This is a genomic window from Streptomyces sp. AC558_RSS880 (genome assembly GCF_019049255.1).
Taxonomy (GTDB): Bacteria; Actinomycetota; Actinomycetes; order Streptomycetales; family Streptomycetaceae; genus Streptomyces.
Window position 1 is genome coordinate 114,886 of sequence record NZ_JAGMUJ010000191.1, and the last position, 57,671, is coordinate 172,556.

Annotated in this window: 34 protein-coding genes and 1 pseudogene (2 of these 35 only partly in view); 7 read left to right on the top strand and 28 right to left on the bottom strand. The window is 71.4% G+C overall.

Going from position 1 to position 57,671, the window contains the following annotated elements:
* The 3 genes from KUM38_RS40310 to KUM38_RS40320 all read right to left on the bottom strand — a co-directional run.
* Nucleotides 1–2,351, bottom strand: partial view of an Eco57I restriction-modification methylase domain-containing protein gene (locus KUM38_RS40310; RefSeq protein WP_217137110.1) — the 5' portion only. Its footprint begins 1,801 nt before the window's first position; 2,351 of the gene's 4,152 nt are visible here — the first part of the coding sequence; its start codon is at nucleotides 2,349–2,351; its stop codon lies beyond the left edge, outside the window.
* The gene (locus tag KUM38_RS40315) at nucleotides 2,348–5,338 is read right to left on the bottom strand and encodes a helicase-related protein (protein ID WP_217137111.1); all 2,991 of its coding nucleotides are present in this window, start codon (nucleotides 5,336–5,338) and stop codon (nucleotides 2,348–2,350) included. Before KUM38_RS40315 ends, KUM38_RS40310 begins: the two co-directional genes overlap by 4 nt.
* A gap of 123 nt (nucleotides 5,339–5,461) precedes the next feature.
* Nucleotides 5,462–10,744: a DEAD/DEAH box helicase gene (locus KUM38_RS40320; RefSeq protein ID WP_217137112.1), complete on the bottom strand. Its 5,283-nt coding sequence runs from the start codon at nucleotides 10,742–10,744 to the stop codon at nucleotides 5,462–5,464.
* Between the two features lie 226 nt (nucleotides 10,745–10,970).
* On the opposite strand from KUM38_RS40320, the gene KUM38_RS40325 reads away from it, so the two are divergent.
* On the top strand, nucleotides 10,971–11,951 hold the full coding sequence (locus tag KUM38_RS40325) for a serine/threonine-protein kinase (RefSeq protein WP_217137113.1): 981 nt from the start codon (nucleotides 10,971–10,973) through the stop codon (nucleotides 11,949–11,951).
* A 56-nt stretch (nucleotides 11,952–12,007) separates the two neighbouring features.
* Here KUM38_RS40325 and KUM38_RS40330 read toward each other — a convergent pair whose 3' ends face one another.
* From KUM38_RS40330 to KUM38_RS40345, 4 genes are read right to left on the bottom strand one after another with little or no spacing between them, the layout of a single operon-like run.
* The gene (locus KUM38_RS40330) at nucleotides 12,008–15,091 is read right to left on the bottom strand and encodes a pPIWI_RE module domain-containing protein (protein ID WP_217137114.1); all 3,084 of its coding nucleotides are present in this window, start codon (nucleotides 15,089–15,091) and stop codon (nucleotides 12,008–12,010) included.
* A 55-nt stretch (nucleotides 15,092–15,146) separates the two neighbouring features.
* Nucleotides 15,147–18,830, bottom strand: coding sequence for a hypothetical protein (locus tag KUM38_RS40335; protein ID WP_217137115.1), 3,684 nt, complete (start codon nucleotides 18,828–18,830; stop codon nucleotides 15,147–15,149).
* Nucleotides 18,823–19,974: a hypothetical protein gene (locus tag KUM38_RS40340; protein WP_308409160.1), complete on the bottom strand. Its 1,152-nt coding sequence runs from the start codon at nucleotides 19,972–19,974 to the stop codon at nucleotides 18,823–18,825. Before KUM38_RS40340 ends, KUM38_RS40335 begins: the two co-directional genes overlap by 8 nt.
* On the bottom strand, nucleotides 19,971–21,632 hold the full coding sequence (locus KUM38_RS40345) for a PD-(D/E)XK nuclease family protein (protein WP_217137116.1): 1,662 nt from the start codon (nucleotides 21,630–21,632) through the stop codon (nucleotides 19,971–19,973). The genes KUM38_RS40340 and KUM38_RS40345 overlap by 4 nt, the downstream gene beginning before the upstream one ends.
* Nucleotides 21,633–21,776: 144 nt before the next feature.
* Here KUM38_RS40345 and KUM38_RS40350 point away from each other — a divergent pair, with 144 nt between their 5' ends.
* Nucleotides 21,777–23,282 (top strand): serine/threonine-protein kinase, encoded by a 1,506-nt coding sequence (locus tag KUM38_RS40350; RefSeq protein WP_217137117.1) that lies wholly within the window; start codon nucleotides 21,777–21,779, stop codon nucleotides 23,280–23,282.
* Between the two features lie 57 nt (nucleotides 23,283–23,339).
* Here KUM38_RS40350 and KUM38_RS40355 read toward each other — a convergent pair whose 3' ends face one another.
* The 11 genes from KUM38_RS40355 to KUM38_RS40405 form a co-directional block, all read right to left on the bottom strand.
* A complete protein-coding gene (locus KUM38_RS40355) occupies nucleotides 23,340–25,352 on the bottom strand; it encodes an N-6 DNA methylase (RefSeq protein ID WP_217137118.1) in 2,013 nt (670 codons plus the stop codon).
* A 220-nt stretch (nucleotides 25,353–25,572) separates the two neighbouring features.
* The gene (locus KUM38_RS40360) at nucleotides 25,573–26,871 is read right to left on the bottom strand and encodes a TIGR02679 family protein (protein WP_217137119.1); all 1,299 of its coding nucleotides are present in this window, start codon (nucleotides 26,869–26,871) and stop codon (nucleotides 25,573–25,575) included.
* The gene (locus KUM38_RS40365; protein ID WP_217137120.1) at nucleotides 26,868–31,079 is read right to left on the bottom strand and encodes a TIGR02680 family protein; all 4,212 of its coding nucleotides are present in this window, start codon (nucleotides 31,077–31,079) and stop codon (nucleotides 26,868–26,870) included. Before KUM38_RS40365 ends, KUM38_RS40360 begins: the two co-directional genes overlap by 4 nt.
* Nucleotides 31,076–32,413, bottom strand: a complete 1,338-nt coding sequence (locus KUM38_RS40370; protein WP_217137121.1) for a TIGR02678 family protein — start codon at nucleotides 32,411–32,413, stop codon at nucleotides 31,076–31,078. The genes KUM38_RS40365 and KUM38_RS40370 overlap by 4 nt, the downstream gene beginning before the upstream one ends.
* On the bottom strand, nucleotides 32,413–34,023 hold the full coding sequence (locus KUM38_RS40375; RefSeq protein WP_308409161.1) for a TIGR02677 family protein: 1,611 nt from the start codon (nucleotides 34,021–34,023) through the stop codon (nucleotides 32,413–32,415). Before KUM38_RS40375 ends, KUM38_RS40370 begins: the two co-directional genes overlap by 1 nt.
* A gap of 125 nt (nucleotides 34,024–34,148) precedes the next feature.
* Nucleotides 34,149–35,513, bottom strand: coding sequence for an erythromycin esterase family protein (locus KUM38_RS40380; RefSeq protein WP_217137122.1), 1,365 nt, complete (start codon nucleotides 35,511–35,513; stop codon nucleotides 34,149–34,151).
* A gap of 134 nt (nucleotides 35,514–35,647) precedes the next feature.
* Nucleotides 35,648–37,363: a carbohydrate-binding module family 20 domain-containing protein gene (locus KUM38_RS40385; RefSeq protein WP_217137123.1), complete on the bottom strand. Its 1,716-nt coding sequence runs from the start codon at nucleotides 37,361–37,363 to the stop codon at nucleotides 35,648–35,650.
* 623 nt (nucleotides 37,364–37,986) lie between these two features.
* Nucleotides 37,987–40,368 (bottom strand): glycoside hydrolase family 3 N-terminal domain-containing protein, encoded by a 2,382-nt coding sequence (locus KUM38_RS40390; RefSeq protein WP_217137124.1) that lies wholly within the window; start codon nucleotides 40,366–40,368, stop codon nucleotides 37,987–37,989.
* Nucleotides 40,365–41,183 (bottom strand): carbohydrate ABC transporter permease, encoded by an 819-nt coding sequence (locus tag KUM38_RS40395; RefSeq protein ID WP_217137125.1) that lies wholly within the window; start codon nucleotides 41,181–41,183, stop codon nucleotides 40,365–40,367. Before KUM38_RS40395 ends, KUM38_RS40390 begins: the two co-directional genes overlap by 4 nt.
* Nucleotides 41,180–42,097, bottom strand: a complete 918-nt coding sequence (locus tag KUM38_RS40400; protein WP_217137126.1) for a carbohydrate ABC transporter permease — start codon at nucleotides 42,095–42,097, stop codon at nucleotides 41,180–41,182. The genes KUM38_RS40395 and KUM38_RS40400 overlap by 4 nt, the downstream gene beginning before the upstream one ends.
* A 10-nt stretch (nucleotides 42,098–42,107) precedes the next feature.
* Nucleotides 42,108–43,412, bottom strand: coding sequence for an ABC transporter substrate-binding protein (locus KUM38_RS40405; protein WP_217137127.1), 1,305 nt, complete (start codon nucleotides 43,410–43,412; stop codon nucleotides 42,108–42,110).
* 138 nt (nucleotides 43,413–43,550) lie between these two features.
* On the opposite strand from KUM38_RS40405, the gene KUM38_RS40410 reads away from it, so the two are divergent.
* On the top strand, nucleotides 43,551–44,573 hold the full coding sequence (locus KUM38_RS40410) for a LacI family DNA-binding transcriptional regulator (RefSeq protein WP_217137128.1): 1,023 nt from the start codon (nucleotides 43,551–43,553) through the stop codon (nucleotides 44,571–44,573).
* Between the two features lie 626 nt (nucleotides 44,574–45,199).
* Here the strand turns inward: KUM38_RS40410 and KUM38_RS40415 are convergent.
* The 4 genes from KUM38_RS40415 to KUM38_RS40430 all read right to left on the bottom strand — a co-directional run bounded on the left by KUM38_RS40415 (nucleotide 45,200) and on the right by KUM38_RS40430 (nucleotide 50,056).
* The gene (locus tag KUM38_RS40415) at nucleotides 45,200–46,636 is read right to left on the bottom strand and encodes a GH1 family beta-glucosidase (RefSeq protein WP_217137129.1); all 1,437 of its coding nucleotides are present in this window, start codon (nucleotides 46,634–46,636) and stop codon (nucleotides 45,200–45,202) included.
* 87 nt (nucleotides 46,637–46,723) lie between these two features.
* Complete coding sequence (locus KUM38_RS40420; protein WP_217137130.1) at nucleotides 46,724–47,647, bottom strand: carbohydrate ABC transporter permease; 924 nt, start codon at nucleotides 47,645–47,647, stop codon at nucleotides 46,724–46,726.
* A gap of 12 nt (nucleotides 47,648–47,659) precedes the next feature.
* The gene (locus tag KUM38_RS40425; protein WP_217137131.1) at nucleotides 47,660–48,655 is read right to left on the bottom strand and encodes a carbohydrate ABC transporter permease; all 996 of its coding nucleotides are present in this window, start codon (nucleotides 48,653–48,655) and stop codon (nucleotides 47,660–47,662) included.
* Between the two features lie 93 nt (nucleotides 48,656–48,748).
* Nucleotides 48,749–50,056 carry an ABC transporter substrate-binding protein gene (locus KUM38_RS40430; RefSeq protein WP_217137132.1) on the bottom strand — a complete coding sequence of 436 codons (1,308 nt, stop codon included), beginning with the start codon at nucleotides 50,054–50,056 and terminating at the stop codon, nucleotides 48,749–48,751.
* A 302-nt stretch (nucleotides 50,057–50,358) separates the two neighbouring features.
* Here KUM38_RS40430 and KUM38_RS40435 point away from each other — a divergent pair, with 302 nt between their 5' ends.
* Both KUM38_RS40435 and KUM38_RS40440 read left to right on the top strand, forming a co-directional pair.
* Nucleotides 50,359–51,372 (top strand): LacI family DNA-binding transcriptional regulator, encoded by a 1,014-nt coding sequence (locus tag KUM38_RS40435; RefSeq protein ID WP_217137133.1) that lies wholly within the window; start codon nucleotides 50,359–50,361, stop codon nucleotides 51,370–51,372.
* A 79-nt stretch (nucleotides 51,373–51,451) separates the two neighbouring features.
* The gene (locus KUM38_RS40440) at nucleotides 51,452–51,772 is read left to right on the top strand and encodes a DUF2795 domain-containing protein (RefSeq protein WP_217137134.1); all 321 of its coding nucleotides are present in this window, start codon (nucleotides 51,452–51,454) and stop codon (nucleotides 51,770–51,772) included.
* 204 nt (nucleotides 51,773–51,976) lie between these two features.
* Here the strand turns inward: KUM38_RS40440 and KUM38_RS40445 are convergent, their stop codons facing one another.
* On the bottom strand, nucleotides 51,977–52,342 hold the full coding sequence (locus KUM38_RS40445) for a DUF6343 family protein (protein WP_217137178.1): 366 nt from the start codon (nucleotides 52,340–52,342) through the stop codon (nucleotides 51,977–51,979).
* Nucleotides 52,343–52,494: 152 nt separating this feature from the next.
* On the opposite strand from KUM38_RS40445, the gene KUM38_RS40450 reads away from it, so the two are divergent.
* Together KUM38_RS40450 and KUM38_RS40455 are read left to right on the top strand one after the other, a co-directional pair.
* Nucleotides 52,495–52,890, top strand: coding sequence for a DUF2267 domain-containing protein (locus KUM38_RS40450; protein WP_217137135.1), 396 nt, complete (start codon nucleotides 52,495–52,497; stop codon nucleotides 52,888–52,890).
* Between the two features lie 14 nt (nucleotides 52,891–52,904).
* A complete protein-coding gene (locus KUM38_RS40455; RefSeq protein ID WP_217137136.1) occupies nucleotides 52,905–53,546 on the top strand; it encodes a dienelactone hydrolase family protein in 642 nt (213 codons plus the stop codon).
* Between the two features lie 51 nt (nucleotides 53,547–53,597).
* Here KUM38_RS40455 and KUM38_RS40460 read toward each other — a convergent pair whose 3' ends face one another.
* From KUM38_RS40460 to KUM38_RS40480, 5 genes and pseudogenes are all read right to left on the bottom strand, one after another.
* The gene (locus tag KUM38_RS40460; protein WP_217137137.1) at nucleotides 53,598–54,593 is read right to left on the bottom strand and encodes a polysaccharide deacetylase family protein; all 996 of its coding nucleotides are present in this window, start codon (nucleotides 54,591–54,593) and stop codon (nucleotides 53,598–53,600) included.
* Between the two features lie 27 nt (nucleotides 54,594–54,620).
* Entirely contained in the window at nucleotides 54,621–55,640 is a 1,020-nt protein-coding gene (locus tag KUM38_RS40465) for a glycoside hydrolase family 11 protein (protein WP_217137138.1), read from the bottom strand.
* Nucleotides 55,641–55,946: 306 nt separating this feature from the next.
* Nucleotides 55,947–56,420: pseudogene (locus tag KUM38_RS40470) on the bottom strand (flotillin domain-containing protein); the annotation flags it as partial.
* A 31-nt stretch (nucleotides 56,421–56,451) separates the two neighbouring features.
* A complete protein-coding gene (locus KUM38_RS40475) occupies nucleotides 56,452–57,075 on the bottom strand; it encodes a hypothetical protein (RefSeq protein ID WP_217137139.1) in 624 nt (207 codons plus the stop codon).
* A gap of 43 nt (nucleotides 57,076–57,118) precedes the next feature.
* On the bottom strand, nucleotides 57,119–57,671 hold the 3' portion of the coding sequence (locus tag KUM38_RS40480) for a rod shape-determining protein (RefSeq protein ID WP_217137140.1). It continues 251 nt past the right edge of the window; 553 of the gene's 804 nt are visible here — the last part of the coding sequence; its start codon lies beyond the right edge, outside the window; it ends in the stop codon at nucleotides 57,119–57,121.

Genomic DNA, 57,671 nt, shown 5'->3' on the forward strand with positions numbered 1-57,671 from the left:
GCGTCCAGGTCCGCCGGGACCCGGAACACCTCGGGGAACTCCAGGTGCCAGTGGAAGAAGTGGTACTCCTCCTTCAGCCGCTTCACCATGTCGACCGTGCCGGGCGGCAGGCTCGCCTCACCCTTCTCGGAGTGCAGGGTGAGCAGGGACTTGGTGGTGAGCGCGGGCGGTGTCGCCGCCGACACCGTCTTCTTCCAGACGAACGCCGCGCACCACGCGTCCGCGAGCTCCAGGGCGCGGACGTAGTCGCGGGACGTGGTCAGTGCGTGGTATTCACGGGCCTGGCCCTGGACGTCCTCCAGCTCCTCCGAGTCCACACCGGTGATCAGGGAAACCTTCTCACCGAACTCGGCGTTGGAGCCCAGGACGAACGGCTCCTCGGCGAAGAGCTCCACCTGGCTCACCCCGCGCCGCAGCGCGGCCCGCCACGCCGCGCGCTCCGACGCGTTCCGCTTCTTCAGGTCGGTGACGTGCTTCCGGTCGTCGCCCTCCAGCGGCTTGAACGCGTCGTCCGGCAGGCCGCCGGCCAGCAGTTTCGGGGTCGTGCCGAGCAGGCCGTTGCCGTGCTTGATGTGGGCGTCGAGGAAGGTGAGGGGCCGGCCCGGCTCCATCGCCTCGATCCACAGGGAGACCTTGGCCAGTTCGACGGCCATGCGGTTGAGGTCGACGCCGTAGACGCAGCGCGAGACGACGTCGCGCAGGGCGTGCCGTACGTCCTCGGCGCTGGGCTCGGGGTCGTCCTTGCGGATCTCGGCGAGGCGGCGGGCGATACGGCGGGCGGCGGCGACCAGGAAGTGGCCGGAGCCGCAGGCGGGGTCGCAGACCGTCAGGGCGAGCAGGGCGTCCTCGCGCTCCTTCGGCGTCGTACCGGAGCGGACCGCCTGGTCGATGACCGGGTCGAGCGTGGAGTCGAGGAGGCAGTCGATGAGCGGGGACGGGGTGTAGTAGGAGCCGGAGGTCTTGCGGTCGTTGCCGTCGAGCTTGGCCAGGACGTACGTGTCGCCCTCGTCCAGGCGCGGCTCCAGCTCCAGCAGGGACTCGTAGACGGAGCCGAGTTCGTCCGCGCCCAGGTGGCGGTAGTCAACCTTGCGGGGGCGGCCCAGCTTGGCGTCGTGGACGACGGACAGGGCGCGTACGGCCTCGTACAGGGCCTGGTTGGACAGGCTGAGCCCGTCCAGGATCTCGTCCGTCTTCGTGGGCTCGAAGAGGCCGCCGAGGGCGGGCAGGCCCAGCTCGGGACGGCCGCCGGGGGTGCCGAGGCCCTTGATGACGAGGTCCAGGGCGTGCCACTGGTCGCCGTGGAGGGTGCCGACGCGGCGGGCGAGGCGGCGCAGGCGGGCCGTGGAGAAGTACTTCTCGTAGGTCTCCCGGGCCGCCGTGGTCGCCTCGGGGTGCAGCAGCAGGTCCCGGTCCTCGGTGACGAAGAGGAACAGCAGGCGGTAGGCGAGGCGGAGCAGCGCCGGGTGGAGGTGGTCGCGGACGTTCTTGTCACGGGTGCGCAGGGCGTCGCGCAGCGCCGCGTTGTCGGGGTGGGTGATGAGGCCGTTGCCGATGGCGACGAGGGCCTTCTCCACTCCCTTGCGGAGTTCCTTCAGGGCGCGGGTGCCGCTGTCGATGGCTTCGGTGCGCCACTTCTCCAGCGGGCAGGTCGCGGCCGGCTCGCCCTTGGCACGGGGCTCGAAGCGGGTGCGGTGCAGCAGTCGCCACAGCAGCACGAAGTCGTCGGAGCGGTTGCCTTCGAAGATCGCCTGGAGGTCGAACTCGATGAAGGCGGCACCGGTGAGGGACGCCGACTCGCGCAGCAGGCGTAGCTGGCGGCCGTTGGAGAGCACGCCCCACAGGGTGGAGTCCACGGAGCGGTTGAGGTACTCCTGGACCATCGACTGCGGGATCTGCTTGGCCAGTTCCGGGGTGCGGTGGTCCAGGGGGACGTTCCAGCCGGTGAGGTGCACGGGGACGTGCGCCCACTGGTGGCTGACGTCGAAGTCCTTCTCCTCGTCGCGGGAGCGCAGGCCGGGGGCGGGCACGGGGGTGAGGGCGCCGAAGCCGAGCTGCTCGAAGAGGGGCAGCAGCCAGCGTTCGGTGGTCAGGCCGACCGCGTGCACGCCGGGGTCGGCGTCGGCTCCGTCGCGGACCAGCGCGTCCTGGTAGGCGGTCCACACGCCGCGCAGGTAGCCCCAGGAGCGTTCGGCGGCGTCCCGTACGGAGTCGCCCTTGGCGTACAGGCGGTAGTCGGCGGGCTTGGAGCCGGTCTGCTCCTTGCCCTCCTTGATCCGTACCAGTAGATCGTACGGGAGCAGGCCGCCGACGGTGGCGACGGTGTCGGTGACGAGGGTTCTGGCGAGGCTCATGCGTCCGCTCCCTGGGTGATCGTCGCGACCGGACGGTAGTGGTAGACACCGAGGACGTCGGGATCGCCCTGCGGAAGCACCTTCAGGCCCTGGAGACGGGCCTGGGAGGCGGTGCGTACCCGGTGGTGGGAGTCCTCCAGCTGTTTGCCGAGTTCGGCCGAGCGCACCCGTAGCGCGGGCATCAGGACGGCGGGGAGGGCGGCGAGGATCTCCTCGATGTGCCCGGCGGCGAACTTCGGGTCGGTGTTCCCGGCGGCGCGGGCGTCCAGGAGGGCCAGTGCCTCGTCCTCGGGCAGCCATGCGGGGGCAGTGGCACTGCCGTGGAAGGCTACGACCCGGGCGTCCTCGGCGAGCCGCTCGACCGTTCCTCCCTTGCGGGTCGGCAGGTTCAGCTGGAAGCGGTGGCGGACCAGCAGGAGGGTGGTGGGGCGGGCGACCGCCTTGGTGCGGACGACGCCGCAGCGGCGGGCGGGGCGCTGCCACTGCGGGATCTTGTCGGCGTCGTCGAGGGCCGCGTCCAGGACGAAGCGGGCGGTGGCGGCGACCACCGGGTCGGTGCGGGTGAGGGCGGCCTCGCCGCGCGGCGCGCTCGGGGCGTCGTGGAAGACGACCGGGCGGGGGTGGCGGGGGCCGAGCGCGGCGGAGACGGCGTCGCGCAGGCCGAGCGGAAGGGCGTCGGTATGGACGGTGAAACCGCCCTGCTTCGTCGGGGCGGGCATGCCGCGCAGCGCCGTCAGGGCGCGGCGGGTGAAGTCGCGCACCTCCTCGCCGGTACCGAGCGCGGCACGAACCTCGGCGACCTCGGCGGCCACCTCGTCCTTCTTGATGCGGTGCTGGGCGTAGCGGGAGCGGTTGCGCTTCTCGCGTTCGGCGGAGGACTGCCAGGCGATCTCCAGTTGCTCGGCTGCGGCCGCCTCCTCCTGAGGGAACAGGCCCTCCTGTTCGTAGGCCGTCTTCTCACCGCGCAGGATCAGGCCCTCGAAGACGGCCTGCATGGCGCTCTCGGACTCCTGCGGCACGGGTACGGAGATGCCGGTGACCCGGCGGATCCGCTCGTGCTTGCGCAGCAGGACGTTCAGGACGATGCCGTCGACGGGGTTGTCGGCGCCGTACAGGGTGAGCGCCTTGACGACGTCGGTGCGCTGGCCGAAGCGGTCGACGCGGCCCTCGCGCTGCTCGTGCCGGGTGGGGTTCCAGGCGAGGTCGTAGTGGACGACGGCGTCGAAGGACTCCTGGAGGTTGACGCCCTCGGACAGGCAGTCGGTGGCGACCAGGACGCGGCGCTCGGCCGGCGGGTTGCCGTCCTCGTCGGCGCCGGTCAGTTCGGCGATGCGGGTGACGCGCTGGTCGGGCGAGAGTTCACCGGTGACGGAGGCGACGGCGACCGGGTGCTCGGTGCCCTTCTTGTTGAGGACCTTGGCGAGGTGCCTGGCCACGTAGTCGGCGGTCGCGATGTAGCGGCAGAAGACGATGGGGCGGTAGCCCTCGTCGAGGAGGTCGGTGACGGTGGCGATCAGCTTCTTGAGCTTGGTGTCGCGGGTGGGGCCTTCGAGTTTCCTGGCCGCCTCGGCCATGGCGATCAGACGGGCCTTCTCCTCGTCGTCCTCCGCGGTGTCCTCGTGCTCGGAGGTGCCGTCGGGGCCGTCGGCCGCCTCCGCGGCGGCGGGCAGCCGGGTGCCGGGGACCGCGTCGGCGGACTCGGCGCCCTCGCTGTCGGCCGGGTCGGAGACGGTGCGCTCGCCGGTGCGGTCGGCCTCCTCCGGGGAGTCGGCCTCCTCGACGCCGGCCCGGGTGTTCAGGGACTGCACGGCGGCGGCCGGGGAGGAGGACAGGGTGCGCAACAGGGCGAGGGTGGACCACCAGCGCTGGCGCTGCTGGAGGGCGCCGTCGGCCGCTCGGACGGTCTCGCGGGCATACGCCAGCACCTCGTCGAGCAGCTTCTTGTAGTCGCGGTGCAGAGTGTAGGGGGACTCGGCGGTGTCGCGGGAGGAGGGGAAGTGCGCGCCGTCGCCGAAGTCGTCGCGGATGTCGGCGCGGCGGCGCTGCACGAAGTACTCCGCGAGGAGCCGGCGGCCCGCCTCCGTGTCGAAGCTCACCGTGGCGAGGCGGTCGTCGAGCAGGCCGAGCAGGCGGCGGAAGGGTTCCTCCTTGCCGCTGTGCGGGGTGGCCGTGACCAGCAGGAGGTGGCGGTCCGCCTGGTCGGCCAGGGCACGCAGCAGGGAGTACCGCTGCTGGGAGGTGCGCGCGGAGGCGCCGATCGCGGTGTCGGCGACGCAGGAGTGCGCCTCGTCGACGATCACCAGGTCGGGGCAGTTCTTCAGGAAGTCCTCGCGGTGGCGGGGGGACTTGATGAAGTCGGTGGAGACGACGTAGGCGCCGTCGGGGCGGAACACCGACTGGCCGTACGGCGTCTCGCGCAGCAGCCGGCCGATCGTGGACGGCAACACGAGACGGGCGTCCACGCCGAACTTGCCGTACAGCTCGGCCCGCCACTGCTCGGCCAGGGCCGGCGAGCACAGCACGACCAGGCCCCGGGCGTCGCCCTGGGCCAGCAGCTCGGCGGCGATCAGTCCCGCCTCCACCGTCTTGCCGATGCCGACGTCGTCGGCGATCAGGAGGCGGACGGTGTCCTGGCGGAGCGCCATCAACAGCGGCACCAGCTGGTACGGGCGGGGGTCCACGGAGACCGAAGCGAGCGAGCGGAAGGGGCCGGCGCCGGAGCGGAAGCCGATGCGCAGGGCCGTGCGCAGCAGCCCGGCGGCCTGCTGGTCGCCCAGGTCGGAAGGGGTGGGCGGGGCGAAGGTGGCGGGTACCACCTGCTCCAGTGCGGGCAGGATGCCCGCGACGTCGTCGTCGGCGCCGCCGAGCGGGCGCAGGACGAGGAGCTCCGGCGTGGAGTCCGGCAGCACGACCCACTCACGGCCCCGGGCATGGACGAGGGAGCCGACCGCGTACTGCTGCTGGGTCGGCTGGGCGGCGGTGGTCATGGGTGCCTTCCGGGGTCGGGGCGGGCGGAACTACGGTCGGGCCGGCGGGCGGGTGCAGGTCGCACGGGGACAGCGCGTGACGCGCCGTCCCCGTGCACGGAGGGTGGTGAGATCCGCCGCAGGTCAGCGGCGTGCCTCACCGAACACCGAAGGGTACTCGGCGACGGCCTTGGCCCAGTCGTCGTCGTACCGGATGCGGATGACCTCCCAGCCGATCTCCTTCAGCCGCTCGGCGGCCTCCTCGTCACGCAGGGCGGTCTCGGCGTGGTCATGGTGCGGGCCGTCGACGAACACGGCGACCGGGCCGTAGCCGGTGTCGTAGACGAAGTCCGGCTTGGACAGGGCCTCGCTCACCTTCATCTGCTGGCGTTGCGGCAGATGGTGGCCGTGGGCCCGGAGGTAGGCGATGAACCGCTCCTCCAGGGAGGAGTCGGCGCCCTCGATGAGCGCGTCGGCGTGCTCGTCGCGGGTGCGGCCGACGTGGCCGCCGCCGACCGCACCGTCCTTGAGCTCCATCAGCAGGTCGCGGACCAGACGGCGGTCGATCGCCCGGTGGTGGCGCTGGTTGCCGAAGGAGAGCAGGCAGTCGTAACAGCCCTTCTCGCAGGGGTCGCCGTTCTCCTTCTCCGCTCCCCGGTCGCGGCCGTGCTGGTCAAAGTGTGCGATCTCCAGGGCTCGCCGTGCAGCAGCGGCGAGCGCCTTGGGCTCGGCCTGCAACCGGCGCAGCACACCCGCACCGCCCTCGGCGCTCTCGATGAACAGCAGCCGCTCGCGGGGACCGTCGTACGGAGGCAGCTCCTCGGTGTCCAGTTCGGAGTCCTCCAGCTGGAACTCGGCCTCGATGCCCCGCTCCAGCGCGTACTGGAGGGTGATCGCCGTGTCCCGGTCGACGGGGGCCGCGAGCTGGAGCACAAGGATGTTGCGGGTGTCCTGGACGTAGGGGATGACGGGGACCTTGCGCAGCGCCTTGTCCGCGTCGGCCAGGCCCTCCTGTTCCTCCGGGGCCTCCCGGCCGGCCGTGCCGGTGCCCTTGGCTCCGGTGGAGCCGGCCAGCCACTCCCCCGTGACCGGGTCGATCCAGAAGCCGATTTCGCCCTTGGCGACCGAGCGGCGGTAGCCGAGGTTGGTGAGCCGGACCGTGGCGCTGTCGCCGTAGGCGAGGTGCGCGAGGAGCGTGCCGGCCGCGGACTTGGCCTCGGCCCGCAGGGAGCCGTCGCGGCCGTCCTCGTGCTTCTTGAAACGGTAGGAGATCTCCACGGCGTAGCCGGTGCGCTGGCGCTCCTCCTCGTCGGAGGAGATCCGGTCGCGGCGCTGGGTGAAGACCGTGTGCAGGTGCAGCAGGCCGGTGCGGGCGTCGCCGAGCGTGCCCTGGCAGCCGGGGCAGGTGTCCTCGCGCTGGTCCTCCGGTGACAGGTAGCCGCAGCTCTGGCACACCTTGGCGCTGTCGGTGGTCAGCTCGCCGGAGGTGTCCGGCGGCAGCTGGACCCGGTTCACCTTGAAGCGGCTGCCCTCGTGGTAGATCAGCGCGCCGGGGCCGAACTCGCGGATCGCGATGAACCGGGACCGCTGGAGGTAGTCGCCGTCGTAGCCGCGGCTGGTGCGGCTGGTGCCGGGGATGTACGCGGCCAGCGGCAGCCGGGGGAAGGAATAGCCGGGCAGGAAGCCCTCGGAGGCGAAGTAGCGGTACGGATAGAAGTCGGACAGCACCGTGCGCTCACCGCCTTGGCGGTTCTCCAGGAGCGCTATCTGGTTCTCCGCCTGGGCGCGGCGGCGTACGGCCTGCTGCTGGGAGCGGCCGGTCGCCGTGCGGTTACGGATGTTGTCGTGCTGGAGCTCCCGCTCCTCCAGCGCCTTCTGGTAGAGGGTGCGCCAGCGGCCGCAGGCCAGGTCGAAGGCGCCCGGAGCGCCGCTGACGGTGTCCTCCAGCCACTGCTCGTGCCACCACGAGGTGTCCCGCAGTGTGTCGGCGCAGCCGGCGAGGACGGTACGGGCACGGGCCAGGGCCCGGGCTTGCGCCCTCTTGTTGGCGATCTGCTCGCGCACCTCGGGCAGCAGGGCCAGGGAGGGGGCCTTGCCGTCCGCGTCGATGATCTTCGTCATGGAGCGGCCCAGTTCCAGGCCGGTCTCGGCGAGCCAGATGGCGTGCACGTGCGAGGCGAGCAGGTCCTCGTTGGCCAGGTCCAGGCGCGGCGGGGCGACGGTACCGGCGACCATCTGGGCGGAACGGGTGAAGTAGTACTGGTCGTGGCTGTTGCCGGTGGCGCAGTACGTGGTGACCAGCGCGGGCTGACCGGAGCGGCCCGCACGGCCGGAACGCTGGGCGTAGTTGGCGGGGGTGGGCGGCACGTTGCGCAGGTTGACCGAATTGAGGCTGGCGATGTCGACGCCCAGCTCCATGGTGGGCGAGCAGTACAGCAAGGGCAGCGGAACGCCCTTGCTGAACAGCTGCTCCCGCTCCTCGCGGATGTCGGGGTGGACCTGGGCGGTGTGCTCGGCCGCGTGCAGGCCGGCGAAGGTGCCGGCGACGTCCTTGTAGAGGCCCTTGAAGAAGGCGTTGACGCGGGGCCCCCGCCCGTCGCGGTAGGTGCGGCGCAACCGGTCCACCGCGCCGTGGTCGTCGTCGCGGGCGTGCCAGCGGATGACCGGGTGGTGGATCTGGTAGCCGGGGTCCTCCCCGCGCTGCTGGGTGACGCGCGCGAGGACGCCCCCGTCGGCGAGGACGTCGAGCAGGTCGCGGATGACATCCTGCGCGTCGTCGAGCGAGAGGCCGTGCTGCCAGTCGGGGAAGGTCCCCGACTTGCGGACGTAACGACCGAAGGCGCCGCGGCCGGTGAGGTTGAGCTCGCTGCGGGTACGCCCGGAGCGGCCGGGGCGGCCGGGGCGCGGCACCGCGACGCCGGGCGCCGGCGGCGCGGATTCGGTCTCGGCCACCGCCCAGGCGTCATTGAGTTTGGCCGACTCCTTGCGCAGCTCGTTGAACTTCGCCTCGGTGAAATACGGGGTGTCCACGGCCCGCTGACGGCGCAGTTCGTCCATGAGGACACGGGACAGCTCAAGGCGAGTAGCGGGAGTGGCGGTGCGCAGCGGTCCCGCGGCCCGGAGCCACCGTTCCTCGTCCTGGGCGATCTCGTCGAGCCCGGCGTACTCCAGGCCGAGCAGACCGGTCTGCTCCAGGTTGGGCATGGTGACCCGCCAGCCGCGCTCCAGGTCCAGGAACAGCCGGTACTCGGCCACCTGGGCCAGCGCCTCCAGCGTCTCCTCGGCGAGCGCCTCCACCTCGGTGGGGTTGTTGGCGTACTCGTGCCGGGCCAGCCCCATGGCTGCCACAACCTCTTCACCCAGCCGCCTCCAGCGCAGCCCTTTTTCTCCCGCCTTGAGCATCGCGCGGTAGAGGGCGCCGCGCAGCTGGGTCACCATCACGAAGTCGTTGAAGTGCCCCGACTGAAGGCTGGCGTCCTGCCGGTTGTCGACGAAGGTGAGGAGCTTGCGCGCGTCCTCGTCGAGTTCGCTCTCGGGCAGGTTCTTGAGGTGACGGACGATGGAGGCGCTGATGACCGAGGTGGCCGTGGAACGGCCTTCCTGGTCGAGCGTCATCAGCTTGGCGAAGTCCCGCTCCTTGACCTGTTCGTAGCTGACCCCGCACTCCAGGCAGAACAGGAACGGGGCGGGCAGGTAAGCCGCGTACAGGCCGCCCTGACCCTTGTCCACCGTGGCGCCGTCGGGGCGCACCCACACGGGCTGGGGCGCGCGCTTCTTGCGGCTGGCGGTGAGGACGGTCGTTCCCTTCTTCGGGTCGGGGGTGAGCCAGCTGTCGGGGAACCGGCGCTGTTCGACGGCGTCGCCGAGGTGCTCGGGCCAGGGATTGGCTGCGGAGACGTACAGGTAGCCCTGTTCATCGTCCTGGTCCTCGCGGGTGCGGAACGTGACCGTGCCGTCCTCGCTCTGGTCACGGGCCACCGTCAGGTACTCCTGACCGCACTCGCGGCAGAAGGACAACGGCAGCAGCAGCTTCTCCGGCTGCCCGGGCACCCGCTGCTGGTAGGTGCGGGTGATGTATCGGCTTTCGGCCGGCTCCAGGGAGACGTACGCCGAGCCGCCCTTGGACAGGAACTGGTGCAGCCGGAAGGCGAACAGGGGCCGGTCGGTCTCCGGGTCACGGGCCTGCGAACCGGCCTGCAGGGTGGCGCGGATGGCGTTCATGCAGGCGGTGTACGGCTCGTCGTCGGGCGCCTCCTTCGGGATGTCGAAGGCCTTCTCGCGCAGGGCACGCGCGGCGATTTCCACGGTGACGGGATCGGCGCGGACCAGCAGTTCCGTACCGTCCTCGTCGGCGACCTTGGTGAGCCCGAACGTGGTCTCGATCCAGCGGGCCAGCGGGTCGGCGGCGAGCGCCGCGTACTCCTGCGGCGGGTTGTTCTCCCTTACCCGGGCGGCGAGTTCGGCGGAGGTGGGAGCGGCGTCCCCGGTCGCCCGGACCAGGGTCTCGCCCACCACCTGTTCCGGGAGGATCTCCGTGTCGAACAACGTGGAGGCGACATCTGCGACGGCACGGCGGCGGGCGGCCGGGGTGCCGTCGGTAGCCATGGTGGCGGAGGTGCCGACGCACTGCAGGTCGGGCGACTCGCACGCCTCACGCACGCGCCGCACCAGCACGGCGACGTCGGCGCCCTGTCGGCCGCGGTAGGTGTGCAACTCGTCGAGGACGAGGAAGCGCAGGCCCTTGGCCCGACCGATGAGGCGCTTGCGCTCCTCGGGCCGGGTGAGCATCAGTTCCAGCATCACGTAGTTGGTGAGCAGGATGTCCGGCGGGCTGTCGAGCACCGCGTCCTTGTCGGCCTGCTTCTCCTGGCCGGTGTAACGGGCGTACGTGACCGGCTCCTCGCCTTCGCCGTAGCCGGCGGTGAGGAACTTCTTCAGCTCGCCCATCTGACTGTTGGCCAGGGCGTTCATTGGATAGACGATGATCGCCTTGATGCCGGGGGGCGCTCCGGCGTCCTTCTCCCGCAGCACCCGGTCGACGATGGGCACGATGTAACCGAGGCTCTTGCCGGAGCCGGTGCCGGTGGTGAGCACGTAGGACTGCCGGGAGGCGGCGGCCTCGATGGCGTCGCTCTGGTGACGGTGGAAGGTGATGGGGCGGACGGTCGCGTCCGGCTTGTCCTTGCCGACACGGAAGATGCGCTTGCACTCGGGATGCAGGAGGCCCAGGTCGTCGGCGAGATGGTCGACGGTACCGCCGCGCTCGAAGCTCGGGTTCAGTGAGAGCCAGGGATCGGGCCACTGGTCTCCATCAGCGAGGGATTTGGAGACCTTCTCACCGATGCGCGGATCGTCGATCACCACCGATCCGGACGTGTACTCCTTGTAGTCCTGGATGAGTCGGCGGTGCACCCCGAAGACGTCCACGTGATCCTCACTTGTTCCCGACGCGATCCACACGTCACCGTAGTGGGTGGAGGTACGAGTGGTACTGCCCCTCCCTCATCTCTATTAGATCAGCAATCTGTGAACAGAGTCAACACGCATACCGTCCTCGGCCGATGCACTGCACGCGCCGTCGTGCCACACTCTCCCCTGACGACCGCCCGGGGCGCGGCGCCACGGGCACGGAGGGGACGGGGCCACAGCACGGATGAACACGGGATCGCTGATCGCCGGTAGGTACCGGATCAAGAACCTCATCGGTCGGGGCGGTATGGGCGTCGTCTGGCTCGCGCACGACGAGAACCTCGGCCGCGACGTGGCACTGAAGACCATGAGCACCGACCTCGGCCTCACCGAGGAGCAACGCGCCCGCGACGCCGAACGGTTCCGCCGTGAGGCGCAGGCCGTCGCCCGGCTCGACCACCCCGGGCTGGCGACCGTCTACGACCTCGGCGAGGAAAACGGTACGCGTTTCCTTGTGATGCAGTATGTGATCGGGCTCTCGCTCGGTGACCGGATCATCGAGGAAGGCCCGCTCTCCGTCGAGGAGACCGCCTCGATCGGTGTGCAGATCGCCTCCGTCCTGGGTTCGGTTCACGCACGTGATGTCGTGCACCGCGATCTCAAGGGCAGCAACGTCGTCATCCGTACGGACGGGGTGGTGAAGGTCCTGGACTTCGGTGTCGCCGCCTTCCTCGATCCCGAGGCGACATCGCTCACCACGACCGGAGAACGTCCCGGAAGCCTGGAATGCATGGCGCCGGAACAGATCCGGGGCAAGCCGGTCGACGCGCGCACGGACCTGTACGCGCTTGGCTGTCTGCTCTACGCGATGCTGACGGGTGAACCCGTCTTCGCCCACGACTCCGAACTCATGCTGCCCGGGATGATCCTGGAGAAGCCGCCCGCGCCGCCCCGGGAATTGCGCCGCGGAATCCCCACCGCGCTGGAGGAACTCGTGCTCCAGCTGCTGGCCAAGGAGCCCGACGAGCGGCCCGTTCACGCGGGTGAGGTGTGGCAGCGCCTCTCCGCGTGGTTACCCGCACGTCGTACGCCTGAAGAGGCCCTGGTGCCGTGGGCGGAGGTGGACCCGCTGCGGCCCTTCACCCATCCGATGGGTCCCGACGCACGACCGGTGCGGGCCTGGGCCCGGGCGGTCGGCCGGCGGGGGCACGGTCCGGGCCTCTGACCGCACGCGGCAACCACCCGGATCGCACACTCCCGCCGGCCCTGTTCCCTTCGGAATCAGAATCCGAACAACGCCAACTGCTCCTGCTCATCAGCAGGTTCGGGCTGATCCGGTTCCAGGGCGAGACCCGCTGCCGCCGTCGTGGCCGGGTCGGGATCCGCCGCAGCGTCCGTCGCACTCTGCTCCTCCGGCGGGCTCACCGGAACCTGTGCGCCTTCCGCCGGGGCTTCCACGCCGTCCACCGGATCCTCTTCCCCCTCGGGCCGCGTCGGCAGCACGTACTGCTGGCCCAGGCCCGCCAGGTGCAGCGGCAGCGGCAGGGCGAGCGCCTGGGGGTAGTCGGGGGGCTGGCGCAGCAGGTGGGCGGCGAGGGCCAGGGCCTGCGGGTCGTCTCCGTCGTCGGTGTGGCAGCCGAGGACGGCCAGTTCGACGAGGGCGGGCATCCAGCCCACCACTCCCGTGTCGATGGTCGGCTCTCCCTTGCGCTTGCCCATCCTGAGCGGACGCGGCGCCAGTTTGTCTGCCTCCACCGCCGAGGAGCTGAACTGCACGGGCTTGGGAGTCGTGCTGTAGAAGACCCGGCCCGCTCCCTCACCTTCCGGGATCCACAGGTGCGGTGCGATGCCGTTGGGTCCGTCCTTGGGGTTCACCCCCCACCACTGGGCGGTCTCGCGGCCCTTCCCCGTGCGCACCCGCACCAGTCGCAGGTCCGGAGCGAGCCGCCGCGGTTCAGCGTGCCCATCACGGATGCGGTCCTGCTCCGTACGGCCGTCCTGGAGCCAGGTCCAGTGCGACCGGGCGTTCTGCGCATCGACCAGGAGCATCGTGGGCCGGCGGCGCAGCGACGCACGTACCTTCTGTAGCCACTCCTCCGCGGTCCGCCGCTGCTCCTCACGGTCGGCGCGCCAGCTGCGCCGGCGGCTGGCGGGCACCGCCTCACCCTCCGCCCGTGGCGCCGGCACGGAGGGCCGTACCTCGGCGAGATGGGTGAGCCTGAGCAGCATGACGGGGTACGGCACCCACGCCCCGGCGCCGTCGTCGGCGTCCGGGTCCCAGCCCTGGACCCGGGCCAGACCGCTCCCGGGGGCCTGGGGGGTGACCAGGACGGCGACCGGGACATCGGCGGCCCAGCGGTTGCGCGCGGTGTGGTTCTTGCGGACCATCCAGACCGCTGCGTACCGCATCCCCTGCGGGACGCCCTGTTCGATACCGTGCTCGGGATGGACCCGAGCGCCCAACTGCCGCAGTCCGTCGTCCCAGGCCATCAGGGCCCGGTGGTCCATGCTGCCCAGGGAGTTGTATCCCTTGGTCTTCTTGGGGAGCGCCACGAACTGTGTGACGAAGCCGGCGTCGGCGCAGCCGAGCCGCAGGGCGAACTTGGAGTCGTGGTCCCGGGACGCGAAATCGGCGGGGCGGTCGATCTCGACCAGGGCCAGTGCGGGCGCCTCCCCGGTCCGGTCGCCGGTCAGCCACGCCGCCGTCTCGGCCCGCCGCTCCCCCACGGCCGCGGTGACCGCTTCTCGGCTACGCCGTACGCCCTCCGGAAGGTCGAGGCCCGCGGTCAGGGCCCGGCCGGTGCCATCATCAAGGCGCACGACGGGCCGCAGGCACCGCACGCGGACGGTGAGTTCCGGCGCCTGCCACTCGTGCACCACCGGACGGCCCGGGTTGGCAGCGTCGTACTCCTGCTCGGTGAAGGAACCACCGTCGCCCTTGAGGCCGAGCCGCGTGGCGAGTGCCCCGAGGGCCGCGTCTCGCATCTCGGCCGACTGCCACAGCAGCCGCGTTTCCAGTACCGGTCGGCCGTCCTCGGTCCGCCTGGCGCCGAGTTCTCCGACAGCGAAAGCCACCGCCGCCCGACGCTCGGCGCAGCGACGGGTCTCCTCCTCTTCCCGTGCCGCCTTGGGGACACTGGAGGGCGGGGCGTTGAGCGGTTTGGCCGCAGCGAGCGCGGTGTGCGTGAGGTCCGGTGCCGTACGCAGTTCGGCGGGAAGGGCCGCTTGCGCCCAGGCCGTCAGCTCCGAACACTGGTTCGACATCAGGCCGGCCTTGACCTCGTGGCCGCCCATCGCGGTGCGGTACACGATCCCGGCCCGTGCGTCGCGCCGCAGCCACTCCTCCGGGTCCGTCAGGATCGCGTCGGCGTCAGGGAACGGTTCGCCGAGGGAGACGTCCTGGAGCAGCCGGGCCGGGCCACCGAAGGCCCAGCCTTCGGCGAACTCGCCCCGCTCCTTGTCCCAGCGTCGCTCCAGCTGGGCGACGGCGTACCGCTCGCTGAGCGGCACTCCGGGCAGCACCGGCACCCGGGGGCGCAGCAGCACCGTGGTCCGGCTTCCGTACGGCAGCCGTACCCGTCCCGTCGCGGGTGACGTGCGCGTCGCCCAGCGGCGGATGGACCAGTGGAGGTGGAAACGGGGCAGAGGGTCGAACGGCACGGTGTGCAGGGTGATGTTGAGGACGACGGAGAACCACCAGGTGCCCTTGCCGGGCGACGGCTCGTACGGCAAGGGCTGCGAGACCAGCTCCGCGCCCTGGTCCCTGGGGCCGCGCGGCATGGCGCGGAAGTGCAGCCGCCCGCCCTCGTACGGGTACGGTCCCAGGGCCAGGACTCGGCGGGCCAGCCAGTCCGTGGTGAGGGTGAACTGGTGGGGGGCAGGCGCGGCGGTGCCGCCCCGGGTGCGGTCGCAGACCAGCAGTTCGCGTTCGACGGGCTCCCACTCGGGCGGGTGCTCGGCGAGCTGGGCGCGGACGTCCTTGAGCAGGGGCCGATGCTCCGGTTCGGGCCGCAGCTCGCGCAGCCAGCGGCCCAGCAGCGGAGTGAGGACGTGCGGGGGCAGCGGGTCGGGGGCGTCCTCGGCAACGTACAGCCAGCGCTCCGGTTCCTCTCCCCGCTCGTGGAAGGGCGGCCGGGGCAGCACGAGGACGTCCGGGACGAAGGCCTGCAGGACCTGTTCGAGGCGGCGGGTGGGTACGGTCCGGTACGGCTCCGCCTGCGGGTCACGGCCGGCGCTGCACAGGGCGAGAATCGCGTCCCGCCACTGTTCGGGGAAGGGCAGGGCGCGGTAGCGCGCGGTCAGGGTCGTCCCGGGGTCGGCCGGGAGCCAGGCGGCGGTGCGGACGGTGCGGTAGTTCACGGGCATGGCGAAACCTCCTTCGGAGGATGCGGCGGTGGCGTGCGGGCCGGCGCCGGCCGTCTCAGCGGACGGGCCGGTGATGGCCGAGGGCCTGCAGGGCGTCGTGGAAGGGCCGGTAGAGCAGCCGGGCCAGTGCCGGGTCGGCCGGGTCGGGAAAGGCGTCCGGATCGGCATCGGGGGCGAAGTACGGTGACAGAACCGACCGCAGGGCCCGCAGCAGACCGTCGGCGGCCGGGACGGCGGCGCCCGAGGCCGTAGGAGCGAGGGACCGCGCCAGCCGGGGAGCGAAGGCCGCGTCGACGAACACGACCCTGGCGGGTACTCCACCGCGTACCAGGCGGCCGATGACCTGCCACATGGTGACCAGTTGGTCCCATGCGAACGCGCGCTTCTCCCAGGGGGACAGCCGGGAGTAGATGTAACGCCGAGACAGCAGCCGACGCCACTCCTGGCGGCCCGCGAACCTCAGATCACGGCCCGCCTGGTCCAGCGTGGTGGCCTGGGCCACCAGCTCGGTGAAGGTGGCGGGCCCCGGAAGGTCGTCGGCTCGCGGCCGGTCGCGGACGAAGCGACTGATCCAGTCGTTGACGGCGAAGACCGACAGGGACAGCTCGTCGGGCCGGGGATGCGGGCGGGCGAGGAAGAGCGCGGTGCCGAAGGCGGCGTTGCGCTGGACGTTGAGGATGTTGTGGCCGCGTTCGACCGCCAGCAGCGGGGCGACCAGGACTTCCGCGGCCGGGTCCTCGGCGAACAGCGCGAGATCGCCGCGGCGCAGGGTGGACGAGGTGGTCCCGCCCTCCGCGAAACCCATGCCGTGCAGGGCCTGGTCGAGGTCGGCGTCATCCGGTACGAGCACCCGGACCCGGCCCTGCCACCGCTCCTCGGCGTCCAGGGTGTCGGCGACGGCGTAGGCCTCCCGGTAGCTTCCCACCAGCAGCAGTGCCCGCTTGCGGTGGTCGTCGGCGACCTTGGCCAGTTCCAGGTCGAGAGGGCTGTCGCAGCCGCCGGGGCCGGGGCGGCCCAGCTTCGCGGCGATCGCGCGCGCCTGGGTGGTCCGGGCCTTGGGGGCCGTCCCGGACAAGCTCATCGGCCTGCCCTCCTCGTCGTAGAGGAAGTGGGTGTCGAAGCGGGTGCGCGCCACCGCTTCGAGCGATCGGGCGGACGGTTTCAGGACCGCTCCCACCGGGGCGAGCACGTGGGCCCGGGTGGACTCGCCGGCCCAGCTGGTTCCCGACATCAGCACCACATGGGGGCCCGGGCGGCCGGCCGCACGGTCCGCGCCCAGCTCCGGGAGGGAAAGGAGGAGCTCACGTCCGACGCCGGCACAGCGGAAGAAGCGCAGGGTTCCGCTGGTGCGGCCGATCTCGTCACGCTCCCGGTCATCGGGGAGGTACTGGAAACCGAGGACGTTACCCATGGGCGCCTCCGGGATCAGCGGCGCGTAGTCCAGGGGGGCGCGGCGGGCCAGTTCCTTGCCCTGGGTACCGAGACGCAGCGCGGCCTCCACGTGCGGCCACAGGTGGGTGAGGCGGTCCAGGCGCTGGTGCAGGGCGGACAGGAGCAGGGTGAACTCCAGGCGACGGCAGGTCAGGTCCAGCCACTTCTCGTACGCCTCCCCGGTCGACGCCCGGCCGCCATCCGCGACCGGGGTCTGCCGCAGCATCTCGCCGAGAAGCCCGCGGACCCGGTCCCGGGTGCGGGGAGCGGACAAGCCGTGCAGGAGGTCCTGGGCGGTCTCGATCATGGTGTCGGTGAGCGTGCCGCGCCGCCCGCGGCCGCCGAGCGGGTCGTCGCGGAAGGCGTCGAGCAGCGCGGCCAGTTCGTCCCGACGCGGGTCCCGGGGTGCGGTGGGTGCCGTGTCGGGTTCCTTGCCGTCGGTGTCATCCTCGTATCCCTCGTACAGTTCCTGTTCGTCGGCTACCGCTTCAAGGTCGTCCGCGGCGTGGAAGGCGTCGGGGCCCGGTACTCCGTCGAACCAGTCGGCGAGGAGCTTCTCCTGGAGCGCCCAAGGGCTGAAGTACTCGGTGTCGACCCAGTCCCTCAGCGGTTCGTCGGAGATCAGCAGGCGGTACAGCCGGTCGGCGGCAACCGTGACGACTGCCAGGGCCGCGTTCCACTGTTCGACCTGGCGGTCCGTCAGTGGGAGCCGTCCCTGCCGGGAGAGTTCCTCGATCTTGTGCGTGTGCAGCCGGTCGAGCCAGGACTCGAGACCGGGTTGGACGAGGGTGGCCGACGGGGCGAACAGCTCGTCGAATTTCATCTGCACGGAATCGGCCTCGTCGACGAAAATGATGTCGCTGCGGATGCAGGCCAGCTCCAGTTGCCGCAGCCGCTCGTCGTTGAGATGCGAGGGCACCGCGCTCTGCACCAGGCTGGCCGGGTTCGCCACCCAGATCAGCGCGTCGACCTGCGCACGGACCGACCGGTGGCGCGGGCACTCGGCCCAGATGGGGCAGCCGTGGGGGGAGCCCTTCGGTTCCTGGTCGGCGGGCGCGACCTCGCCGGTGCGGGACGTGCCCGGTTCCCAGACGGCGGGGAGGGCATCAGGACCCTGGGCTGCCCGCCCGACGCCTCGCTCGAGGGCGTTCCGCTCCGGATACAGGGTCGTGCACGGCGCGTCGGCATAGCGCAACGGTCTGGCCGCCTCGGTTCCCCGGAGCGCGTCCACGACGCACGCCGTACTCAGCTCGTCGAAACCCTGCGCATCGTGGTCAAGGAGGTTGTCCAGGCCGCGGGAAGCGAGCCGGCGGTGGAGTCGCTGCACATGTGTCTCGCGTGTGCTCGCCCCGAGCAGCGGAACGGCGGACAGGCCGAGAGCGGTGAACAGCTCGCACAGGCGAAGCTGTTCGGCGGCGTCCCCCACGACGATGGTGGTGCGCAGCGGGATCTCCCGGCGGGCGGCCCACACCGCGACCAGTGTCATCAGCGTGCTCTTGCCGGCGCCCACCATGCCCGCCAGGTGCAGCAGGCCGTCCAGCCGCAGCGCGTCGCCGTCGGTGAAGCCGCGCCCGTCCGCGTCCCGTGGCGCGATGCGCACGTCCGCCATGCGCGCCTCCCAGTTCCCCGGCCGCTCGACCCCCGCTTCCCGTTCGGTACGGTCCATCCACCGGGCAGTGCCGACGAGTTCGTCCTGCGTGACGGTGAGCGGCGCGGCCCTCCCGGCACGTCCCACGGACAGATCGTGTCCGGAAGGGCTCTCCAGGACGAGGAGCTCAGGAATCGTGACCGATGTGGTCCGGCGCAGTTCCCGAAAACTGCTGCGGCCCGCCGGTGCCAGAGGAAGCGGCCTGCGGACGAAGTCGGGGACCCGGGCCAGGGCCTGGTCATACACGGCGACACGGCCGGCCGCGACGGTCGGCAGCAGCGGTCGGGGCGCGGTCCGCTCGCGAGGGCCCGGCAGATCGTAGGCGCGCAGCCGTTCGGGAACCAGGCGGTACACGTCGAGCGCCTGGTGCCAGGCGCGTCCCCGCCGGAGCGTCCACAGCATATGGCGGGCGGCGGTGAGCATCGTCTCGTGCTCGCGGGTGTGCGCCAGGCCGGCGGCACGGGCGAAGGGGTAGCCGCCCAGCAGTGTGTAGGCGCCCTCGGCCGGCTCCTGCGGCGCGAGACGCTGCAGCAGGCGCAGCGCCAGTTCGACCTGGCACACATGGACGGGCTTCACTCCGTCGAGCCCGTCGGGCAGCCCGTTCCACACCAGGGCCAGATCGCGGCTCACCGGCCGGTGCCAGCTCTCACGGTCACGCACGGCGGTCTCCCTTGCATGTGCGCAGCCGTCGCTTCGCACGGGTCACGAGTTCGGCATCGGTCAGCAGCGGCAGGTCACCGGCGCTCGCGGGCCGGGCCCGTTCGAAGGCCGCGACGTAGTTGGGGCGGGCCGCCACCCGGTGCACCGGCACTGACCAGAACGCCTCGTCGTACGGCGGATCCTGGGGAACGGGGCGGGCCGAGCGGCCGAGGAACGCCGGGTGTGCCCAGTCCTTGACGTCGACTGCCCAGCGCCAGCCATCGGGGAACACCACCTGGAGGTCGTAGGCGTCGTAGCCGGGCCACATCCGCACCTGAAGCCCCAAGGCCAGCAGTTCACGTTCCAGATCGGCCTCGGCCCTCCCCGGACCGGTAACGAACTGCCGTAGAGGCCGCTCGAGTTGGCTGACCGTGAGAGTACCGTCGCCGGTGATCCGTCGGCCCGGTGGTGGCGGACCCTGACGCCGACAGCGGTCCCGTTCGCACCACCACTCACCCGCTCCGACCGGAGTCAGCAGGGTGAGGCACCGCCCACAGGCCGTGTAGGCGCCGTCCCGCAGGTAGGACTCCGGTACGGGTTTGTAGACACGCCGGATGAGTTCGTGCACGGGTTCCAGCACCATGTCACCGGTCACCTCGTACATCTCGGCGGCCGTGAGAACCGGACGGTGCACGAGCAGCCCGCGGAAGGCGGTGTACGCGTCCTCCTCACCGTACTCGCGGCACAGGCGGAGGGCGACGAGGACGACTTCGCGATCCCGGAAGACCGCGGCCGAGTCGGGGCTCCGACCGGCCCACTCGTGGCACAGCTCGGTGGGCCTGCCCGAGATCTCGTCGAGCAGCCGGTCCCCGGATTCCACCAGGTCGGCGGGAAGGTTCAGGGGCCAGTCCTCGAGCGGCACCGTACGGCAGCGGTCGACGAGTTCCGTCAGCCCGGCGGGCGGGCGGGCGCCGCGCAGCAGGCAGGTCAGCACCGTACGGTCAAGCGCCCGCTGTGCCTCGGCGGGGTAGGGGAGGGTGAAGGAGTCCAGGCCGGTCTGCGCCTCCAGGGCGAGAAGTGCCGTGGCGAGCGTCCGCAGCAGCGGTACGCCGTCGTGCGCCACCCAGTTCGCGGCCGGCACGTCACCATGGTCGTCGATGGTCACCGGGTCTCCCCCGTGGTGTCGGCGGCACGCCGGGAACGTCCCACGGAACACCAGCGCGCCGCCTCACAGTCGGAGCAATCGAAGTCCGGTGCGGGTTCGGCCGCGTAGGTCTCGTCGGCAGCCCAGCCGGTGGCGAGTCCGGCGATGACCTGCCGGGACCGGTCGAGGGTGAGGCCGTCGCAGGGGTCGAGCTCCTCGAGGCGCGCTCCGTCCGGGCGCAGTACTTCCAGCTCAACACGGGAACGACGAGGATCGCCACCCAGCACGCCGGATGCCAACACAAGTACCGCCAGCGCAAGTTGGGGGAACGTCTCCACGAGGCTCCGCCGCTCCCCGAAGCGGTGTGCGGCGGTCTTCGTTTCGCGGATCACCACGCCACCGTCATCCGTGTAGACCACATCGCAGGCGGCGATGACGACGACATCCGCCTGCTCGTCGTACACGGCGACGCGGCGCTGCGGCTCGACCCGCTCCGTGACGGGCAGGCCGTCCAGCGGGCACAGTCCCCTGTGCGCACGGATCATGGCGCGGGCTGCGGGCAACTCGGCCTCGTCGAGCCCCGGCAAGGTGTCGGGCAACGGGATGTCCCGGCAGGGCACCGTCGGGCGTGCGCCATGGCATTCGTTGAGCCAGGCGTCGACCGCACGGCCACGTCGGATCGCCTCGTTCTCCGTCCGGCCGTCACGCAGCTTGAGCACCCTGGTCAGGTGGTACCTGGCCGGGCAGTCCCGGTACGCCCGCAGGTCGGAGACGGAGACACTGCGCCGCTTGCGGGGGCGGGCCGGTCCCGGCACACCGAGCAGACCGGAGGCGCGAGGGACGGTTCGGCAGCCGGCGAGTGCCTCACAGCGGACACAGTCCGAGCCGGGACGCCGGCCTCGGCCGTCGGTCACCTTGGCCATCAGGCCACGCACTTGAAGGTCGAACAGACGCTGGATCTCCTCCACGCCCCAGTCACCGAGCACGGCGGTGGAACCGTCTCCCAGCCCGACGCCGAGGACGCGGACCCTGCGCGGCTGCGGCTGAGGAAGCACGAGAGGTTCGGAGCGCTTCCCGTACGGCATGCGCGCCAGAACCCCCGAGGCGAGCACGTGCGCGGCGGCAACCACCTCAGGAAACGAGCGGTCCTCTTTCACCTGGTTGAGGGATGGAATCCAGAGCTCTCGGACCGTTCCGTCCCCGGACGCGTACTGCCGCCCCCAGGCCGTACGTTCATACTGGTCGGCCCCCCGCGCGTCAAGGACGTTCAACTTTTTTCCGCCCACCCAGCGCAGTTGTACGGGAGAGGTGGCCGGATGTCCGGAGGCCACGCGTGCCGACTGCTCCCGGTCACGCGCGGCAAGGAATGTCCGGGCCGCTTCCCACGCCCATTCCGCGTGCGCACTTGAGCAGTTGCGGACGTGCCAACGGTTCGCGGTCGCCTCGGCGATGGTCCTGCCCTCGTGTTCTACGGCGTCCAGCAGACGGTCCATCGGCTGAAACACGAAGTCCTCGACCGGCTTGCGAAGGGAACGCCCAGGCTGCTGGACGAGCAGGGGACGGGCCCGCAACGCGCGCCCCTCGGGACAGGCGTCGGCCTCTTCGCGCAACAGCGGCGGACCGATTCGGATCAGGGCGCCGTCGCCGTCCACTCCCGGCGGATTCCCCAGAACAGTCACGAGAGCGCCTCCTTGCGCCTCGGCGAGCAGAACGTCCGCCAGAGTGACTTACTCTGTGAACTGAGTCAAGCGACTTGATGCGAACTGACGTGTCACCACTATCGTTATGCCGGGCCGTGGTTGACCACGAAGGAGGACAGGACGATGGAGTCCGGGCAGGTGTTCGCCGGAAGATTCGAGATCACGGGTGGGCCGCGAAGCGGCGGGATGGGAAGCGTGTACCGGGCGCTGGACCCGACGACAGGACGGATCGTCGCGGTGAAGTTCCTGGCTCGCAACCTCTGGGACGGACCGGTCGGCCATGGTGGCGTGCGACCGGGCGCGAACGCCTTCAAGCGATTCGAACGCGAGCGCGCGATGCATGAAAGCCTGGGTGGGCAGGGCGTGCCCCGCCTCGTGGACTATGACTTCGCGTGCGGAAGGCCCTATCTGGTCACGGAGTTCATCGAGGGAAAGGATCTCCGCGACTTTCTCGTCACCCACCGCCCGACGCTGACCGCCACCGTCGCCGTCGTCGTCCAGGTGCTTCGCATCCTGACGCGTGTGCACGCCGCCGGCGTCATCCATCGCGACGTCAAGCCGCACAACCTCGTTCTGGCCGACGACGGCACCGTGTATCTGGTCGACTTCGGCATCGCTCTGCCGACCGACCCCGACGCGACCCGGCACACGGAGGGCCGGACCCCCGGCAGTATCGGTTACAAGGCTCCGGAGATCATCCTCGGTGAGCGCAACCCCGGTCCGGCAGCCGACATCTACGGCGTCGGCTGCACCCTGTTCCGGATGATCACCGGGGAGCACGTGTTCGTGATGAGCAGTCCCGACCACATGATCGAGCGGCATCACTGCGAGACCCCCGCCCCACGCCTGGACTCCTTCGTCGACGGGCTCTCGACCGGCCTGGTCGACCTTGTCGCCCGAATGCTCGACAAGGATCCCGCCGCGCGCCCCACCGCCACGGAGGCCGAATCGGCTCTCCAGCCGTTCCTTCCACGGCCCGGCGACCCGGCCCCGCATCCGGTCCTGGTGCCGGATCCCACCGCACCGTTCAGGACCGGACTCACCACGGTGACCGGAGCAATCGACACCCGAGCCCGTCAAGCCACTGCCACCGGTCGGCGTCGGCCCACAGTGCACCGTCCGTCATCGAACGGGCCGACCCGATCTGGTCTGCGCTCCCTGATCGCCCGGACAGAGGCCGAACTGACCGAACACGGGCCAGGGCCGTATGCGCAGCAGCTCGTGCGATGCCTGCCGGACGTCCGGAACCGCTGGGGCGGACGCGACCCGGATGTGCTGCGGGCGCTGCTCCTCTGTGCCGACGCCGCCCGCCTCTCGGGGGACTGGCCCGGTGCCGGTGCCCGGTACCGGGCGGTGGCACGTGAGACGGCGGGCGTCAGCGTGGGAACGGCGGAACACATCCTGGCTCTGGAGGCCCGGGTCGGAGCGGCCGAGTGTGCTGTTCCGGAAGAGGCCGACGCACGTGGCGCCCTGCTCTGCTGGGAACGCGTCGTTCTGGAGGCGTGCGCGCTCCGGCCGGAGGTGCCCGACCGACTCGTGCGTCGATGCCGCGAGGTGGCTCAGGAACTGGCCGAGTGGGGGCACACGGCGGTCGTCAAGACGTTGCTCGAAAAGTTGCCCGACGCCTGACCGGGGGCGCGTTCGTCCTGCCTCACAAGCCGATGTCCCGAGTCATGCCTCAAACATTCACCCACCGGCCAGCCCGCCCTCCGCCAACAGTCCAGCGAGAACATCCCCCAGAGCATCACTCACCGAGCTCATTTCCGCCGCAGCGCGCTGGAACTCGACCAACTGCCGATGGATTTCACCGTGGCGCCGCTGCTCCTCCAGGGGCGATCGCAGCACCCGCAGACGTCGTACGTCGATACGGGATGACACCGACGCGTGCGTACCCGCGCGCCGCGCGTTCGCACGTACCCGAAGGCATGCCGCCAGGAAGAACGGGTCGAGGCGTTCGGGATCGACACGCAGTCGGTGCATGTGGGGCCCGAGTGCCGTCGGCGCCCTGGTCTCCACCCAGGCGTCGTATCCCTGTGTGGTGCCCACGACCACCACATCACCGAATGCAGTGATCGTGGCCTTCCCTTCCCCGTGCAGGCGCTCCACGTCCTCGGGAGTCATCCACTGCTGCCCGGCGTGCCCTTCGCCCATGAGTAACGGAGTGAGAACCGGTACCGCTTCATCAGGCCGGGGGCCGCGCTGGACGAAGTCCGCAGGCAAGGGGGTTCCGGCGGCCAGCGTAACCGCACCCGTCTGCTCGAGTTCGGCCACGCTCACATCGAAGCGGTCACCCGGCTCACGTACTGCAGTGAGCGTGCGGAGCGCTCTGCTGCCGTCACGCAACGCCAGCAGAGCGGCGTCGAAATCCGCCCATGACCGACGCAGATCCACGGCGGTGGCCACCGCCGTGGCGGGTACGTGCCGGGCGGGCGTGAGATCGGTCTCGTCGCCGAGCAAGTCCAGCACAGGAACCGCGACCGCCCCTTCCACCGCGTCGCCTCTGAGCCCAGCCAGTATCCGATCGCGCACGGCGTCCCAGTCCACAGCTTGACCGCGTCCCGTCGCTGAAGTGTGGCGGCAATCGGCCGTGTCCACGAACGAGACAGAGGAGGCGGTGTGCTCTCCCGCCGGCGAGCGCAGCAGCCACAGATGCAGCCCCACCCCATAGGGCTGAGCCGCGCCGACGGGCAACGCCACCACCATGCGCACCACACCCGCGCGGACGAGTCCGGCCCGGATACGGCGCCCGGCGCGACGCGAGGCGATGGCCGGTGGCAGCAGTACGACGGCCAGGCCCTCCGGGCCCAGCAAGGAGAGAATATGCTGAATCCAAGCCAATTCAGGCTCGGTACGGGGCGGCTGCCCGAATTGCCAGCGCCGGTCGGTGGCAAGTTCGTTGTGCCCCCAGTCCCGCTCGTTGGAGGGAGGGTTGCACAGAACCAGGTCTGCATCGACCTGGGGCAGGGGATCATCTCTCAGCGTGTCGGCCGCCAGTACCCTGCGCCCGAGTTCTGGGGCCTCCAAGGCCAACCAGGCTTCGGCCAGGCTCACGAGAACAGGGTCACGGTCGTGACCAACCAACTCGAGGCCACCCTCATCCGCCCACCTACGCGCTGCCGCGACGAGTAGCCCTCCGGTGCCGCAGGCCGGATCAACGACAGAGCTTACACGTTCCCCGACCCGCACCGCCTGCGCGATTTCCGTCATGAGATCGGCGAGAGGAGGCGGAGTTGTGGCGATCTGTCTCACGTGAGTACCGAGCCAGCGTCCCAAGAGGAAAAGAAATCCGCTGCTACCGCTCTCGCCGTCCTTTCGCGCCAGGTGGAGGGCTTCCCCTGCCAACGCCCGCTCGAGGTCTGTCGCATCGGGTGCCGCATGCTCCACCGGTACCGCACCCTCCTTGCTCAATTGCGCACCCACATGCGCGATGAGGAACCCCATCCGGTCCCGATCACCCAAGTCCTCGATGCGAGACCACAAACGCTCCCAGCTCCTGGCAACGGCGTCACCCTTCTCATGCCGGATCAGCCATTCCTCGACCGAGTCAAGGGAGAACTGCGGGCTGGCGTCCGTACCGGCCACCGGGGACGGGAAGTCGCCATGTCGCCGACGCCAGTTGCTGACGGCGGCGCGTCCCACACCGGCGAGCCGGGCAATGCCGGCCAGCGTCACGGTCACCGGCTCGTCGCGCTGGGCCATGGTGTCCTTCCGGTCTCATGGATGTCTCAATATCGCCGGGCAACGGTACGCCACAGCACTGCGTTTCGCACACATCCTTGCAAGTGACTTATTGACTGAGTTTTCACAGTACCTCGGTCGCAAGACGACGTCATCAGCCCTCTGCTGACCTGCGTCGTGGTAGGGACCGACTGACGTCGTCAGCGAGTCCGCCGCTTTGTTCGCCGACCGACTGCACTCTTCACCTGAGGTCCTCCAGGAGAAGATCGAGCGCCGCCTCCTCGTGCAGGGCGATGCCCAACGCCTCCATGGCGGGCGCCAGTTCCGGGTCCCACGTGGCCTCCACCGGTGGGCCGGTGAGGGGGAGGTGCGGGGTGCCGTGCAGTTGGGTGCGGGTCGCCAGGTACTCGTAGTCGGGGGCGCGCATGCGCCACGGTTCGGCGGCGTAGCGCTGGGTGATGCGGTTGGCGAGGGTGATGCCGGGCCAGTCGAAGTCGCCGTGGTAGGCGAAGGTGCAGCCGGACGCCGCCAGGGTGTCGAGGAGGGTGAGGACGACCGTCGTCGCGCTGCCCGAGGTGCAGACCAGGGGTGCGGTGCGGGCGGTGTCGGCGGCGGCCTCGACCACGCGGGGGTTCTCGCAGACGTGGACCCGGGTGCCGGGCGGCAGCCGCAGGGGCAGTGTGCGCAGTTCGCGCAGGGTCAGGTGGGTTTCCCTGTGGTGGTCGGCGCGCTCGCGCAGGGCCGCCTCCTGCCAGGTGCCGCCGGTGGGGCGCAGGCCGTGGGTGAGGACCGTGCTGGAGACCTCGTCCGGGGTGACCGAGGCCGTGCGCCACAGGGCCCGGCGGGTGGGGGCGTCGGTGGGGAACTCCGTGTCGTGCGCCAGGGCTATGCCGCGCAGGACCAGCCGGGACAGCAGGGTGCCGTCGTCCAGGCCGTGGGCGGAGCCGGTGGCGCGGGTGGCCAGTTCGCCGCGGCCCCAGGAGGCGGGGGCGGGGTGCGCTTCGCCGTCCGGGAAGAGGGTCGCCAGGGTGCGGATGGCCTGGGTGACGACCGTGGTCGCGGTGTGCGGGTCCTGGCGGGTGAGGGTGCCGCCGCGTCGTAGGTCCTCCAGCCACTGCTCCGTCCAGGGGTGGGACGACAGGGAGGTGGACTCCAGCTCCGTCCGGGCCGTCGACCAGACGCGGGCCCGTTCGGTCGCCGCCGCGTCGCGGATCGCCCTGCGGTCCGTCAGGGGCGGGCCCAGTTCCTCCAGGGTCGCGGCCAGGCCCCGGCCGGCCGCGCTGGCGCGCAGGCGGGCGTCCAGGTCGGGGAGGCTGACCGTGGCGGTGGGGCCGGTGACGGGTCTGGCCAGGAGGAGGGACAGGGCCTCGCGTTCAGTCGCGTCCAGGCGCTGGAGTCTCATGGTTCCGGTCGGCTGGAGGCCCTGGCGTTCGAGGCGGGCGCGTGCCGCCGTCCAGAGGCGGGTGAGGCCCGGCCGGGTGAGGAAGGCGAGGGTCTCGGCGTCCAGGGAACCCTCGCCGGCGCGTCCGGGGCGGCTCATACCGGCATCAGTCTGCGCTGCCGCCCGTTCCACGTGTAGTGGAGCGTCGCCACGCCCCGTACGTGCGGGTCGCGCAGGCATTCGTAGATGTGCAGGGAGGGCACGTCGGGCCAGTTGCCGATCAGGCGTTCGCTGGTGAGGACGAAGTCGAGGTCCAGGTCGACCAGGATGCGGCCGAGGCGGGCGTGCGTGGGCTCGTCGACCTTGGCGAACGCGTCGTCGAGGAGGATGAGGCGGGGGGTGTGCGGGGCGGCGTCGGCGAGGCCGGTGAAGTGCGCCGCCGCCGCGGCGAAGAGGACCAGGTAGGACAGGACCCGCTGTTCGCCCTGGCTCAGGCCGGTGCGGCCGGAGAGTTTGCGGCGGCTGCCCGGTGCCGCGTCGTTCACCACCCAGGGGGTGAAGGTGAACCAGTCCCGGTAGTCCAGGGCGGTGCGCAGGTGGGCCGCGTATCCGGCGGCCGGGTCGGCGCGGCGGGCGTCCTCGATACGGCGCTGGAGGACTTCGCGGAGCCGCTCGGACTGCTCGCGGGTGCGCAGGCCCGAGGGGCTGCGCAGGAGGTCGACGGCCGCCTTGACGTCCGCCTCCACGCCGTCGGCCAGTTTCCAGTCGAGGGCGACGCCCAGGCCGTGTGACGTGCGGACCGTGGCGAGGGTGGTGTTGAGGGCGGTGACCAGGGCTCCCGCGGCCAGTACCTGTGCGGAGAGGTGGTCGCCCAGCTCTCCGGTCAGGAAGCGCTGGAAGACCTCGCGTTCGCGTTCCGTCAGACGGTCGCGTGCCTCGGCGGCCTCGGTCGCGATGCGTTCGCCGACCTCGGCGATGTCCCGCGGGCCCTGGTCGTCGACGAGCCGGCACAGCTTGATGCCGTCGTTCTCCTCGATGGTCGCGTCGTAGCCGCCGGAGAGCTGGTCGCGCAGTTCGGTGTGGCGGTTGAGGAGGGTGGTGTCGGAGATGTCGCGGCGCTCGGCGTCCAGGCCGCGGCGCACGGCGTCGGTCAACAGGCCCAGTGCCGTGATGCGCTCCCGGACGTCCCGGTGGACGGGGTCCGGGGACTTCAGGACCGCTCCCCCGTCCGCGTCGGTGTCGAGGCCCGCTCCCTTCAGTACGCCCGGCAGCGCGAGGGCCGCGCGCAGTCTCCTGCCGCAGGCCAGCGCCTCGGTCTCCTGTGCGGCGAGTGCCTCGTGCCGCTTCCGCTCGTCCTCCTCCGCCCGTACGCGCAGGTCGTGCACGTCGCTGCGGTCCCTCCGGGCGGGCGGCAGTTGACGTCCCACCGCGTCCAGGCGGCGCTTCGCGTCGGCCTCCCTGGCGAGGATCTCCTGCTCCGTGGCGCCGAGGGCCTCCTCCAGGGCCCGGACGGTGCGACGGGCGGCCTCCAGGCGGCCGAGCGGCTCGGCGTAGTCCGCCTCGGCCTCCCGGCGGGCCGAGGCGGCGCGCTCGTAGTCGGTGCGGCTGCCGCGGTGGTTCTCGGCCGTGGACAGGACCGCGCGGATCCGCCGCCGCAGTTGCCGCGTGCCCTGTCCGAGGCGGTCGAGGGCCAGGCGAACCGTTTCGAGTGCGGCCGGGTCCGCCGGGAGGCCCTGGGCGTTCGCCGTCGCCTCGGTCTCGCGCCGGGCGGCGACCGCGCGGGCACGCGCCTGGTGCGCCTCGCGGGCGGCCGCGGACGCCTGCGAGGCGAGGGACTCGACGGCGCGGTCGGCCTCGGCGGTACGGGCCCACGCGTCCGTCAGTCCACGGGCCGAGGGCGGTCGGCGCAGGGTGTGGTCGACCTGGTCGCGGTGGTCGGTGAGGATGCGCAGGGCGTGCCGGCGCTCCTCCAGCTCGCCTTCCAGGTCGCTCAGCCTGCGGTCGATGTCCGCCAGTGCGCGGCGGCGGGTCTCCGCACGCACCTCCGCGCCCACGTACTCGGCGGTCTGCTTGGCGTGGCGGCCGCGGGCGATGCCGAGCCGCCAGGAGCCGTCGGTGCCGATCACGGTGGGCGGTCCGGTCTCCGCGTCGGCGGCCGTGTCGACAGCGGTGACGGGGACTCCGTCCTCGGCGAGGGCCACCGTCTCCAGCAGGCGTCGCACCTGCTCCGTCGTCACCCCGCTGTCCGGCGCGGCGACGGGCCGCAGCACCCGGGTGAGCGCCGGCCCGGCCACGGGTGTTCCGGGGACCAGGAGGGTGTCCCGTGTGGCCGGGTCGAGGACCGTGCCGTCGGCGCGCACCCAGGCGTCGAGCAGGCCGCTCGCCTCCAGCGCGGCCTCCAGCCCGGTCCGCGCGTCCGGTTCCAGGTCGGGGGCGAAGTCCACCAGACGGTACAGGGGTGCCCCGGTGCCGGGTGTGCGGGGCGCCGCGCGGTGGGGTGGGGGCGGGGGCTCGGGGTCGGTGCGGTGCTCCCATTGCTCGCGCCGGCGCCTCAGGTCGTTCCGTTCCGTGTCCAGCGCGCGGACGGTCAGGGCGAGGGCGTCGCGTTCCTCGGCCAGGTCCGTCAGCCAGGGGTCGACGGCGGACCTGGCGGTGTCGGCCACCTCGTCGGGGGCGTGGGCGGGCAGCGGGCCGTCGGCCGGATCGTGCGTGACGAGGGCGAGTACGTCGTCCAGGGGCAGGCCGGTGAGTTTCCGCAGGTGGCCGGTCCACGTCCCGGCCGCGTCCGCGTACGCCTCTCCCTCGCGCACGGTTTCCTGCCGGCGCTGGTCCACCCGGGTGCGCGCGTGCTCCACCTGTTCTTCCAGGCGCTCCCGGGTGGCGTCGGCCTCGTCCGCCTCCCGGTGGGCCGCGTCCGACCGCTCGATGAGGGCGCCCAGTTCGGTGACGAAGCGGACGCGGTTCCTGATCAGCGGCTGTGCGGCGTCGAGCCGGGTGTCCCAGGCGTGCAGCGCGGTGGTGCAGAGTTCGGTGTCGACCGCCAGCACCTCGCTGTGCCGGACCAGGTGGAAGTCGCCTCCCGGGGCGGTCAGTTCCGCCGTGGTGGCGGGTGCGACCGGGGCGACGGGGGTCGCCATGGGCTCCCCGAGGTGCGCGGGGTCCACTCCGGACCGCTCGGCCTCTCGTACCGACTCGGCGTGTGCGGTGCTCAGTTCCACCAGTTCTTCGCCGAGCCGTCCGGCCTCGGCGGTGAGGCGCAGGCCTGCCTCCTCCTCGCTCAGGTGCGCCTGGCGGACGGCCTTGAAGGCGGCGCCGGCCGCGCTGTGCAGGGCGGTGACGGTGTCGCGCTTCTCTCCGAGTTCCCGCAGGCTGCGGTATCCGGCGCCGGCGTGCAGCGCGGCCAGGTCCGTCCCGGCCGCGGCCGACTCGCCTTCGAGGGTCTCGATGCGGGCGTCGAGTTCCCGCTCGCGCTCACGGAGTTCCTCCGCCTTGCGCACCGCGTCGGCGGCGGACCTGCGGTGCTCCGCCAGCCGCTCCAGGTCACCGCTCGCCTGGTCGGCGCGGCGGCGCAGGGCGCCGTGCAGGTAGCCGCGGTAGGAGGTGAGGAAGGTGCGCAGTGCCCGGTCGGTGCGTTCGAGGCGTCCGAGGTAGGCCCGGACGGAGTCGAGGTCGTCCAGGCCCCGGGCCACCTTCTCCACGACCTCGTCGTCGAGGGCGGGCAGGGTCTCGGCGAGGACCTGGACCAGTCCGCCGGAGTCGATGCGGTCGCCGATGGTGGGACGGCGCAGCCGGTGCAGCAGGTGGAGCAGGTTGCGGTAGCGCGCCGGGTCGGTGAGGCCGAACAGGTCGCGGGCGACCCTGGCCCGGTGCTCGACGGCGCGGTCGGTGACGTTCTCCGGGCCGACCAGGGACTTCAGCCGGTCGACGGGGAGGGGGTGGCCGGCGGGGGCGAGGTCGAGGTCCTCTCCGACGCGCAGGCGTGTGGTGAAGAAGAAGGGCTTCGCCGTCTTGGTCGACTGCGACGCCCGGACGGCGGCGCCGACGGTCAGCCGCTGTTCGTCGCCCTCCTCGTCCGTCCGCGTGAACTCCAGCCAGAGGTAGCCCAGCCGGTTGGTCCGGGTGAAGCCGTCGAGCATCAGCCAGGCCAGGGTGGTGCGGCCGGTTCCCGTGGCGTCCAGCGCGCGGGCGTCGCCGTCGAGGAGGTAGGGCAGCAGCATCTCCAGGGCCTTGGACTTGCCGGCGCCGTTCTTGCCGCGCAGCAGCATGCGGCCCTCGCCGAAGGTGAACTCCTGGTGGTCGTACTGCCAGACGTTCCGGATGCCCGCGCGGTGCAGTCGGTAGCGGTGCGGGGACGGCGGGCGGTTCATCGGGGTGGCTCCTTGGCAGGGTCGTCCGTCGACGACGGGGTGGTACGTGGTGTGACGGCCACCGTGGTGGCGTAGCGGGCGGCCGCGGCGAGCAGGATCCAGCCGCCGTCGGCGCGGTCCTGGCCGCGTGCGCCCGAGACGTCGGTGACGGAGCGGCCGTCGGCCGTCGTCTCCTCGTATCCCTCGGGCAGGCCGTGGCCGTCCGCGCGGACGGGGCCGGCGGGGGCGATCAGACGCATCCGGACGAGGAGGTCGAGTACGGCGGCGAGGAATCCGTCCCGGTCCTCCAGGTGGCCGCGCTGCCAGGTGCCGCGCCTGCCGTACTCCTCGATCAGTTCGTCGAGCAGGCCGGGCAGCAGTCCGTCCGGGACGGGTACCCCGATGACGAGCCGGCCGCCGACCGCCGGATGGCCCGGGTCCTCGGGTCGCAGCCGCTCGACCAGCCGCTCCACGAGGAGCAGCGCGGCCTGGGCGACCGTGCCGGTGCCCGGGAGGTGGAGGTCGGTGAGGTCGTCGTCCGTGTCGATCAGGGCGATGCCCTCGGCGCGGATCTCGGCCTCCAGGCCGAGCAGTTCGGAGAAGGCCTGCGCCTCGCGCCGCTGCCGGGTGCGCAGCCACTCGCGCTCGGCGTCGGTGAGGTCGTCGAGGTGGACGACGGGGGTTTCGACGAGGCGCCGCCGGACGTACGTACGGGGTCCTCCGAAGCCGGGGTCGGCGGCCCGGCGGACGAGGTCGGCGCCGTCGCGGCTCTGGGCGAGCGGGCCGGCGACGACGGCTCGCGCGAGGTCGCGGTCCACGGTGAGCAGTGCTTCCCCGTCCCGCTCCTCGGCGACGGCCGTCACCTGGCCCTCGGTCTCCACCAGGACGCCCCAGTCGACGAGTTGGCGCAGGGCGGCGGCGAGGGTGCGGCGCTCGGCCTGCCGTCCGGTGTCGGTGATCTCGATGCCGGCGTCGACGGCCGCGGCGCGCAGGTCGGCGACGAGCTGGGAGAGCAGGAGTTGTTCCGGGGCGGTGACGAGGACGGACAGGGCGAGGGTCAGGTAGGCGTACGTCCGTGGGGTGAACGGCGTTCCGGTCGACGGCCGTTCCAGGCGGTGGCCCGAGTTCGGGCCGAGGCCCGCCTTGAACAGCCGGGCGTAGGAGGCCTCGACCAGCAGGCGGTAGCCGAACACCTGCTGGAAGCGCTGGGCGAGCCAGTCGGCGTGGCGGCGGATCAGGGGGAACGTGTCGCTGTGCGGTCCGGTGCTGGTGACCAGCGGGTGGGCCAGCAGGAGCCGGGCGGCGGTGCGGCGTTCGGCGGCGAGGGCGACGTCGTGGGCGGAGGGCAGGGGCATCAGGCGCTCGCCTCCCTGGCCTCGGGCATCGTTGCCGCCGGCGTCGGTACGGAGATGTGCTCGACGGCCACGGTGAGGTCGTCCGCGGTCAGGTCGCCGTCCACGGACCGCAGGACCGTGGACCGGCCGGGCGTGCGCCACGCGGTCAGCCGGATGCCGAGGTCCGCGTCCTCCGCCTGTGCGCCGTCGAGCAGGAAGCCGTCGCTTTCCCGGTGCAGCCGGGCATTGCCGAGTGCGGTGGTGAGCAGCTCCAGCAGCAGTCGCATGGCGGGGGCGCCGAGGCGTACCTGGTCGAACCGGCCGGACGCGCTGCGCAGTTCTTCGGCCGCCGCCTGCCGGGCCTCGGCCTGCTGCCGGGCCTGCTCCACGAGGCGGCGCTTCTGCTCGCCGTGGTCCTCGGCCGCCGCCGCGCGTCCGCGCGGTGATCTGCTGCCCCGTTCGCGCAGCGCCACCGGCACGTCCACCACGGGGCCGGTCCACCAGCTCACATAGGCCGGTACGGACCGGTCGGGGTCGGGCGCGACTCCCAGGTGCCGTGCGCCGTAGAGCCCGAAGGCGGCGACCGCCAGGTCGTGGGCCTCCTCCGGTTCCGCGGCGTCGAACCAGGCCGCGAGCCGCAGCAGGTCCCTGCGGCGGGACATCTCGCCGGAGGCCGAGCGCAGCATCCGCTTGGCGTTGGCGAGCAGCGCCTGCAGGGCGCGCAGGGTGGCGTCCCGCAGCTGGTCCACCTGGCTGGAGTGCGCTCCGGTGGCGGTGAACCACTCCCGCATGCCCTCCCAGTCCGCCAGGTCCCGGCCGCGGCTGCGCTGCACCCGGGTCTCGGGCAGGCCGTCGGCGGGTGCTCCGATGCCCGCCGCGTGCGCGTCGATGCGGGCGAGCAGCGCCGGCAGGTGCGGCCGGACGGCGTCCAGGTGGGCCGCGATGCGCGGGGCCCGGAAGGAGACGTCCTCGGTGATGGCCTGCACGTAGTCGAGCAGCAGTTCCTTGAAGCCCTGGTACTCGGCCGAGTCGAGGTCGTAGCGCGCCAGCACCTGGCCCAGGTAGGCGTAGAAGTCGCGGACGGACTCGGCGAAGCCGGTGAACTGCACGAAGAGCGTGCTGATCCGCTCCAGCGCCTGCTGCGGATCCGCGCCGCCCGGTGCCGCGGCCATGGCGGCGATCTCGCGCAGACCGCGGTCGACCAGCGCCAGCAGCTCGCTGCTCACCTCGCGGGCCGCGTCCGCCCCGGCCAGCACCTCGTCCGCGTCGCGCTGCACCCGCTCCCCCAGCTTGGAGAGCTGGTAGCGGGAGCGGGAGCGCTGGTACTCGGCGATGCTCGTCGCCCTGACGGTGTGGGTGCTGCGCAGCAGATTGCCCCAGCGCACGAGCTCCTCGAGCCTGCGGGGGAGCGTCTCCGCGTCCAGTCCCGCCCCCGGGCCGCCGCGCTCGGCCAGCTTGGTGAGCAGGTCGGGCACGGACAGGTCCGTCAGCAGCGTGCCGCAGAACACGCGCATCACCGCGACGTACTCCAGGCGCTCGGGCGCGCTGAGGTAGGCGTACGCGCTCAGCCGCTGCCAGACCTCCGCGTCCGCTTCCTGCCCCTGCGGTGCGTTTCTCTCTTTCCCCTCCACACCGTCGAGACTACGGACCGCCACTGACAGCGCACAGCGGGGTGGGGGATGACCAGCCGATCAGGCGTCTCATTCGGTCACATACGCACATGATCGGCTGTTTTCGCATGGCGTCCGGTCGGGAATCACCGGTCGCCCAGGTACGTGGTCGCCTCGACCTCGTTCAGGTGAATGAGGATGTCATGGGCCTCGCCGAGGGCGATCCTGTATTCCACGGGGTCGGGCCAGCCGGCGCCTATGTTCCAGGTGGGGCGGGGCTCGGCCAGCCAGGTGCGCACGGAGCGGGGAGCCGTGCGCATGTCCAGGACGTAGTCGCGTGGGCGGGCCCGGTCCAGGGTGTGTTCGTTGGAGCCCGGCTTCGCGGCGTCCACGCGGTAGGTGCGGATCACGTCGTCGGTGCCGAACGCCTTGAAGGCGCCGCTGTGGAAACTGAAGCCGATGCTGACGTAGTCCCCGCCCAGCGCGTCGCGCAGGAACGCGCCCTGCGTCTTCGGGTAGCGCGGGTCGAAGGCCTCGTAGGAGACGTGGGTGTTGTGGGCCGACAGCAGGATCCGGTCGCCGGTGTGCCGGTGCCACCAGGCCACGTTCTCGGCCATCACCCGGTCGCGGTACTTCATCATCTCCGTGACCTGGGCCTCGTCGGTGATGTCGTAGGAATACCCCTTGGCCATCTGGTGGATGGCCCTCGCGTGCTGGACCGTCCGGACGTGTTCCCGCCGGCTCGAACCGGGGACCGCGCGCTGGCCGCGGAGCAGTTCGTACGCCTCCAGGGTGCGCTCGGCGCGCTTCTTGCGTTCCGGCAGGGGGAGTTCGAGGTACTGCTCCATGTACGTGGCGGCGTCGGTGGCCGGTGCCAGGCCGTCGTAGAGGGCGGCGACGCGGGCCTTCAGGTGCGGGTGGGCACGGGCCACGTGGTCGGTCACCCGCCGGTACAGCTCCGGTCCGGCGTAGCCCATGTCGTTGCCCGCGAAGCGCACCGGGTCGGTGGGGTGGTGGCGGTTGTGGGCGCGCATCCACTCGATGAGGTCCAGGTAGTCCGCGTTGTTCCAGATGCGGTAGGAGCCCTGGAACTCCTCGCGCGCTATGCGGTCGAGGTCGCCCTTGCCGTACAGCACGTACTCGTCGACGCGGACGCCGCTGCTCCAGGGCAGTTCCAGGGAGAAGGTCCGGAAGCCCTTCCGCTCGACCAGATAGCGCAGGACCCGGTGCTTCATCCGGAAGAAGTCCCGGGAGCCGTGGGTGGCCTCGCCCAGGCCCACCACCTCGGCGTCCTTCACCATGCGGCCCAGCGCGCTCAAGTCCCGCAGGCCGCCTTCGGGGTCGGTGCTCCTCAGTGTGTGGGCGCTGCGCTCGATCGCGTCGACCACGCTCGCCGCGGTCGGGCCGGAGGAGTGTTCCGGCGTGCCGGCGGTGGCCGGGGTGGCCACCGCTACGGCGCTCAGGGAGAGGAGGAGGGCCGAGGAGAGCACTGCTGCCTTGCGTGGTGTCATGCCAGTAGGTTTCCGTGCGCACGAAGGCGTGCGCCAACCCACGGGCTGCCCACTCTCAGGTACCGCAGGCACTACTCGGCGAGGGCTGCCCCCCGGGGGGAGGGGGCAGCCGGACAGCGAGGGGACGGGGAACGTCAGCCGCGCCAGGTGTCGTTCAGGGTGATCTTCGTGGAGGTGACGGTCGCGGTGCGGTTGGCGCCGCTTTCCCAGGTCGCGTTCCCCGACGCGTCCTTGCGGATGTACTTGTACTCGAAGGAGGTGCCTTCGGGGAGTTCCACGTCCAGCTTCCACACCGGGTAGGCGGCGGGGTCGAGCTTGAGGGCGCTGCCGGGGTTCCAGTTGCCGAGTTCCGGCCGGTTGCCGGTCACGTAGATGTTCTGGCCCCAGGTGGTGGTGGCGTTGACGGCGAAGGACACGCCTGAGGTCACCGGATCGGGGTCAGTACCCCCGTCGCAGTTCCGGGCGTCGACGTGCAGGGCCAGGGCCGTGTCGGCGCCGAGGGCGGCGGTGAACCGGCCGGATCCGTCGACGGTGACGCCCCTGCCGGACTGCACGTCGCAGTAGTCGCCGGCGGGCAGGGAGGTCTGGAACGTGCGGGTCAGCGAGGAACCCTCGTGGTTGATGGCGACGTACGCCTTGGAGCCGCGTCCGAAGGCGATCTGGTCGCCGCCGTTGTCCCACCAGTCGGTCACGGACTGGCCGCGGGCGGCGTTGCGGAAGCCGACCATGGAGGAGATCTCGCGCCAGGCGTGCTGGCACTTCCAGCCGTCGCTGTAACAGGCGTTCACCTGACCGCCGCTCGGCGGTCCTGCGTCGCGGTCGGTGAACTCGTAGCCGGAGTGGACGTCGGGGTTGCCGTAGGGCCAGGCCAGCATGAAGACGTGGGCCAGGGTGTAGCCGGCGCCGTCCTTGTAGCTGAGGGTCTCGCCGTTGCGCTCGGTGTCGTGGTTGGCGACGAAGACGTTGGACTTGTCCGAGGACATGTAGCCCCAGGCTTCACCGAAGTTCTTCAGGTACGCGAGGTTCTCGCCGTTGAGGACACGCTTGAGGTCGCGTCCGTAGCGGAACTCCTGGACGTCGCCGCTGCCGAGGTACTCGCTCGGGGAGACCGCCTCGCCGGCGCCGTGGATGGCCTCGTGCTTCCAGTACACGTTCGGGTTGCCGAGCCGGGACTTGATGTCGGCCAGGTCACCGGCGGCCATGTGCTTGGCCGCGTCGATCCGGAAGCCGTCGACGCCCAGGGACAGCAGGTCGTTGAGGTAACCGGCGATCTTGCCCCGTACGTGGTCCTCACCGGTGTCCAGGTCGGCGAGGCCGACCAGCTCGCACTCCTGGACGTTGAAGCGGTCGCCGTAGTTGTTGATCTGCGAGGTGCAGTTGTCGAAGTCGGGCGCCGAGTAGACGCCCGGGTAGGTGTACTTGGTGTACGACGAGCCGCCGGTCCCGGTGCCGTTGCCTGCCGACATGTGGTTGACGACCGAGTCGGCGATGACCTTCACACCCGCCGCGTGACACGTGTCGACCATGCTCTTGAACTGTCCGCGGTCGCCGAGACGGCCCGCGATCTCGTAGCTGACCGGCTGATAGGAGGTCCACCACTGTCCGCCCTGGATGTGCTCCTGCGGCGGGGAGACCTGGACGAAGCCGTAGCCGGCCGGGCCGAGGGTGTCGGTGCACGCCTCGGCCACCGAGTCGAACTTCCACTCGAACATCACCGCGGTGACGTCCTTGTCGCCGGGCGGGGCGGCCTGAGCCGGTGCCGCGGTGACGAGGAGGCCGCCGGCCACGCCGACGGCGAGGGCGAGCGCCGCGGCGGTGGTTCTGCGTGCGCTGCTGGTACTCCGGTGCATGGAGTCTCCCGTGTGAGGATGCGGGTGTCCCGGGTGCCGGCCGACGGAGGACTGGGGAGTCGACCCACCCTTGCAATACGTTGCAGAAAGATGACTGCAAGATGTTGCGGTCGTGACCGTAAGGGCAGCGTTCAACCACCGTCAACCCCTCCGACATCCCCTCCCTGCAAGGCCCTTGACGTGACGTCAGCCGACCTGCGAGGCGAGCGCGTTCAGCGGCGGCGCGACAGAAAGTTGAAGCGAGACCCCTTTACGGCACTGTTCCGCGCCGGTAACTTGCCGCTGTCGTAAGAGATTTCTGCAACTTTCCGTTCGGACTTTCACCTTCTGGGTGCCCGATCCTCCTCCCCGTGGCCCCTCCCCCAGGGTCGCCCCCGCCACCGTCACGGCGGACAACATGGCGACCGCCCTCCACCTTTGATCTTGCGCGGTGCCCCGCTCTTCGGGGTGGGGGTGAAGCGCATCTCGGGACCACTCCTCCCTCGGCTGTGGGCACGGATCCGCGCTGTTGGACCGCGTCCGCGACGGCCGTCACACGACACGGACAGCAGTGACGGAGGCCGAGGCGACGCAAAACAGCCCCCGACCGGTACGGACCGGCCGGGGGCTGTGTCGGATCCGGCTCAGCCCTGTTCCACCGGCTCCTGGGTGAAGGACGCGTGGAAGCGGCGGGTGTGGTCCACCCGGCGTTCCGGGCCGGTCAGGGTGACCGTCGCCGTCAGGCGTGCGTCGGTGCTCGAGGCGGCCAGGCGGAGTTCCAGGTCACCGGGTTCGACGATCCGGCGGCCGTCACGTCCGGTGAAGGACGCCACGTCGGCCGGGACCGTGACGCTGACGCGGCGGGACTCCCCCGGCTCCAGCTCCACCCTGGCGTAACCGACGAGCCGCTGCACCGGCTGGACGACGGAGGCGACCGGGTCGTGCAGGTACAGCTGGACGACCTCGGTGCCGGGCCGTTCGCCGGTGTTGCGAACCGTGAGGGCGAGGGTGAACTCGCCGTCCGTGCCCGCCTCACGCGCGTCCACGGCGAGGTCGCTCCAGGCGAACGTCGTGTACGTCAGGCCGTGGCCGAAGCCGAACGCCGGCGTCGGGTCGATGTTGGACACCTCGCTGAGCTGGGCGAGGCGTGCGCCGAGGTAGGTGGTCGGCTGGGACCCCGGGCCGCGCGGCACGCTGACCGGAAGCCGTCCGGAGGGGTTGGTGCGGCCGCTGAGCACACCGGCGATCGCGTGGGTGCCCGCGACTCCGGGGAAGAAGGACTGCACGATCGCCGAGGACTCGGTGACGGCGCGGCCGAGCGCGTACGGCCGCCCGGCGAGCAGGACGGTCACCACCGGCGTGCCGGAGTCGAGCAGCGCGTCGAGCAGGTGCTGCTGGGCGCCGGGCAGGGCGAGGGACTCCGCGTCGCAGCCCTCGCCGCTGGTGCCGCGGCCGAACAGGCCCGCGCGGTCGCCGAGGACCGCGATAACGATGTCCGCGTCCCTGGCCGCGTCCACCGCCTCGCCGATGCCGGAGAGGTCCCCGTCGTCGACGCCGGTGCCGCGGACGGCGGTGATCTCCGCGTCGGGGAACTCGGCGGCCAGGGTGTCCCGCAGGGTGGGCAGGTCGATGCCGACCGGGACGTCCGGGTGCTGCACGCCCACGTGCTGGGGGAAGGAGTAGCAGCCCAGTACGGCGGTGGCCTCGGCCGCGTTGGGGCCGACCAGGGCGATGCGGCGGGGCCGGGCCAGCGGCAGGGTGCCGTCGTTGGTGAGCAGGACGACCGCCTTCTCGGCGATCTCACGGGCCAGTTCCCGGTTCTCGGGCCGGTCCAGGTCGATCTTGCCGCGCAGGGCGTCCGGGTCGTCCAGGTCCACGCCGTCGAGCGCGGGCGGCACCGGGCTCCAGTCCGGGTCGAGCAGGCCGAGCGCCGCCTTCTGGCCGAGGACGCGGCGCAGGGCGCGGTCGATGAGCTCCTCGGGGACGCGGCCGGCGGTGACGGCCTCGGCGAGCGGCGCGCCGAACGTCTTGACGGTGGGCAGCTCGATGTCGACACCGGCCTTCAGCGCGGCGCCCGCGGCCTCGGCCCAGTCTCCGGCGATGCCGTGCAGGGTCTTGAGGAAGGCGATGCCGAAGTAGTCGGCGACGACGGTGCCGTCGAAGCCCCAGGTGTCGCGGAGCAGTCCGGTCAGCAGGCTCTCGTCGGCCGCGGCGGGGACGCCGTCGGTGTCCGTGTAGGAGTGCATCACGGAGCGGGCGCCGCCCTCGCGGATCGCCATCTCGAACGGCGGCAGCAGGACGTCGGCCCGTTCGCGGGCGCCCATGGGCGCGGGGGCGAGGTTGCGTCCGGCGCGGGAGGCCGAGTAGCCGACGAAGTGCTTGAGGGTGGCGACGATCCCGGCGGACTCCAGGCCCTGGACGTACGCGGTGCCGATGGTGCCGACGAGGTAGGGGTCCTCGCCGATGGTCTCCTCCACCCGGCCCCAGCGGGCGTCGCGGACCACGTCGAGGACGGGGGCGAGGCCCTGGTGGATGCCGACGGACCGCATGTCGCGGCCGATGGCGGCGGCCATCCGGCGCACCGCGTCCGGGTCGAAGGTGGCGCCCCAGGACAGCGGGACGGGGTAGGCGGTGGCGCCCCAGGCGGCGAAGCCGGCCAGGCACTCCTCGTGCGCGACGGCGGGAATGCCGAAGCGGCCCGCCGCGGTGATGCGGGACTGGGTGCGCAGCAGGGAGAGCGCGCCGAGCGCCGGGTCGACGGGTGCGGTGCCGAAGGGGCGGGTCAGCTGGCCCAGTCCGCTGGGAAGGAGCGCGTCGAGGTCGACGGCCTCCTCCATGTCGTGCTGGTGCGGGGCGACCTCGCCGCCGTTGGCGGACGCGCCGACCCACACGCCGTACAGCTGGGCGATCTTCTCCTGAAGGGTCATCGCGCCGATCAGCGCGTCGACTCTGGCGGCGACGGGGTGGGAGGGGTCGTTCCAGAGGGGGATTTCGGGGGTGGTCTCTACGGCCACGTCGGCAGTCACTTTCCTCCGACGCCCATCAGACCCTGGACCAGGGCGCGACGGGCGAACAGGTAGACGAGCAGGATGGGCACCATGGACAGCACCACGGCTCCCAGCAGACCGGGGATGTCGATGCCGTGTTCGGTCTGGAAGTTGTACAGGCCGAGGGTGACGACCTTGGTGGACTCGGACTGGGTCAGGACGAGCGGGAACAGGAAGCCGTTCCAGGCCTGGAGCGCGGAGAAGACCACGATCGTGGACAGTCCGCCCCTCGACAGCGGCAGGACGAGCTGGAAGAACATGCGCCGCGGGGTGGCGCCGTCCATGGCCATGGCCTCGTACAGCTCCGGGGAGATGTCGCGCATCGCGCCGCTGAGGATCAGTGCCGACATGGGCAGGCAGAACGCGGCCGTGGGCAGGATGACACCCAGCAGGTTGTCGTACAGCCCGGCCTCGCTGATCAGGTAGAACATCGGCACGATGACGGCCTGGGCCGGGATGGCGAGGCCGAGCAGGAACAGCCGGAAGATCGCCGACGTGGCCCGGCCGCGGCTGCGGACGATCGCGTAGGCGAGCGGCGGGACCAGCAGCAGCACGATGCCGATCACACAGGCGGTGACGACGAGCGTGTTGAAGAAGTACTGGCCGAAGCCGGAGTCGAAGGCGCCGGTGTAGTTGTCCAGGGTGAAGCTGTCCGGGATGGAGACCGGGCCGTTCTCGGCGTAGTCCTGGCGGGTGCGCAGGGTCGCGGCGAGCATCACGTACAGCGGCAGGCCGACGACGAAGAGCCAGAAGAGCGAGCCGACGCCGGCCACGTAGTTCGGTCGGCGCCTCATGACACACCTTCCATGGAGCTGCGCATCTTGTCGTAGCCGGAGACCCGGACGACGATCAGCGAGATGATCGTGGACGCGACGACCAGGGCCAGGGCGATCGCGGAGCCGGTGCCGTAGTCGAAGCTCTTGAACGCCTTGTCGTACATGTAGTAGGCGCTGATGGTGGTGTCGGTGCCGGGGCCGCCCTGGGTCAGGATGAGGACCGTCTCGAAGGTGGTCAGGCCGCCGACGATCATCAGGATCATCGAGGTGATCATCGAGTTGCGCAGCTGCGGCAGCGTGATGTGGAAGAACTGCCGGTAGCGGCCCGCTCCGTCGATCTCCGCGGCCTGGTAGAGCACTTGGGGGATCGCGCGGGCGGCGCCCTGGTAGATCAGGGTGTGGAACGGGGTGAACTGCCAGGTGCTGACGAACGCCAGCACGCCGATGGCGGTGGCCTGTTCACCGAACAGGTTGCCGTCGCCGAAGAGCCAGGTGGCCTCGGCCGGGATGCCGAAGTTCGGGTCGAGCAGCGCCCGCCAGAGCACGGAGACGGCCGTCGCGGACAGCAGCAGCGGGATGAAGTAGATGACGGACAGTACGGCCCGGTTGCGCTGGTGACCGGCGGCCCAGACGCCGAGCACGATGCTCAGCGGCGTCTGGATGACCACGCCGAGCACGGTCAGGAGCAGGGTCAGCCAGATGCTCTTGAGCATCACCGGGTCGTCCATCAGGCGCGACCAGTTGTCCATGCCGACGAACTCGGGCGAGCTGAGCCCGTCCCAGGTCATGAAGGACAGCACCGCCACCATGATCAGCGGGGTGATCGCGAAGAGGGCGAAGAACACTGCGGCGGGCAGCGCCCAGGCGAAGCCGGGGCGTCCCACCTTCGTTGCGGACGAGGCGGGCCGGGCGCTCGTGATCTTTGTGGTCATGAGCCGTTCGTCACTCGGTGGGGAGGGCCTGCATGGCCTTGATGAAGCCGTCCGTGTCGAGCTGTCCGTTGAAGAACTGCTGGATGGCCTTGTGCATGTCCGAGCTGGCCTTCTGCGGGTACGCCTGGTCCCAGGAGAGCTGGAACGACGGGGCGTCGGCGACCAGGTCGTACTGGAAGCGCGAGTACTCGGCGTTGCCCGCGGTCTCGATGAACTTGTCGGTGTTGGTCGTGGTCGGCAGGTTGCCGATCTCCAGCTGCGCCTTGACGAACTCGTCGGAGTACATGAGCTTCAGGAACTCGGCAACGGCCTCGGGGTGCTTGGTCTTCTTCATCACCGAGTAGTAGTTGTTGGTGTTGCCGGCGACGTTGGTCGGGTCGCCCTTGCCGCCCTCGACGGTCGGGAAGGCGGTGTAGCCGAGGCTCTTCTCGGCGAACTCCGGGTGGTCCGTCAGCTGCTGGGAGTAGTACCAGGAACCCATCAGCTCGAAGCCGGCCTTGCCCGAGGCCAGCAGCTGGACCGAGCCGCCGTTGGTGTACTTGACGGAGTCGTAGTTCTTGCCGAAGGCGCCGGCGTCGACGAGCTCCCTGATCCTGTCCAGGGCCTTCTTCGCGTCCGGGCTCTCCCAGGCGCTCTTGTCGCCCCCGACGGCCTTCGCGAACAGCTCCGGACCGGCGATGCGGTCGAAGAGGTACTGGAACCACATCTGCGTCGGCCAGACGTCGCCGCCGCCGAGTGCGATCGGCGTGACGCCCGCGTCCTTGAGCTTCTCGACCGCGTCGAGCAGCTCGTCCCAGGTCTTCGGCGGCTTGATGCCCGCCTCGTCGAGGACTTCCTTGTTGTGGAAGAGCAGGACCGGCTGGGTGCCGCGCATCGGGATGCCGTACGGCTTGCCGTCGACGACGGCGTTGTTGAAGACGGACGGCAGGAACTTGTTCTCCAGGTCCGGGTTCTTCTTGATGAAGTCGTCGAGCGGCATCAGCAGGTCGGCCTTGACGAACGGCTTGATGCTGCCGCCGCCCCAGTTGTAGAAGACGTCCGGGGCCTGCGGGGTGTTGATGATCGTCTGCAGCTTCTTCTGGTAGTCCGCACCGGGGATGGTGTCGAGGACGACCTTGACGTCGGACGTCTTGTTGAACGTGTCGACGATCTGCTTCTCGACCTTGTTGGTGGCGTCCCCGTAGACCAGGACATGGATCTTGCCGTCGTTCGCCGACGCCCCGCCGTTCCCGTCGCCACAGGCCGAGAGGCTCAGTGCGAGGGTGAGCGTCGCACCGCAGGCGACCAGTCTGGGCAAGCGCGCACGTGTCTTCATCGTTCGCCTTTCGAAAGTTTCGGCATCATCACCGAAAGTCCATGCCGTGGGACAGTAGGTCAGACCCGTGTTTCGGTCAACGGTCGGAACCGTACTCACCCAAACCGTTATCGTCGCGCGGTGCCCTATCCTGCGGGTATGCACGATGACGACGAGGCAAGTGGCAGAGTAACCCTGGCCGCGGTCGCGAAAGAGGCCGGCGTTTCGATGCCGACAGTTTCGAAGGTCCTCAACGGCCGTTCGGACGTCTCCCGCGCGACCCGGGCCAAGGTGGAGCGGCTGCTGGAGGTCCACGGCTACCGCAGGCGCGCCCAGGCGGCGTCCCGCTCCCCGCTCATCGAGCTCGTCTTCCACGAACTGGACAGCATCTGGGCGATGGAGCTGATCAGGGGCGTGGAGAACGTCGCCAGGGAGAACCGCGCGACGGTGGTGCTCACCGAGAGCGGCACCCGGCACACGCCCGCGCCGGAATGGCTCCCGGGCGTGCTGCAGCGCAGGCCGCTGGGCGTCGTGCTGGTCTTCTCCACGCTCCCGGAGGACGTCAAGCGGCGGCTCAGGGCGGCGGCCATCCCCTTCGTCGTCATCGACCCGGCGGGCGACCCCGACCCGGACGTGCCCTCGGTCGGCTCGGCGAACTGGGCCGGTGGTCTCGCCGCCACCCGTCATCTCACCGAGCAGGGGCACGAACGGGTCGCGATCATCACCGGGCCCGAGGACGTACTGTGCTCACTGGCGCGCCTCGACGGCTACCGCTCGGCCATGGCGATGGCGGGTCTGGAGGCCGATCCGCGGCTGATGCGCTTCGGCGACTTCCACGTGCAGGGCGGCTTCGAGCACGCCATGGACCTGCTGGAGGGGCCGGACCGGCCCACGGCGGTCTTCGCGGGCAGCGACCTCCAGGCGCTCGGCGTGCTGGAGGCGGCCCGGGTCAAGGGCCTGCGCGTGCCGGAGGACCTGTCGGTGGTCGGCTACGACGACGTGCCACTGGCGCAGTGGTCGAGCCCGCCGCTCACCACGGTCCACCAGCCGCTGCGGCACATGGCCGAGGAGGCCGCCCGGATGCTGCTCCGCCCGGACGATCCCGGCACGGCCGCCCAGCGCATAGAACTGGCGACACACCTGGTGGTGCGGCAGAGCACGGCTCCGCCCAAGAAGGCGTGAGGGACGCGGGGCGGGCCGCTGAAGGGCGGCCGGCCCGGCGTGCGACGCCGTGTCGGCACGAGGCCGGGCCGGGGACGCGGCTCCCGTGCGTGCCGCCCACCGTCTCGCGCGGCCGGTGGGTGCGGCCTGGAGGGCGGTGGGGCGAGGCCGAGGAACGCAAGGGAGGTTCGAATGTTTCGAGGCCTCCCGGAATCACGCCGCCTCGGCGTATGAGCCGTCTCATGCGCCGTCAGCCCCCGGCAGTGAAGGCATGCGAGTCCCGCCCCCGGTCGATCGAGCCGAAACGTTGCGCGATTTCCGTTCGGGCCGCGTGCCGGTGGTCGCCGGGGGAGATTCCGCAGGAGCGCCGGAAGGCGCGGCTGAAGTCGGCGGGGTGACGGAAGCCCCGGCGGAGGCGGTCTCGCCGATCGCCCGCTCCCGCCTCCTGCTCGGCACGACCGCCTGAGGAATCGGCTCACCCCCGGGGGACCGGTGCGTGGACCGGTCCCCCGTTCCGGCGGCGCCACCGGAACCTTCTCCTCGTCGCCGGGGCGCCGCCCGCCTCCTGTGCCGTACCGGGGATCACTTGGTCCTCGGCACACGGCGCGGGGGGCATGGGCGCAGCGCGCGCCACCGCGCCCGTCCGGTCAGACGCCGGGCAGGACGCCGGTGCGGGCCACCTCGGAGTACCAGCGGGCGCTGGCCTTGGGGATGCGGGTGCCGGTCGGATAGTCCACGTAGACGGCGCCGAAGCGCTTGCCGTAGCCGTGGGCCCACTCGAAGTTGTCCAGCAGCGACCATAGGAAGTAGCCGCGCACGTCCACGCCGTCGACGATGGCCCGGTGGACGGCGGCCAGGTGGCCGCGCACATAGGCGATCCGCGCGGGGTCGTTGACGTTCCCGGAGGGGTCGGCGTAGTCGTCGAAGGCGGCGCCGTTCTCGGTGATGACCAGCGGCAGCTTCGGGAAGTCGGACGACAGCCGGCGCAGCAGGTCGTACAGGCCGGTGGGGTCGACGGCCCAGCCCATGGCGGTGGTGTCGCCGGGCGGCTGGTGGAAGGCGACCTTGTCGGCGCCCGGCCAGGGGCTGTGGACGCTGTTGCCGTGTCCGTCGGAGGTGTGGGTGCCGGTGCCGTCGGCCTCGGAGACGACGGTGGGCGAGTAGTAGTTGACACCGAGGAAGTCCAGCGGCTGGTGGATCCGCTCGAGGTCGCCGTCGCGCACGAAGGACCAGTCGGTGAGCGCGGCGGTGTCCTTGAGCAGGTCCTCCGGGTAGGCGCCCTGCAGCATCGGGCCGGTGAAGACCCGGTTGGCGAGCGCGTCGATCCGGCGGACCGCGTCGGCGTCGGCGTCGCTGCCGGTGAGCGGGCGGACGTGGTGGATGTTGAGGGTGACCGAGCACTGGGCGGCGGCGGGAAGGCGGTCGCGCAGCGCCTGGACGGCCAGGCCGTGGCCCAGGTTGAGGTGGTGGGCGGCGCGCAGCGCGGCGACCGGGTCGGTGCGGCCGGGGGCGTGCACGCCGGAGCCGTAGCCGAGGAAGGAGCTGCACCAGGGCTCGTTGAGGGTGGTCCAGGTCTTCACCCGGTCACCGAGGGCGTCCGCGGCGAGGGCCGCGTACTCGGCGAACCGTTCGGCCGTGGCGCGCTCGGGCCAGCCGCCGGCGTCCTCCAGTTCCTGCGGCAGGTCCCAGTGGTAGAGGGTGGCGACGGGCTGGATGCCCTTGTCCAGCAGCTCGTCGACGAGGCGCCGGTAGAAGTCCAGTCCCTTCTGCACGGCGGGGCCGCGCCCTGTGGGCTGGATCCGGGGCCAGGCCAGGGAGAACCGGTAGGCGCCCAGGCCGAGTTCGGCCATGAGGGCGACGTCCTCGCGCCAGCGGTGGTAGTGGTCGGTGGCGATGTCACCGGTGTCTCCGTTGCGGACCCGGCCCGGGGTGCGGGCGTAGGTGTCCCAGATGGACGGCGTGCGTCCGTCCTCGGCGGCGGCCCCCTCGATCTGGTAGGAGGCGGTCGCGGAGCCCCAGAGGAAGCCCTTGGGGAAGGTGCGGGCGGCGTCCGGGGCGGACGCGGTCTGCTGTGCGGTGACCACGTAAGTCCTTTCGGGGTAAGGGGGTTCGCAGGCGGGTGCCTGGTGGGGGGCAGGGTGGGGGCGGGGTGCGGGCCCGGGTGCGGCGGGTCAGCCCTTGACGGCGCCGGCCATGATGCCGCTGACGATCTGGCGGCCGAAGACGATGAACATCGCCAGCAGCGGCAGCGTGCCGAGCAGCGCGCCCGCCATGATCAGCGACTGGTCGCGGACGTAGCCCGCGCTGAGCTGGGTGAGGGCGACGGGGACCGTCGGGTTGGTCATGTCGAGCACCACGAACGGCCAGAAGAAGTCGTTCCACGCGTGCACGAACGTGATCATGAACAGGACGGCCATCGCGGGCCGCGCCACGGGCAGCACGATGCTCCAGAAGATCCGCAGCGAGTGCGCCCCGTCGACGCGTCCGGCCTCGACGAGTTCGTCGGGCAGGGCCTCGGACAGGTACTGCCGCATGAAGAACACGCCGACCGCGCTCACCAGCGTGGGGAAGATGACGGCGGGCAGCTGCTGCGACCAGCCCAGCTCGGACATCATCATGAACAGCGGTACGACGCTGAGCTGCGGCGGCACCATCATGGTGCCGATCACCAGCATGAGCAGGATGTTGCGTCCCTTGAACCGCAGTTTGGCGAAGGCGAATCCGGCCAGCGTCGCGAACATCACCGTGGACAGGGCGATCACGCCGGCCACGATCAGGCTGTTGATCATGGCCTTGCCCATCGCCGCCTCGTCCCAGGCCCGGGCGAGGTTGCTGAACAGGTTCGGGCCGGGCAGGAACGGCGGTGGTGTCTGGCTGACCCGGGTGTTGTCGGTGGAGGCCGCCACCATCGTCCAGTACAGCGGGAAGATCGACAGCACCGCCATGACGACGAGCAGGACGTAGGCGAGCGGGCCGGCGTGGTGCTGGCGGCCGGCGCCCTGGCGCAGCAGCCGGCGGCCGGCGCGGCCGGCCGGCTTCTCGACGGGGGTCCGGACCGGGGTCTCCGTCCGGACCGGGAGGCTGTTGGTGGTCATCGTGACTCCAGGTCAGGACGTGCGGGAACGCAGGCGCTTGATCAGGCGCTGCGCCGCGAAGGCGAGGACGAGCAGCATGAACATCGCCCAGGCGACGGTCGCCGAGCGGCCCATCTGGTAGTTCTTCCAGCCCTCCTCGTACAGCAGCAGGCCCAGCGTCTGGTACTGGTTGTCGGCGCCGCCGGTGATGCCGTTGGGTCCCTGGCCGAAGATCAGCGGCTCACCGAACAGCTGGGTGGCACCGATGGTGGAGAGCACGATGGTGAAGACGATCGTGGAGCGGATGCCGGGGATGGTCACGTGGGTGAACTGCTTCCACCGGGACGCTCCGTCGATGGACGCCGCCTCGTACCGCTCGGCCGGGATGGCCTGCATGGCGGCCAGGTAGAGCAGCGCGTTGTAGCCGGTCCAGCGCCAGATGACGATGGTGGAGATCGCCACCTGGGCGGGCCACTTGTCGGCCTCCCAGTCCACCGGGTCGATGCCGACCGAGCCGAGCGCCCAGTTGATCATGCCGAAGTCACGCTCGAAGATCATGGTGAAGACGAGCGCGGCGGCGGCGACCGAGGTGGCGTACGGGACCAGCGAGGCCACGCGGAAGAACAGCGAGGCGCGCATCCGGTAGTTGAGCAGGTGCGCCAGGCCGAGCGCCATCATCAGCTGCGGCACCGTGGAGATGATGCCGATGGTGATGGTGTTCTGCAGCGCGTTCCAGAACCGCGAGTCGCCCCAGAGTTCGACGTAGTTGTCGAACGCCACCCACTCCATGACGTCGAGGGTGGCCAGTTCCACGTCGTGCAGCGAGATCCACGAGGTGTAGACGAGGGGGTAGAAGCTGAACGCGGCGAAGACGATGAAGAAGGGGGCGACGAACGCGAACGGCGCGCCCTTGACGTCCAGACGGTGCAGCAGCGCGCTGCGCCGCCGGGCGGTCTTCTCGCCGCCCGACGTGCCGGGCGGGGCCGGCGGCTCCTCGCCGGTCAGGGCTTTGGTGGTGGAGGTGGCCACCGGACTTCCTTCCTGAGAGCGGATGGGTGAGCCGGGGCCCGGGCCCGTCGGCGGGATGCCGAACGGGCCCGGGCGGCCGCGGCGGGCGTCGGGTCAGCCGACCGCCTTCTCGATGCGCTCCGTGGTGGTCTTCCACGCCTCGTCGCGCGAGGTGCCCTGCTCGACCAGGGCCAGGCCCTGGGAGAAGGTGTCCTTGATCGTGCCGTCCTTGCGGCCGAGGACCTGCTTGTCCGGGATCTCCTGCGCGGCGGCACCGAAGATCTGGCCGATCGGGGCGTTGTCGAAGTACTCCGACTTGGCGTCCTTCACATCGGCGTTCTCCAGGGCCTTCTCGGAGGACGGGATGTTGCCGATCTCCTTGAAGATGTGGGCCTGCTGCTCCGGCGCGGTCAGCCAGGCGACGAGCTTCTTGGCCTCCTCCTTCACCGGGCTCTTCTCGACCACACCGAGGAAGGACCCGCCCCAGTTGGCGCCCTTGGGCGCCCTGGCGACGTCCCACTTGCCCTTGTTGGCCGCACCGGCCTTCTCGCTGATGTGGCTGAGCATCCAGGCCGGGCAGACGGCGGTCGCGAACGTGCCGTTGGCCAGGCCGGGGTCCCAACCCGGCTGGAACTGGCGGAGCTTGGCGGTCAGCCCCTCCTCCGCGGCGTCGGAGGCAAGGCCCCATGCCTCCTTGACGGCCGGGTTCTTGTCGTAGATCAGCTCACCCTTTTCGTCGTAGTACTGCTCGGGGTAGCCGTAGACCATGGCGTTGAACAGGCCGCTGGCCGAGTCCGTGAACGCCACCTTGTCGCCCTTGAAGTCCTTCTTGAAGGTGCGGCCGACCTCGACGTACTTCTTCCAGTCGCCCTCCCACAGCTTGCCGACCTCTTCGCGGTCGGTGGGCAGGCCGGCCTGCTCGAAGTAGTCCTTGCGGTAGCAGACGGCCATCGGGCCGATGTCGGTGCCCAGGCCCAGCACCTTGCCGTCCGCGGTGCTGATCTGGGACTCCTTCCAGGGCAGGAAGTGGTCGGTGCCCGCCATGCCGGCGAAGTCCGCGAACTTGTCCGCCTGGGTCTCGGTGATCTCCTTGGCCCGGCCGATCTCGATGCCCTGGATGTCCTTCAGGCCGTTGCCGGCGGCGAGCCTGGTCTGCAGCGCGGTGTAGTACGTCTGCTCGTCACCGGCGATCTCGGCCTTGATGTCGACCTCGGGGTTCTCCTTCTCGTACTGCTCGAGAAGGCCGGTCTCCTTGAGGCCCATCACGCCGTACAGGCCCATGGTGATGGTGACCTTGCCGTCCTTCTTGCCACCGCCGGTGACCGAGTCGTCGCTGCTGCTGCAGCCGACGACCAGTGCCAGCGCGCCGGCGGCCGCGGCTGTCGCCACCGCCTTCCTGCGCAACGAACCGTAAGTGCCCATGGATCTCCTCCTAGCGACGGCGCTGACACACCGGAGTGACGAGTTCTGCGATGACTACAGCGGCTCTGATAAGGATGGGAACGTGCCCATTCCGGGGTGGGCACGTTCCCACCGCGCAACGAAGACTCACGGCTAGCGGATAGGTCTGTCAATAACTTGAAACCAACTCGTCGTCCCGCACCGGGCCCCGCGTCCGCCGTCCCGCCCCCGGGGGGTGCTGTGCCGACGGCGGCGTCTGCAAGAATTGCCGCAGGTCACCTCCGCGGCGGGCATCGCCGCCGCGGCCGCCCAGGGGGGAGCACATGAGCGGCAACCGCCGTCCGACCATCAAAACGGTCGCGGCCCGCGCCGGCGTGGGCCGTACCACGGTCTCCCGCGTCGTCAACGGCTCGGACCTGGTCAGTGCCGACGCCCGCGCGAGGGTCCTGGCCGCGATCAAGGAGCTGAACTACGTCCCCAACTCGGTCGCCCGCGGCCTGGTGACCAACCGCACCAACGCGGTGGCCCTGGTGATCCCGGAGTCGGAGAGCCGGCTCGGTTCGGAACCGTTCTTCGCCGCGCTGATCCGGGGCGTCAGCGGCGCCCTCGCGGAGAGCCGGACCCAGCTGCAGCTGATGCTCGTCCGCGACCAGGCCGAGCGCGACCGGCTCACCGAGACGGTGGCCACGCACCGTGTGGACGGCGTGCTGCTGGTCTCCGTGCACGCCGACGACCGGCTGCCGGGCATGCTGGAGGAGATGGGCCTGCCCACCGTGCTGGCCGGCCGTCGCGACGCGGGCGAACGGCTGAGCTACGTCGACTCCGACAACGCCGGGGGCGCGACCGCGGCGGTACGGCACCTGCTGCACCGCGGCCGGACCCGGATCGCCACGATCACCGGCCCGCTGGACATGGACGTCGGCCGCAGCCGGCTCGCCGGCTGGCGCACCGCGCACCGCGAGGCGGGGGTACCCGCGGACGAACTCCTGGTCGAGGAGGGCGACTTCACGGAGGAGGGCGCCTGCCGGGCCATGTGTTCGCTACTTGAACGCGCCCCGGACCTGGACGCCGTCTTCGCCGCCTCCGACCTCATGGCGGTCGGCGCCCTGGCCGAATTGCGCCGGCGGGGACGGCAGGTGCCCGGCGATGTCGCCGTCGTCGGCTACGAGGACTCCGTCCTCGCCCGCCACACCGCCCCGCCCCTGACGACGGTGCGCCAGCCGGTGGAGGAGATCGGCCGCACCATGGCCCTGATCCTCACCGGCATCACCCAGCGGGGCGAACCCCGGCAGCAGCGGACGCTGCCCACGGAGCTGGTGGTGCGGGAGTCGTCGTAGCGGGGCCTGCGCGGAGGTGAGGGAGGGGTGATGGCGGTTACCCGGGAGGTCCCAGTACCGCGATGAGGGAGAAGGAGCCATGGCCCACAGGACGAGCGCCCGGGACGTGGTGAGCGCCATCAAGGACGTCGATTTCCCGGCCGGCAAGGACGACCTGGTCCAGGCGGCCAGCCGGTCGGGCGCCTCACCGGATGTGGTCAAGGCGCTGCGCGGCATTCCCGCCGAGCAGTACGCCAATCGTGAGGAGGTGGCCCGGTCGGTGCGCGTGGACCCCGATTCCGACCTCGGCCTGAGTCCCGCGCAGCGGGCGGAGCAGGCCCGTGCGGGCGGCAGGCAGGGACAGTCCCAGCACCTGCGTGACGTACCGAAACCGCCGGTGGAGGACGAGCTGGACCGCTGATCCCGGCGGGCGACGCGGGTGAGCCGCGCGGCCTGCCTGCGGCTCGGTCACTCGCGGCCGGTGCGCCGCCGGCCGGTGACGGCCCTGTCGCGGACGGCCGGGTCCCCTCCGTCCCGGATCCGGGACGGAGGGGACCCGGCCCGGTGCGTCCACGACCGTCCACAGCCGGTGTCCGCGACACCGCGGGGCGTCACCGGGAACCGGTCAGCGGGCTCGGCCGGCGGTGCCCCGTTCCCGTCGCAGACGGCGCAGTACGGCCATCAGGTCCAGGAGGGCCGTCAGCGCGAGCACGCCGCAGACGACGGCGAGCAGGACCAGCGGGCCCCGACCGGGGCTGTCGCCGGCGTCGGAGCGCGCGGCCCAGGTGCCGAACAGCGCGGTGCCGGCGAGGAAGAGGGGCAGGAAGACCGCGGCGAGCAGCAGGCGCAGCCGCAGCGGGCTCCGCGCGGTGACCGGCTCGGTGCCGGTCCGCGGGAAGCGGCGGCCGATCGTTCCGGAGCGGGCCCGGGAGACCGGTTCGCGGGTGGGGTCGGCACGTGGGTCACGCACGCCGGACGCCTCCTCCGCCATGGTCGTGTCGGCCGGGTAGCCGCCGGCGCCGGTGACAAACCGGCGTTCGTTGGTGCGCGCCCGTTCCGGGTACTCGCCCGTCGCCCGACCATCGACCACCGCGGGTGACCGCACCATGCGGGTGACCGCACCATGGGGAAGGACAGCGCCTCATGCAGCACGACGAGTTCATCGGGAAAGTGCAGGCTCTCACTCGGCTGCCGGACCGGGGAACGTCCGAGCAGGCGACCCGGGCGGTGCTGAGCACGCTGGCCGAGCGGCTGCCGTCCGGGCTGGCGGGCCATGTGGCAGCCCAGCTGCCGCCGACCCTGGCCGCGCCCATGCGGCAGACCACTTCGGGCGAGCGCTTCGACCTGACGACGTTCGCCGGCCGGATCGCCGGCCGCGCGGAGACGGACGAGGACGCGGCCGTGCGCGAGGCCGCCGCCGTACTGGAAGTGCTCGACGCGGCCCTCACTCCGGAGCTGACGGAGAAGCTGGTCGCCGCGCTGCCCAGGGACATCGGCAACCTGCTGCCCGCCGGACGTGCCGCCGACGACACCGACTGAGGAGGTGACCGGGCATGGTCTCCGAGTCCGTGACGGTCCCCTCGGGTGCGGCAGCCCTGTCCGGGGACCTGGTCATCCCCACCGGGGCGCGCGGAGTGGTGCTGTTCGCGCACGGCAGCGGCAGCTCACGGCTCAGCCCCCGCAACCGGGCGGTCGCCGACGCGTTGCAGGGGGCGGGGTTCGGCACGCTGCTGCTGGATCTGCTGACCCGGGAGGAGGAGCTCGAGGACGACGCGACGGGCCGGCACCGCTTCGACATCGGCCTGCTGGCCCGGCGGCTGGCGCATGCCGTCGACTGGCTGGAGCGGCGCCCGGACAGCATGGACCTTCCCGTGGGCCTGTTCGGGGCCAGTACGGGAGCGGCGGCGGCACTGGTGGCCGCCACCGAGCGCCCCGAGCGGGTCTCGGCGGTCGTGTCGCGGGGCGGGCGCCCGGACCTGGCGGGCGACGCGCTCGGCCTGGTCGCGTGCCCGGTGCTGCTCGTCGTGGGCGGTGACGACGAGACGGTCCTCGGCCTCAACCGTGAGGCCGCCGGCCGGCTGTCCGCGGCGCACCACGTCCACGTGGTGCCCGGCGCGACCCACCTCTTTCCCGAGCCCGGCGCGCTGGAACAGGTCGCCGGGCTCGCCGCCGACTGGTTCCGCGACCACCTCTGACCGGACACGGGGCGAGCCGCGGCGGGGTGTGCGCCGCGGCTCGCCCTTGGCTCATCCCGTGCTGCAGGAGACGGTCGGCCAGGTCCAGTTGCCGTTGGTCTGGATCGTCACCCCCCAGTTGTTCCCGCTGCCGTTGGGCTTGGCGACAAGGGTCTGGCCGTCGGGGTAGGAGGTGCTGACGTTCCAGGTCGCGGAGACCTTCGCCGGGGACGGCACCTTCATCGTCACGGTCCAGTCGCTGGAGCCGCTCACCGAGACGTTGAGGTTGTAGCGGTCCCCCCAGCGGCTGCCCGCGGACAGGGTCGCGGTGCACGCGGTGCCGCCGCCACCGCCGCCTCCTCCCCCGCCGCCGGAACCGTCGGGGGCGACGGCGCGGCCGGTCTGCGGGGAGATCATGCCGGCGCACAGGCCCCGGGAGGCCAGGTTCTGCGCGATGCGCGGGATCGCGGCGATGGTGTTGGCCGGCCAGTCGTGCATCAGGATGACCTGCCCGTTGGTGAGCCGGGAGGCGGCCTGCACGATGGCGTCGGTGCTCGCGTTGTTCCAGTCCTGCGAGTCGACGTCCCAGATGATCTCGGTCAGGCCGTACTTGGCCTCGACCGCGCGCAGCGTCGAGTTGGTCTCGCCGTACGGCGGACGGAACAGCTTGGGCGTGCCGCCGCCGGCGTTTGCGATCGCCTGCTGGGTGCGGGAGATCTCCGAGTCCATCTGCGCCTGGCTCAGCTGGGTCATGTGCGGGTGGGTGTAGCTGTGGTTGGCGACCCACATGCCGGCGTCGACCTGGGCCTTGACCAGGGAGGGGTTGGCGGCGGCGTACTGGCCCTGGTTGAACATCGTGGCCCGCAGCCCGTTCTGCCTGAGCGCGTTGAGCAGGCTCATGGTGGTGCTGGTGGACGGGCCGTCGTCGAAGGTGAGTCCGACGTAGCCGTTGCAGGCGGCGGCCTGCGCCGGTGCGGCGTCGAGCGTCGCGGTGGCGGTGCCCGCCAGGGTCAGCGCGGCGACGGCCAGTGCCGACACCAGGGACCGGGGGGCTTTTCCGGTGGTCATCTGCGGTGGTCCTCCTCGTGGGGGGGGTCAGCCTGCGCTGCAGGAGACCGTCGGCCAGGTCCAGTTGCCGTTGGCCATGATCGTCGTGCCCCAGTTGTTGCCACTGCCGTTGGGCTTGGCGACGAGGGTCTGGCTGTCGGGGTAGGACGCGCTGACGTTCCAGGTCGAGGAGACCTTCGCCGGGGACGGCACCTTCATCGTCACGGTCCAGTTGCTGGAGCCGCTCACCGAGACGTTGAGGTTGTAGCGGTCTCCGAACTTCTCGCCGGCCGACAGAGTCGCGTTGCAGCCGCCGGTGTTGCCACCACCGCCACCGCCACCGCCACCGCCACCACCGCCACCGCCACCGGAACTTCCTTCACTGACCGTGATGTTGGAGCTGCCGCTGCTCTGGTAGCCCTCGGTGGCCATGATCATGTAGTTGTGGTTGCCCAGGTTCATTCCGTGGCGGGCCCACGCGTCGAAGTGGTTGCCGCTGGTGATGGTGCCGCCGGTGCGCTTCGACTGGCGGACGCTCCAGTACTGGTCGAAGGTCCTGGTGCCCTCGATGGAGGGGGCGTTGTACCGGGTGGTCTTGTAGATGTCGTACGTGCCGCCGTCGCTGGTGACGGTGCCCTTGTACTCGCCGGTGGGCCGGTAGGTGCCCCAGTTGTCGACGATGTAGTACTCGATGAGCGGGCCGGTGGTCCATCCGTAGAGCGTCAGGTACGCGTTGCCGGACGGGTTGAAGCTGCCCGAGTAGGTGACGGTCTTGCGGCCGCCGGTGCTCCAGCCCTTGCCGGCGACGAAGTTGCCGGTGTTGCTCCACCGGGTGCTGTAGTTGCCGCCGGAGCCCAGGTCCATGGAGACGGTTCCCTGGGAGTCGGTCCAGAACGAGTACCACCAGCCGTTGTTGGTGCCGGTCTGGTTCGTGGTGACGGCGGCGGTGGCGGTGGTGGCGGTCAGGAGCAGTGCGGTGACGGCGGCCAGCGCGATGGTCCAGACGCTTCTGACGCTCAGCAGCAGGCGGCCGCGTCTGCGGCCTCTCGGTCGGGCGGACACGTGCATGTGGTGCGCCTCCTGTGCGGCTCGGGGGTCGATGCCGGACAGTGTTGGTCTGCACGCGTCAACCGTCAACAGTTTCGGTTGAAATTTCGAAATCTTCGCTTGATCGCGAAGACGGAGGTATCCGTGTTTCCCCAGTTCAGCACCGATAATGAACCAGTCGAGTGAGATGGCGACGCGACAGAAGACGAGTACCCATCGAACATGATCAGCAAGTGAACGAAAGTTTCGAAGGCAAACGCATCCGAACACCGCGGAGCCCGGACGCCTGTTCGGCGTCCGGGCTCCGCGGGCGGGAGGGGCCCGTCAGTCGGTGGAGATGACGGTCAGTTTGTCCACGGCGGCCAGCGGCTCGGCGGCCTTGCCGACGACCTGCGGCAGCACCTCGACCAGCATCTGGAGGACGGCCGCGTCCCCGTACCGCTCGAAGGCGTCGGCCTCCGCCGCGCCCCTCGCGGCGATCGCGGCCGCCTCGGCGTCCCCCTCGATGCGTACGGCGTCGGCGAGGGCCGCACGCTGGGCCTTCTCGCCCTCACCGGTGAGCCTGGCCCGCTCGGCGGCCGCCCCGGCCTCCTTGACCAGGGCGATGCGGCGGGCCTCCGCCTCCTGCTCGGCCCGGTAGCGGGCGGCGTCGGCGGGCTTGCGGACCTCGGTGTCCAGCTCGCGGTCGGTCAGCGCGGCCTGCCGGGTGGCGACCTTCTCCTGGTCCTGCAGGACCTCCTGCCGCCGGGCGGCCTCGGCGAGCGGTCCGGCGGCGCCGGCGCGGGCGGCCGCACGAGACGAACCTGTTGCCAGGCTCCGGCAGTTCACCGGTTCAGGTCGGTGTCGTCCAGCGCGGGGCCGTCTCCGCCCAGGCCGTGTCCCAGTCGGCGAGGTTGCGGCGGCGCAGGGCCAGACCGGTCAGGGCGTGGGCGGCGGCACCGGTGAGGGCGACGCCGATGGCGGCGAGGAGGGCCCAGCCCAGGGTGCGGCTGCGGACCTCCTTTCGGGTCAGCGGCGGGTCCGTCACCTCGCCGTCGGCGGTGACCCAGACGCGTACGGTGTTGCCGGCGGTCAGCCCCGGCTGGACCTCCGCCCGTGCGGTGCGGGTCCGCCCCTCGCGGGTGACCACGCGGACCTCGACCGGGTAACGGGTCTTCTTCTCCTCGTCCGAGCCCGGTTCGGGGTGGCGCGGGGCATCCCGGACGAGGGTCGCGTCCGTCTCGTACCGGGTCAGGTTCTGGTGGCGGGCGGTGTCCTCGTAATGCCGGCGGGCGGTGTCGCCGACGAGGACGGCGGCCACGGGGGCCACGGCCAGTACGGCGATCAGCGCCCCGAGGCCGAACCAGGCCTGGAGCGTGTCGGTGCGGCGGCGCAGGGGGTTGTGCCGCCAGCGCCACAGCGGGGGGCGCGGGGGCGGGCCGGGGGGCGGCTGTGCCGGGGGTGTCTCGCCGGCCACGTCGGGGCTCCTTCCGGTGGCGGGGCACGGGCGGCCGGGTCGGTCAGACCCTTCCGGTGACCGAGGGGTGGTGGTGCGCCGAGGCGAGGAGGCCGGCGGCGCCCCGGACGGCGGCGGTGTGCGGCGACGGGACCTGCCGCACCGCGCAGCCGAGGCCGGCGGGGAGGTCGCGGGTGATGTCGGGGCGCAGCGCGCCGCCGCCGGCCAGGAGGACGCCCCGGCGCAGGGCGGTGCGGGTGAGCGCGGTGCGGTCCTGGCGCAGCATCGCGGTCACCATGCCGACCACCGCCGCGGTGATGTCGCCGGGCGGCGTGCCGTCGGCCAGGTCGGCGGTGCCCAGGGCGGTGCGGCGGGCGTCGGTGACCGCGCCGTCCACGAGCAGCACCACCTCGGTGAGGTGGGCGCCGATGTCCACGACGAGCAGCGGCCGGATGTGGTCGGCGCCCGCCGCCAGGGCCACCGCGCGGGCGCCCGGGACGGTCAGTACGGCGCGCGGGCGGAGGACCTCGACGGCCGTGCGGGCGGCGGTCCGGAAGGCGAGCCCGTCCAGGACCGGCGCCGTGACGACGACCAGCGGGCGGCCGAGCCGGGGCAGC

Coding starts and splice junctions, on each gene's coding strand:
- KUM38_RS40315 (WP_217137111.1), bottom strand. CDS start 5,338: ATGACCACCGCCGCCCAGCCGACCCAGCAGCAGTACGCGGTCGGCTCC.
- KUM38_RS40325 (WP_217137113.1), top strand. CDS start 10,971: ATGAACACGGGATCGCTGATCGCCGGTAGGTACCGGATCAAGAACCTC.
- KUM38_RS40330 (WP_217137114.1), bottom strand. CDS start 15,091: ATGCCCGTGAACTACCGCACCGTCCGCACCGCCGCCTGGCTCCCGGCC.
- KUM38_RS40350 (WP_217137117.1), top strand. CDS start 21,777: ATGGAGTCCGGGCAGGTGTTCGCCGGAAGATTCGAGATCACGGGTGGG.
- KUM38_RS40355 (WP_217137118.1), bottom strand. CDS start 25,352: ATGGCCCAGCGCGACGAGCCGGTGACCGTGACGCTGGCCGGCATTGCC.
- KUM38_RS40360 (WP_217137119.1), bottom strand. CDS start 26,871: ATGAGCCGCCCCGGACGCGCCGGCGAGGGTTCCCTGGACGCCGAGACC.
- KUM38_RS40365 (WP_217137120.1), bottom strand. CDS start 31,079: ATGAACCGCCCGCCGTCCCCGCACCGCTACCGACTGCACCGCGCGGGC.
- KUM38_RS40370 (WP_217137121.1), bottom strand. CDS start 32,413: ATGCCCCTGCCCTCCGCCCACGACGTCGCCCTCGCCGCCGAACGCCGC.
- KUM38_RS40380 (WP_217137122.1), bottom strand. CDS start 35,513: ATGACACCACGCAAGGCAGCAGTGCTCTCCTCGGCCCTCCTCCTCTCC.
- KUM38_RS40385 (WP_217137123.1), bottom strand. CDS start 37,363: ATGCACCGGAGTACCAGCAGCGCACGCAGAACCACCGCCGCGGCGCTC.
- KUM38_RS40395 (WP_217137125.1), bottom strand. CDS start 41,183: ATGAGGCGCCGACCGAACTACGTGGCCGGCGTCGGCTCGCTCTTCTGG.
- KUM38_RS40400 (WP_217137126.1), bottom strand. CDS start 42,097: ATGACCACAAAGATCACGAGCGCCCGGCCCGCCTCGTCCGCAACGAAG.
- KUM38_RS40405 (WP_217137127.1), bottom strand. CDS start 43,412: ATGAAGACACGTGCGCGCTTGCCCAGACTGGTCGCCTGCGGTGCGACG.
- KUM38_RS40410 (WP_217137128.1), top strand. CDS start 43,551: ATGCACGATGACGACGAGGCAAGTGGCAGAGTAACCCTGGCCGCGGTC.
- KUM38_RS40420 (WP_217137130.1), bottom strand. CDS start 47,647: ATGACCACCAACAGCCTCCCGGTCCGGACGGAGACCCCGGTCCGGACC.
- KUM38_RS40430 (WP_217137132.1), bottom strand. CDS start 50,056: ATGGGCACTTACGGTTCGTTGCGCAGGAAGGCGGTGGCGACAGCCGCG.
- KUM38_RS40435 (WP_217137133.1), top strand. CDS start 50,359: ATGAGCGGCAACCGCCGTCCGACCATCAAAACGGTCGCGGCCCGCGCC.
- KUM38_RS40440 (WP_217137134.1), top strand. CDS start 51,452: ATGGCCCACAGGACGAGCGCCCGGGACGTGGTGAGCGCCATCAAGGAC.
- KUM38_RS40445 (WP_217137178.1), bottom strand. CDS start 52,342: ATGGCGGAGGAGGCGTCCGGCGTGCGTGACCCACGTGCCGACCCCACC.
- KUM38_RS40450 (WP_217137135.1), top strand. CDS start 52,495: ATGCAGCACGACGAGTTCATCGGGAAAGTGCAGGCTCTCACTCGGCTG.
- KUM38_RS40455 (WP_217137136.1), top strand. CDS start 52,905: ATGGTCTCCGAGTCCGTGACGGTCCCCTCGGGTGCGGCAGCCCTGTCC.
- KUM38_RS40460 (WP_217137137.1), bottom strand. CDS start 54,593: ATGACCACCGGAAAAGCCCCCCGGTCCCTGGTGTCGGCACTGGCCGTC.
- KUM38_RS40465 (WP_217137138.1), bottom strand. CDS start 55,640: ATGCACGTGTCCGCCCGACCGAGAGGCCGCAGACGCGGCCGCCTGCTG.